This is a genomic window from Oligoflexia bacterium (assembly GCA_035326705.1).
In the GTDB taxonomy this organism is placed as follows: Bacteria; Bdellovibrionota_G; JALEGL01; order JALEGL01; family JALEGL01; genus JALEGL01.
This window is the reverse complement of the sequence record DAOLES010000010.1, coordinates 1-57,671: the sequence shown is the minus strand read 5'-3', so window position 1 is coordinate 57,671 and position 57,671 is coordinate 1. Positions and strand designations below refer to the sequence as shown.

48 protein-coding genes (1 of these 48 running past the window's edge) are annotated in these 57,671 nt (G+C 34.9%); 35 read left to right on the top strand and 13 right to left on the bottom strand.

What is annotated here, in order from left to right:
- The 13 genes from pilM to PKC21_10270 form a co-directional block, all read left to right on the top strand.
- Nucleotides 1-677, top strand: partial view of a type IV pilus assembly protein PilM gene (gene pilM, locus PKC21_10330; protein HMR25737.1) — the 3' portion only. The gene continues 418 nt to the left of window position 1, outside the view; 677 of the gene's 1,095 nt are visible here — the last part of the coding sequence; its start codon lies off the left edge, out of view; it ends in the stop codon at nt 675-677.
- Nucleotides 674-1,252: a PilN domain-containing protein gene (locus PKC21_10325; GenBank protein ID HMR25736.1), complete on the top strand. Its 579-nt coding sequence runs from the start codon at nt 674-676 to the stop codon at nt 1,250-1,252. Before pilM ends, PKC21_10325 begins: the two co-directional genes overlap by 4 nt.
- Nucleotides 1,249-1,809: a type 4a pilus biogenesis protein PilO gene (gene pilO / locus PKC21_10320; protein HMR25735.1), complete on the top strand. Its 561-nt coding sequence runs from the start codon at nt 1,249-1,251 to the stop codon at nt 1,807-1,809. Before PKC21_10325 ends, pilO begins: the two co-directional genes overlap by 4 nt.
- On the top strand, nt 1,806-2,369 hold the full coding sequence (locus PKC21_10315; protein HMR25734.1) for a pilus assembly protein PilP: 564 nt from the start codon (nt 1,806-1,808) through the stop codon (nt 2,367-2,369). Before pilO ends, PKC21_10315 begins: the two co-directional genes overlap by 4 nt.
- A complete protein-coding gene (pilQ, locus tag PKC21_10310; GenBank protein ID HMR25733.1) occupies nt 2,362-5,553 on the top strand; it encodes a type IV pilus secretin PilQ in 3,192 nt (1,063 codons plus the stop codon). Before PKC21_10315 ends, pilQ begins: the two co-directional genes overlap by 8 nt.
- Before the next feature lie 4 nt (nt 5,554-5,557).
- Nucleotides 5,558-6,016 (top strand): hypothetical protein, encoded by a 459-nt coding sequence (locus PKC21_10305; GenBank protein HMR25732.1) that lies wholly within the window; start codon nt 5,558-5,560, stop codon nt 6,014-6,016.
- A 16-nt stretch (nt 6,017-6,032) separates the two neighbouring features.
- Nucleotides 6,033-6,635, top strand: coding sequence for a tetratricopeptide repeat protein (locus PKC21_10300; GenBank protein HMR25731.1), 603 nt, complete (start codon nt 6,033-6,035; stop codon nt 6,633-6,635).
- The gene (locus PKC21_10295) at nt 6,632-6,994 is read left to right on the top strand and encodes a hypothetical protein (protein ID HMR25730.1); all 363 of its coding nucleotides are present in this window, start codon (nt 6,632-6,634) and stop codon (nt 6,992-6,994) included. The genes PKC21_10300 and PKC21_10295 overlap by 4 nt, the downstream gene beginning before the upstream one ends.
- A 41-nt stretch (nt 6,995-7,035) precedes the next feature.
- Complete coding sequence (accB, locus tag PKC21_10290) at nt 7,036-7,515, top strand: acetyl-CoA carboxylase biotin carboxyl carrier protein (protein ID HMR25729.1); 480 nt, start codon at nt 7,036-7,038, stop codon at nt 7,513-7,515.
- Nucleotides 7,516-7,519: 4 nt separating this feature from the next.
- Entirely contained in the window at nt 7,520-8,854 is a 1,335-nt protein-coding gene (gene accC, locus PKC21_10285) for an acetyl-CoA carboxylase biotin carboxylase subunit (GenBank protein HMR25728.1), read from the top strand.
- Nucleotides 8,855-8,932: 78 nt separating this feature from the next.
- On the top strand, nt 8,933-10,993 hold the full coding sequence (locus PKC21_10280; protein HMR25727.1) for a tetratricopeptide repeat protein: 2,061 nt from the start codon (nt 8,933-8,935) through the stop codon (nt 10,991-10,993).
- A 12-nt stretch (nt 10,994-11,005) separates the two neighbouring features.
- A complete protein-coding gene (locus PKC21_10275) occupies nt 11,006-11,800 on the top strand; it encodes a prolipoprotein diacylglyceryl transferase (protein HMR25726.1) in 795 nt (264 codons plus the stop codon).
- A gap of 19 nt (nt 11,801-11,819) precedes the next feature.
- The gene (locus PKC21_10270; GenBank protein ID HMR25725.1) at nt 11,820-12,944 is read left to right on the top strand and encodes a thioredoxin domain-containing protein; all 1,125 of its coding nucleotides are present in this window, start codon (nt 11,820-11,822) and stop codon (nt 12,942-12,944) included.
- A gap of 16 nt (nt 12,945-12,960) precedes the next feature.
- Here the strand turns inward: PKC21_10270 and PKC21_10265 are convergent, their stop codons facing one another.
- Nucleotides 12,961-13,200 carry an oxidative damage protection protein gene (locus PKC21_10265; GenBank protein ID HMR25724.1) on the bottom strand — a complete coding sequence of 80 codons (240 nt, stop codon included), beginning with the start codon at nt 13,198-13,200 and terminating at the stop codon, nt 12,961-12,963.
- Between the two features lie 61 nt (nt 13,201-13,261).
- Here PKC21_10265 and PKC21_10260 point away from each other — a divergent pair, with 61 nt between their 5' ends.
- Entirely contained in the window at nt 13,262-13,807 is a 546-nt protein-coding gene (locus PKC21_10260) for a DUF4230 domain-containing protein (GenBank protein HMR25723.1), read from the top strand.
- Between the two features lie 31 nt (nt 13,808-13,838).
- Here PKC21_10260 and PKC21_10255 read toward each other — a convergent pair whose 3' ends face one another.
- The 4 genes from PKC21_10255 to PKC21_10240 form a co-directional block, all read right to left on the bottom strand.
- Nucleotides 13,839-14,429, bottom strand: a complete 591-nt coding sequence (locus PKC21_10255; GenBank protein ID HMR25722.1) for an outer membrane beta-barrel protein — start codon at nt 14,427-14,429, stop codon at nt 13,839-13,841.
- A gap of 190 nt (nt 14,430-14,619) precedes the next feature.
- Entirely contained in the window at nt 14,620-17,283 is a 2,664-nt protein-coding gene (gene acnA / locus PKC21_10250) for an aconitate hydratase AcnA (GenBank protein ID HMR25721.1), read from the bottom strand.
- 621 nt (nt 17,284-17,904) lie between these two features.
- Nucleotides 17,905-20,547, bottom strand: coding sequence for a pyruvate dehydrogenase (acetyl-transferring), homodimeric type (gene aceE, locus PKC21_10245; protein HMR25720.1), 2,643 nt, complete (start codon nt 20,545-20,547; stop codon nt 17,905-17,907).
- 79 nt (nt 20,548-20,626) lie between these two features.
- Nucleotides 20,627-21,451 carry an EI24 domain-containing protein gene (locus PKC21_10240; GenBank protein HMR25719.1) on the bottom strand — a complete coding sequence of 275 codons (825 nt, stop codon included), beginning with the start codon at nt 21,449-21,451 and terminating at the stop codon, nt 20,627-20,629.
- Nucleotides 21,452-21,481: 30 nt separating this feature from the next.
- Between PKC21_10240 and PKC21_10235 the strand changes: the two genes are divergently transcribed.
- Genes PKC21_10235 through PKC21_10220 form a run of 4 tightly spaced genes read left to right on the top strand, consistent with a single transcriptional unit; the run spans nt 21,482 to nt 29,842 of the window.
- Nucleotides 21,482-25,357: a translocation/assembly module TamB domain-containing protein gene (locus PKC21_10235; protein ID HMR25718.1), complete on the top strand. Its 3,876-nt coding sequence runs from the start codon at nt 21,482-21,484 to the stop codon at nt 25,355-25,357.
- 11 nt (nt 25,358-25,368) lie between these two features.
- Complete coding sequence (locus PKC21_10230; GenBank protein ID HMR25717.1) at nt 25,369-28,116, top strand: BamA/TamA family outer membrane protein; 2,748 nt, start codon at nt 25,369-25,371, stop codon at nt 28,114-28,116.
- A gap of 1 nt (nt 28,117) precedes the next feature.
- On the top strand, nt 28,118-28,861 hold the full coding sequence (locus PKC21_10225) for an SDR family oxidoreductase (protein ID HMR25716.1): 744 nt from the start codon (nt 28,118-28,120) through the stop codon (nt 28,859-28,861).
- A 51-nt stretch (nt 28,862-28,912) separates the two neighbouring features.
- Nucleotides 28,913-29,842 carry a hypothetical protein gene (locus PKC21_10220; GenBank protein HMR25715.1) on the top strand — a complete coding sequence of 310 codons (930 nt, stop codon included), beginning with the start codon at nt 28,913-28,915 and terminating at the stop codon, nt 29,840-29,842.
- 12 nt (nt 29,843-29,854) lie between these two features.
- On the opposite strand, the gene PKC21_10215 is transcribed toward PKC21_10220, so the two are convergent.
- Nucleotides 29,855-32,539, bottom strand: a complete 2,685-nt coding sequence (locus PKC21_10215; GenBank protein ID HMR25714.1) for a hypothetical protein — start codon at nt 32,537-32,539, stop codon at nt 29,855-29,857.
- A 207-nt stretch (nt 32,540-32,746) separates the two neighbouring features.
- Here PKC21_10215 and PKC21_10210 point away from each other — a divergent pair, with 207 nt between their 5' ends.
- Complete coding sequence (locus PKC21_10210; GenBank protein HMR25713.1) at nt 32,747-33,370, top strand: hypothetical protein; 624 nt, start codon at nt 32,747-32,749, stop codon at nt 33,368-33,370.
- A 526-nt stretch (nt 33,371-33,896) separates the two neighbouring features.
- Here the strand turns inward: PKC21_10210 and PKC21_10205 are convergent.
- Nucleotides 33,897-34,853 carry an SET domain-containing protein-lysine N-methyltransferase gene (locus PKC21_10205; GenBank protein HMR25712.1) on the bottom strand — a complete coding sequence of 319 codons (957 nt, stop codon included), beginning with the start codon at nt 34,851-34,853 and terminating at the stop codon, nt 33,897-33,899.
- 258 nt (nt 34,854-35,111) lie between these two features.
- On the opposite strand from PKC21_10205, the gene PKC21_10200 reads away from it, so the two are divergent.
- The 5 genes from PKC21_10200 (at nt 35,112) to PKC21_10180 (ending at nt 39,255) form a co-directional block, all read left to right on the top strand.
- Entirely contained in the window at nt 35,112-35,381 is a 270-nt protein-coding gene (locus tag PKC21_10200) for a zinc ribbon domain-containing protein (GenBank protein HMR25711.1), read from the top strand.
- Nucleotides 35,382-35,407: 26 nt separating this feature from the next.
- Nucleotides 35,408-35,698, top strand: coding sequence for a co-chaperone GroES (groES, locus tag PKC21_10195; protein HMR25710.1), 291 nt, complete (start codon nt 35,408-35,410; stop codon nt 35,696-35,698).
- A 24-nt stretch (nt 35,699-35,722) separates the two neighbouring features.
- On the top strand, nt 35,723-37,366 hold the full coding sequence (gene groL / locus PKC21_10190) for a chaperonin GroEL (GenBank protein ID HMR25709.1): 1,644 nt from the start codon (nt 35,723-35,725) through the stop codon (nt 37,364-37,366).
- 258 nt (nt 37,367-37,624) lie between these two features.
- Nucleotides 37,625-38,362, top strand: a complete 738-nt coding sequence (locus tag PKC21_10185) for a glycosyltransferase family 2 protein (protein HMR25708.1) — start codon at nt 37,625-37,627, stop codon at nt 38,360-38,362.
- Between the two features lie 20 nt (nt 38,363-38,382).
- A complete protein-coding gene (locus tag PKC21_10180) occupies nt 38,383-39,255 on the top strand; it encodes a prepilin-type N-terminal cleavage/methylation domain-containing protein (protein HMR25707.1) in 873 nt (290 codons plus the stop codon).
- Here the strand turns inward: PKC21_10180 and PKC21_10175 are convergent.
- A complete protein-coding gene (locus PKC21_10175; protein HMR25706.1) occupies nt 39,249-41,414 on the bottom strand; it encodes a hypothetical protein in 2,166 nt (721 codons plus the stop codon). The two genes, PKC21_10180 and PKC21_10175, sit on opposite strands and share 7 nt — an antisense overlap.
- Nucleotides 41,415-41,586: 172 nt before the next feature.
- On the opposite strand from PKC21_10175, the gene PKC21_10170 reads away from it, so the two are divergent.
- Entirely contained in the window at nt 41,587-42,153 is a 567-nt protein-coding gene (locus PKC21_10170) for a hypothetical protein (protein ID HMR25705.1), read from the top strand.
- Between the two features lie 8 nt (nt 42,154-42,161).
- On the opposite strand, the gene PKC21_10165 is transcribed toward PKC21_10170, so the two are convergent.
- The 4 genes from PKC21_10165 to PKC21_10150 are packed head-to-tail and all read right to left on the bottom strand — an operon-like array spanning nt 42,162 to nt 45,568.
- Nucleotides 42,162-43,526 carry a TIGR01777 family oxidoreductase gene (locus tag PKC21_10165; protein HMR25704.1) on the bottom strand — a complete coding sequence of 455 codons (1,365 nt, stop codon included), beginning with the start codon at nt 43,524-43,526 and terminating at the stop codon, nt 42,162-42,164.
- A complete protein-coding gene (locus tag PKC21_10160; protein ID HMR25703.1) occupies nt 43,523-44,128 on the bottom strand; it encodes a glutathione peroxidase in 606 nt (201 codons plus the stop codon). Before PKC21_10160 ends, PKC21_10165 begins: the two co-directional genes overlap by 4 nt.
- Entirely contained in the window at nt 44,128-44,538 is a 411-nt protein-coding gene (locus PKC21_10155) for a DUF393 domain-containing protein (GenBank protein ID HMR25702.1), read from the bottom strand. The genes PKC21_10160 and PKC21_10155 overlap by 1 nt, the downstream gene beginning before the upstream one ends.
- Before the next feature lie 31 nt (nt 44,539-44,569).
- Nucleotides 44,570-45,568 (bottom strand): NAD(P)H-dependent glycerol-3-phosphate dehydrogenase, encoded by a 999-nt coding sequence (locus PKC21_10150; GenBank protein HMR25701.1) that lies wholly within the window; start codon nt 45,566-45,568, stop codon nt 44,570-44,572.
- 113 nt (nt 45,569-45,681) lie between these two features.
- On the opposite strand from PKC21_10150, the gene recN reads away from it, so the two are divergent.
- From recN to PKC21_10120, 6 genes are all read left to right on the top strand, one after another.
- On the top strand, nt 45,682-47,388 hold the full coding sequence (gene recN / locus PKC21_10145) for a DNA repair protein RecN (GenBank protein HMR25700.1): 1,707 nt from the start codon (nt 45,682-45,684) through the stop codon (nt 47,386-47,388).
- 122 nt (nt 47,389-47,510) lie between these two features.
- Complete coding sequence (locus PKC21_10140) at nt 47,511-48,290, top strand: Stp1/IreP family PP2C-type Ser/Thr phosphatase (GenBank protein ID HMR25699.1); 780 nt, start codon at nt 47,511-47,513, stop codon at nt 48,288-48,290.
- Between the two features lie 147 nt (nt 48,291-48,437).
- Complete coding sequence (locus PKC21_10135; GenBank protein ID HMR25698.1) at nt 48,438-49,373, top strand: M23 family metallopeptidase; 936 nt, start codon at nt 48,438-48,440, stop codon at nt 49,371-49,373.
- 69 nt (nt 49,374-49,442) lie between these two features.
- A complete protein-coding gene (gene secA / locus PKC21_10130) occupies nt 49,443-52,034 on the top strand; it encodes a preprotein translocase subunit SecA (protein HMR25697.1) in 2,592 nt (863 codons plus the stop codon).
- 3 nt (nt 52,035-52,037) lie between these two features.
- Complete coding sequence (locus tag PKC21_10125) at nt 52,038-52,877, top strand: heme-dependent peroxidase (GenBank protein ID HMR25696.1); 840 nt, start codon at nt 52,038-52,040, stop codon at nt 52,875-52,877.
- A 26-nt stretch (nt 52,878-52,903) separates the two neighbouring features.
- A complete protein-coding gene (locus tag PKC21_10120) occupies nt 52,904-53,116 on the top strand; it encodes a hypothetical protein (GenBank protein ID HMR25695.1) in 213 nt (70 codons plus the stop codon).
- Nucleotides 53,117-53,130: 14 nt separating this feature from the next.
- Here PKC21_10120 and PKC21_10115 read toward each other — a convergent pair whose 3' ends face one another.
- Entirely contained in the window at nt 53,131-53,949 is an 819-nt protein-coding gene (locus PKC21_10115; protein ID HMR25694.1) for a hypothetical protein, read from the bottom strand.
- Between the two features lie 213 nt (nt 53,950-54,162).
- Between PKC21_10115 and PKC21_10110 the strand changes: the two genes are divergently transcribed.
- The 4 genes from PKC21_10110 to PKC21_10095 all read left to right on the top strand — a co-directional run bounded on the left by PKC21_10110 (nt 54,163) and on the right by PKC21_10095 (nt 57,620).
- The gene (locus tag PKC21_10110; protein HMR25693.1) at nt 54,163-55,131 is read left to right on the top strand and encodes a dienelactone hydrolase family protein; all 969 of its coding nucleotides are present in this window, start codon (nt 54,163-54,165) and stop codon (nt 55,129-55,131) included.
- A gap of 33 nt (nt 55,132-55,164) precedes the next feature.
- Entirely contained in the window at nt 55,165-56,097 is a 933-nt protein-coding gene (locus tag PKC21_10105; protein ID HMR25692.1) for an ion channel, read from the top strand.
- An 81-nt stretch (nt 56,098-56,178) separates the two neighbouring features.
- Nucleotides 56,179-56,844, top strand: a complete 666-nt coding sequence (locus PKC21_10100) for a DUF4397 domain-containing protein (GenBank protein HMR25691.1) — start codon at nt 56,179-56,181, stop codon at nt 56,842-56,844.
- A 5-nt stretch (nt 56,845-56,849) separates the two neighbouring features.
- Nucleotides 56,850-57,620: a hypothetical protein gene (locus PKC21_10095; GenBank protein HMR25690.1), complete on the top strand. Its 771-nt coding sequence runs from the start codon at nt 56,850-56,852 to the stop codon at nt 57,618-57,620.
- Nucleotides 57,621-57,671 lie beyond the last annotated feature (51 nt).

The window sequence follows — 57,671 nt, the reverse complement described above, 5'->3', positions numbered from 1 at the left end:
TCCTGCTTGCAGCAGCAAAAAAAGAAGTGATTGCAGACTATGTTAGTGTGTTTGAAGGGGCCTCTTTAAAGCCGGTGGTGATTGATTTAGATGTTTTAGCAGTGGGTAACATGTTTGAAGTAAACTACCCAGAATTTTTAGATAGAACAGTGCTTGTGGCCAATATTGGGGCAAGTATGACAAATATAAATATTGTTGGCCAAGGAAGCTCAAAGTTCACAAGGGATGTGCCTTTAGGTGGGGTTAACTATACTTCAGATATTCAAAAACAATTACAAGTCAGTTTTGAAGAAGCAGAAGACCTTAAAATTGGCGGTAAAATTAATATGGAAAACTCAGAGTCCATCGGTAATTTATCTGAAAGTAATGAAGTTGGAGCTATCTTGCATGCAGTTTCAGAATCTATAGCAGTTGAAATTCAACGTTCGATTGACTTTTTTGCTTCTCAGGCAATGTCTGAAGATGTTTCAGCCATTTTTTTAACTGGTGGAGGCGCAAAGTCCCCGGGTTTAAAAGATTCTATAATGCAAAATACCGAGCTACCAACTGAAATTATTGATCCTTTTAAATCAATTTACATTGATGGTGCAAAGTTTGATGAAGAGCAAATTAAAGACATTGGTCCTGTAGCTGGTGTTGCTGTTGGTCTAGCGTTAAGGGAAGTTCTTGAACTATGATTCGCATTAATCTTTTACCTACAAAAGCAAATATTAGAAAAGAAAATGCATTGTTTCAACTTGGAGCAGGCGTTGTCACCTGTGTTTTTTTAATCATTGTATGTTTTGTGGTTAATAAAACTTACGATAGTAAAATTAAAAAACAACAAACAACCATTGCAGATTTAAAAACAAAAATTAGTCGATTAGCGAGCATTAAAAAACAAGTGGAGGACTTTAAAAAGAAAAAGCAAGATCTAGAGAGTAAAATTAAAACAATTGAAGATTTGGATAACAGTAGATCTGGTCCGGTAAAGTTATTAGAAGAGTTTACTTATGTTTTGCCGGAAAAAGCTTGGTTAACGGAGTTTAAAGAAAACAATAAGCGATTAGAAATATCTGGAGTTGCAGTTGATGGGCCAACTGTATCGCAGTTTGTTGATCAGCTCAATCAGTCAAAGTTTTTTCAAGATATAAAATTGGTTCAAGTTGAACATGGCCAAAGGCCTGAGGCATCGTTTAAGCGTTTTAACATTGTATGTAATGTAAATTATAATATTGAAAATAATGAATCAACTGAAGGGGGTAAATCATGAACCAGTTCCTCGCTCAGTTTGAAAAACAACCTAAAGCATTAAAAATGGGGGTGCTGTGCTTTTTACTGTTGGTTATATTGTTTGTTGAGTATCAATTTTTTATTTCGTCGAGAAATGCTGAAATAGATAAAAATCAAAAAGAAATTTCTAAATTAGAAAAAGAATACAGTGAAAGTCAAGCTATAGCAGATAACCTTGAAAGCTTTATTGCCCAAGTTGCTTTTTTAGATGAAGAGTTGAAGAGAGCTTTGTTGTTGTTGCCAAATGAAGAAGATATTCAAGGTGTTTTAAGAGCTATTTCAAAGGAAGCCAACGTCACCAATGTTCGTTTGATAAGTTTTAAGCCGCAAAATAGGGCCAATAAAGGGTTTTATGCGAGCTTGACCATGACTATAAAGTTTGAAGGTAGCTTTCATGATATAGCAAAGTTTATTGATAGAGTGGGCAAGTTAAAGAGAATTATCAATGTTTCTGATATTGTTTTTGAACGAGTTGCAGACAAAAGCCTAACCGTAACGGCTAAAGCTACAACCTATATGTTTGGGGGTAACTCGTGAAGCAAATCATAGAGTCTATGTTTCGTTTTGTTTTACCAAGCGCTTTTGTGTTGTTAGCCGCTTGTGGTGAAAAAGTTTCTAATGGCAATGACCCAAATCAAGCTAATAAAAATCCTCAAGTCAACGTTGCTAAAAAACAAGAGTTAATTCAACCTTCAAGCCGTTTTGGAACAGAAAAAAATGTTTATTTTTATGATCCAGAAGGAAAAAGAAACCCTTTTGAACCGTACAACCTTAAACAAGACAATGTGGTGAATATTGTTGAATCACCGTTAGAAAAATACCAGTTGGCGGAGTTATCTTTAGTTGGAATTATTTGGGGAATTGCTGATCCAAGGGGAATGATTAAGGCACCTGACGGTGAAACATATGTTGTGAGACGGATGTCAAGAATAGGTCGTAATAAAGGCAAAGTTGCAAGAGTTGCCAGAGATAGTGTTTATGTAGAGGAAGAGTATCGTGACCCTGCTTCGGGTAATATTGCCTTAAAAGAAACTAGAATTGAGTTAGAAAAAGATAATGTAGATGCTTTATCTGGAGGACTGAAAGCTGATGATTAGAGTTAATAAAAAGTTTGTTATTAAAAAAGCTGGTATTGCATTTGCGGTTGGTTTTTTTGCTTTATGGGGTTGTAGTCAAAGTAAACAAAAAATCTCTGATATTAAACAGCAGAAAAAAATAGAAACAGGTGTAACACAAATTAATGGTCTTAAAAGTTTAACGCTACAAGATAATGAAGGTCATCTTGTTATTAAATTTGAAGCGGAAAAAGCGCTTTCACCTAATATTTTTAGACTTTCTGACCCACAAAGAATTGTGGTTGACTTAGTGAACACGCGTAATTTACTCAATGACAGTGTTATCAACTCTACCAGTAATGTTGTTAAAGAGGTTACGGTCAACGAGTTTAATGACAATAATAATATTTTAAGTCGAGTGGTCATTGTTTTAAATAAAAATGTTGAATACGAAGCACATGCGTTAAGCAATGGTCTGGCGTTAAAAATATTGGCTCCAAATGTAAGAAATACTTTGCCACAAGAAAATGATAATCTGTCCATTGCTGAGTTTTCTCTTATGGAGAACCTAGATCAAGACAATGTACAAACACCCAAAACAAATCAAACTGGATTCCAATCAAAAATAACCTCTGCCAATAAAAATCAATTGATTAAAATATTATCTCGTCCGCAGATAGATGGAACAGAGATTGAGTTGATTTTTTCAGAGCCTATTAAAGAATATCATGACTTTTCTTTAAATGGACCAAACAGAATTGTGTTTGATCTCCAAGACGTTGAAAATGTGCTAACGGAAGGTAAAACAGTTTCTGTTTTAAGTGATGAAGTGTCTCAGATAAGACTGGGGGAAGCAAAAAATAAAACAAGAGCTGTGATTGATTTATCTGGGATTGATCATGCAACTTACAAAGTATCAAAAAGTGATAATAGGTTAAAAGTATATATCCCATCAAAAAGTATTCCTGATGTGGTGCCCACAATGAACAAAACAACTGATATTGCATCAAGGGATAAGATAAAAAATGAAAGTAAAGTAAAGCAAGATAAAACAAAAGATGCTGCGGTATCTATGGTGGCACTTGATAATACAGCTACAAGCACTCAAGTAAATAGTTCAGAATTAAAAGAAAACAGCTTTCTTGACCTGGCAGCAATGAATAGCAATGTTGTTTCTTCTCCAAACAATGCAACTAAAGTCAATAATGCAAAAGCTTTAGCATCTGTTAAGCGTCAAGAAAGTAAAACAACAACGATCAATCATTTGAATAGTTTGCAGTTAGAAAAAGACAAAGAACAAGCTTTATTAAAATTAGTATTGGATAATAATGTTGATTATGAAATACTTAACTCTCAACCTGATGTGCTAAAAATAGAATTGAACAACGTTGCATACAAAAAATCTAAGTTAAAAAAATTATTAAAGCAGCAAAACTATTCTGGCACAGCAATCAATGATTTAAGTATTAAAAAAGCGGACAAAAATAATATCTTGGTTGAATTATCTTTGAAAGATCAGGCAATTTTTGAAGTTGGAGAAGAAGAAAAAGGTTTGTTGGTTAGGGTTAGTCCTAAAAAGCAAGAACAAGAAGTTGTTGCGGATAATAGACTTTTGTTAACCAACAATGAAACGCTTGCACTAAATAATGTAGAAGATACAAACTCTTTATCAAAGTCAAATGCAAGACCACAAGAATCAAAAACTGTGGCCCGTGCAACACGTCCAGTTATTACTGATAATCAAAACCAAGTTGAGACTTTAGCGAATGACTTAATTGAGGTACAAGGTTTAGAGGATGATGTTAAGAATACTTTTCCTCAGGAACGGGTGATAGAGAATCCTTTGGGTTTAGAGGTTCAAGATAGCAATAAAATTAAAAATTATGCCTATGTAAAAGAAGAGTTCATGAGTGATACGATTGCTGATGGAGAGCCACTAAGTCAAATGGGATCAATCTTATCAGGTGCTGTTGAAGGAAAAAAATTCACAGGTAGACGCATTTCTTTAGATTTTAAAGATGCGGAGGTTAAAAGCATTTTTAAGCTGATTGCAGAGATTTCACAGTTCAATATTATTATTTCTGATGATGTTACAGGTAGAATTACAATACGCTTGGATGAGGTGCCTTGGGATCAGGCATTTGCAATTATTTTACAAACACGTGGCCTATGGTTTGAGAAGTATGGCAATATTATTCGTGTTGCGCCTGCAGCTAATTTGCAACGAGAAAAAGAAGCGGCTGCGGATGCTGAGAAAGCAGCAAAAGCAGTGAAACCTTTGGATATATTATTTAAGCCAGTAAGTTTTGCTCAAGCAGGAACTTTAGAAAAACAAGTAAAAAGTGTTTTAAGTGATAGAGGTACAGTAGATATTGATAGTAGAACCAATACCTTGATTATAAAAGATATCAGAGAGCATTTGGATAAAGCCAAAAGAATGATTGATATTTTAGATACGCAGACCCCACAGGTTACAATTGAAGCTAGAATTGTAGAGGCAACCACCACGTTTACCCGTTCATTTGGTATCAATTGGTCAGGGAGTGCTTCATTTACATCAGCAACTGGGAATCCAACAGGTTTATTTTTCCCCAACTCTATTGGTATACCCAACTTTGCTTTAAACTTTCCTGTAGAAGCTGGAGCAATTAATACTCAAGCAAATTTACGTTTAGGAAGTATCAATAATATTCTGGATTTGGATCTGGCTATTGCTCTTGGTGAACAAGAAGGTAACTTTAAGTTAATATCCTCACCTAAAGTAACGGTTTTGGATAATAGTTCTGCTACTATCTCTGCCGGTACACAAATACCTTATCAAACCCAAAGTGATAACTTAGGAACCAATGTTAACTTTCAGACGGCAAATACCAGTTTGACGGTTACACCGCATATCACCAATGATGGATCAATTTTAATGAGTATTAGTGCTACCCGTGATGAACCAAACTTTTCTGCATCGGTAGATGGAAATCCAACCATTGACCAACGTACAGCGAGTACAGAAGTTTTGGTAAAGAGTGGCAATACCACTGTTATTGGGGGGATATACTCAACATCCTCAGGTGGAAACCAGTCTCGCCTGCCTGTGTTACACCGCATTCCAATCATTGGGGCATTGTTTAAGAACTACAATAAAACGGTAAGACGATCTGAACTTTTGATTTTTGTAACGCCAAGAATTGTGGGAGATGAACGTAAAGCAATAAGAAATGTCAGGGAGTAAAAATATGAGAAGATACCGTACCTATTTTTTTAGTGTTGCTTTGATCACAGTCGTGGGGTTAATATTGGCTTGTAATCAGGGACCAATTGGTTACCGTGCTCCATCTGGATCAACAATAACTATTTCAGAAGCAGCGACATATAGCATAACTGCTGGAAACTCTGTTTCAGCACCTGTTTCTGGTTTAGTGACTGTTCCAAGCAGTTCAGCAGAAGGTGGTTCATTGCCTGGAAATAATATTTATGTAACGCTGACCTGTGATGCATGTGAGTTTATTGGCGGAGATGGATCTTCTCTTGGTACTTTTGTAGAGATGACCACAGACAGCTCAGGCATATACAGTATTGCAGTACTTTTACAATCACCTTTTCAATTTGGTTTAGATGAATATGATGCAACAGTAACAGCCAGTATAGGGGTAGCAAGTATTTCAACAAAGTTAACGGCAGTTGATCCCAACTAATGGTTAAAAGAATAGTATGGAAACAATTGAAAATAATGAATCTAATCATCAACAACGTTTAAGACAAACGCTCATCAATCAACCCAGTGTTGAAGCATTTTATGATTATGCAGACTCTTATAGAAGACTTGCTCAATATCAGCAAGCACTCAAAATAGTTGTAGATGGTCTTGGAGAATTTCCATTAAGTGTTCGTTTAAAACTTTTAAAAGCGCAGATCTACTTTGAGATGTCAGATCTAAATAACAGTTTAGAGACATACCATACAGTTGTTGAGTATACCCAAGACAATGCACATGCAATCAAAGCCATTGCCCAAATTTATATTGAACAGAAAAAATATGCTGAAGCTAAAGCCATGTTGCAAAAGCTAAAACAAGAAGACAAAGATGAAGATGCATGGGTAGAAAGAATGTTAAATAAAATCAATGCATCAAGTCAGGATATTGGGCGCATACACTCAAAAACACTAGCAAAATTGTATGAGCAACAAGGTTTTAGTCAAGAAGCAAAAAATGTTTATCAAGAAATAGGTGTAAATCATAATCAGGACTTAAGCAAGTTAGAAAAGCTAGAGATATGTTTAAAACGCATACAAGAAAGAAGGAAATCTTTATGAGTTTAGAAAAGGCACTGGAAGAAATATATTCAAATACTGAAGGCGTTGAACTGATTGCATTGTTGGGTTTTGACGGGGTGCCTGTTGTTTCTCGTGGTAATGAAGATAAAAAAACGATCTTGGAAGGTGAAGAGCTTAATAACGTGGTAGGGATGATTAAAAACATGTTAGAACACTCTCAAAAAGTAAATTTTGGAGTTTTTGAGCGCTGTTTGATTGAAGCAAAGAAGTATGATTTTTTTTTTCAAGTGGTGAATTATGAGTATTTTTTACTGCTTGTGTTGGAAAAAGCCCACAACATTGGAAAAGCTAGATATTTACTTAAAAAATGGACCCCACAAATTATCCAAGATTTATAAATGGATTGGACAATCTTGCTTTTTATGGTTATCAAAGCCCAATGAACTTAAAAGAACTCAAAGAAATTTTTAGGTTGATTGAGAAAACTGATTTTGCAGAAGTAGAAATTCAGAAAGATGAATTTTTTATTAAGGTTAACCGTTATAACAAAGATAACCTTGCAAAAGATGTTGTAAAAACAGCGGTCAATCCAGTTGAAGACGTTTCAAAGCTTACTCATGTTGTTGAAAACGCACCTGCAGCCACTAATAACGCTCCACATGAGAGCTCATTAGAAGCCAATGCAGGAAAATATATAACATCACCTTTTGTGGGTACGTTTTACGGCGCTCCATCACCAGATTCAGAAAATTATGTTAGCATTGGTTCAAGTGTAAAAAAAGGCCAAATTGTTTGTATTGTTGAAGCCATGAAATTAATGAATGAGCTGGAAAGCGAAGTTGAAGGAAAAATTAAAGAAATTTTGGTAGAAAATGGTCAACCGGTAGAGTTTGGTCAAAAGCTTTTTTTAGTTGATTAATTCTATGTTTAAAAAGGTACTCATAGCCAATAGAGGCGAAATTGCATTGCGCATCATCAGAGCATGTCGTGAATTAGGTATTGCCACTGTTGCTGTGCATTCAGAAATTGATGAGCAGTCACTGCACGTTAAAATGGCGGATGAGTCCGTGTGTATTGGAAAAAACTCTAGTAAAGACAGTTACTTATCAATGCATCAAGTATTAAGTGCAGCGGAAATCACCAATGCTGATGCCATTCACCCTGGTTATGGTTTTCTTGCCGAGAATGCTGAATTTGTAAAAATGTGTGAATCTTTTGGAATTAAATTCATTGGGCCAACGGCTGAACATATAGAGTTGATGGGAGATAAGATTGCTTCTCGAGAAACAATGAAAAAAGCGGGTATTCCCATGCTTCCAAGTGTTGAGCTTGAAAAAGAAGCTGATGATAAAGTTTATAAAGAAATTAAAAAAATGGGGTTCCCGGTTATCGTAAAGGCAACAGCCGGGGGCGGTGGAAAAGGAATTAAAATTGTCTACCATGAGAAAGATTTAAGAAATGCTATTAAAACAGCTCAAGCAGAAGCAAAAGCGGCGTTTAATAACCCAATTATTTTTATTGAGAAATATTTAGAAAAAGCCAAACATATTGAATTACAAATTGTTAGTGATGGCAAAAATATTATTCATTTAGGTGAGAGAGATTGTTCAATTCAAAGGCGCTATCAAAAACTGATTGAAGAAGCCCCATGTGCTATTTTACCAATTAAAAAAAGAGATGAGATTGGTAAAACGGTTGTCAAGGCCTTAAAAAAAATAGGTTATTCCAATGTTGGAACAGTAGAGTTTTTGATGGATGATGATTATAATTTTTATTTTCTTGAGATGAATACTAGAATTCAAGTGGAGCATCCAGTCACTGAGGCTATTACCGGCATAGATTTGGTGAAACTACAAATTGAATTGGCATATGGCAAGCCTTTGACTTTAAAACAAGATGATATCAAATTTAGAGGTCATGCCATAGAAATGCGCATAAACGCTGAAGATTCAGAAAAAATGCTACCTTCTGTGGGTACAATATCAGGTATACATATTCCAGGTGGCCCGGGTGTAAGAGTTGATAATGGCGTATATGATGGATTTTATGTCAGCCCGTTTTATGATTCTTTGCTGGCTAAGCTCATAGTAAGAGCAGATTCTAGAGAAGAGTGCATATCAAGAAGTAAAGCCGCATTAAAAGAGTTTTTAATTGAAGGTGTTGATACAAGCTTGAAACTACACCAAAAGATTTTATCAAGCGAAGCATTTAAAAAGTGTGAAACTTATACCAGATCTTTAGATAACCTATTGAAATAGTTTTTTATTTTTATCATTTCTTCAATCTAATGATATAGTATAGCTTGACGGTGAATCTTGTGAATTGGAGCGTTTGGGTTGTCATTTAATAGGAGTAAAAGCATAGCAAAAGCACAGAAACTTGTTCAAAAGGGCAAGTATCAAGATGCAATTGTTGAGTATGAAAAGGTTCTCGACGGTGATCCCAATGATATTCGTAGCTTGATGAAAATTGGCGATCTCTATGCCAAAATCAAAGATATCAATGGCGCCAAGAGAAAGTATATGAAAGTGGCTTCTCAGTATTCACAAGAAGGCTTTTTTTTAAAAGCTGTGGCTGTTTACAAGCAAATCCTAAGGTTAGACCCTAAAGCAATTAATCTTTATAGTGAACTGGCAGTCTTGTATGAAAAACTGGGGTTAAATGGTGAAGCAATAAAGAATTATGAATTGGCGGCTAGAGCTTATGAAGAAGCGGGTGATACCAAGAATTCTTTTGATATTTTAAGAAAAATTGCATTGATCAACCCAGATGAAGTTGCTTATCAACTTAGGCTGGTTGAAATGTATCTTCAGCATGGTTATATGAATGAAGCTAAAAACTATTCCTATGATATTATTAGGCAAATCCGTTTAAAAGGTGATGAAAAAAAACAGATGCTAATCATTCAAAAATTAGCAGATTTAAATTTAGCAGAAAAAGAAGATATTTGTTTTTTATGTGAACTGTACTTAGAAAATAGTTTTTACAGTAAAAGCTTAACGGAATTACAAAAAATATTTAGTCAATACAGTAATGATCAGGTTGTTTTAGATTTATTGGCCCTAACATTTAGTAAACTCAATCAAACAAAAAAAGCAAAGTCTATCTATAAAGAAATCATTAGAAGTTTACAAGAAAGAGACCCCAATCATCCAGATATTGAATACTATACAAGAAAACTTGATCAAATTGAAGATATTAACGTTGCGGATCATAGTAACTATATTGATATCACAGGTAATGAAAATGATATTCCGTCTAGTAATCAAGATGAACAAACATTTAGAAGATTTAAAGACGATGATAACAAGTTGGTTGAAGAGGTCAGTACTTATTTTGAATATGGTTTGTTAGAAAAAGCCATGAGCACCATAGAGAGAGTTTTAGATAGTGCAGATCATCCTGATGCAATCAAACAAAAACTATTAGAAGTAAAAGAGCGGTATTTAAGCCATCAGATAGACGAAGTTACTTCAGAAGAAAGCAAAGAAACAACTGATATTGAACGTAAAAATAGTTATCTAAGCAATAGCAGAGATGATTTTGCAGACCTGCTTGAAGAAAAAGAACCTGACACATCCGAATTTGAGTTTGACGATGATTTAAACATTTCTGTTAACTCTGATAATTCTGACAATGTAGAAGAGAAAAACAGTTTGTTGGCTTCATTTGAAAGAGATGAAACCGTTGTCATGGATGAAAATAAATTTTCTGTTGAGTATCATTCACATCAGGAGCAGAAGAATAAAGATGGTGATCTTTTGTTTGATGAAGACGAGGTAGTTGAGCGTGAGGTGACGTCTGAAATGCCTATAGAAGAGGCAGAACAAAAAGATATGTTCGATTTGCATGAAGCTTTAGAGGAAGAAATAGGGAAGCTGGATCTTGAGCTTGAAAATTTTGCAAGAACCAGCCATGCAAAACTATACTTAGAGTATGATGAGGTTCTAGCAGAGTTTAAAAAGGGTGTTCAAAAAACTATAGGTCAAGATGATTATGAAACTTACTATTATTTGGGTGTGGCCTATAAAGAAATGAATATGCTAGATGATGCCCTTGAGTGCTTTAATATTGCCGCTAAAGGCGATAAATATTTTTATAGAAGCCAAAATCTTATTGCCAGCTGTTATGTGCAAAGCAATGCATTGGATAAGGCTGTAAGCATTTATCAACGGTGCTTAAAAAATGTAGATTCTAGCTCATCAGACTTTTTGGGTTTAAATTATGAATTGGGTAAAATATACTTTCAAATGCAGCAAAAGGTAGAAGCCAAGGCTTGTTTTGAGAAAGTGTATGAAAAAAATAACCAATACAGGAGTATTGATTATTATATTAAGGCTTTAAGCTCAAATGACAATTCTATTGATAATGATCTCGATCAATTTTCATCAGTATGATATTAAGCTTGTATGATTCCATTTTTTACAATTCCGCCGCTTAAAATATTAGGTTTAGAGTTCCATGCATTTGGACTTTTGGTTGCAATAGGTTTTTTTGCAGCCACCCAATTGGCCATGCTAAGAGCAAAAAATTTAAAATTAAGTCAGGAAATTGTTTCAGATGCGTCCTTGATTGCTATTATTTTTGGTATTTTTGGAGCGCATCTTTTTCATGTGTTTTTTTATGAACCAGAATTATTAAAAAATCCTATCAATTTACTAAAGTTTTGGTCTGGTTTATCTTCATATGGTGGGATTATTACAGTAACCATTGCATTGGTTGTATTCTTAAAGCGTAAAAATAAACCCGTTTTACCTTATGTGGACATGTTATTTTTTGGCGGCTGTTTAGGCTTCTTTTTTGGCCGTATGGGTTGTTTTATTGCACATGATCATCCAGGAAATTTATCTGATTTTTTTCTTGCAGTTCAATTTCCAGGGGGTGCAAGACATGATTTAGGCTTTTATGAAATGTTGCTCTGGTTGTTTATATTTATTGTCATGTTAATCAAAACCAACAAAACCAAAAAAAAACCAGCATTTTGGGGGCAAGATTCTTTGATTGTTTTAAGTCTTTATGCGCCAGGCAGGTTTTTTTTAGAGTTTCTTAGAGCGCAAGATACAGGCCTTAGTTTTATGCCGGATGCGCGCTATTTTGGTTTAACCCCGGCACATTATGTATCGTTGACAGCCTGTGTTTTTTGTTTGTTGGCTTGGGGCTATGTTTTTTTTAAAAAACCATATAGTCATCAACTTAAGTCATAAAGGAGAAAGGGTTTAAACTGTGAAGCAAAATAAATATGCAGTCTGGGGGTTTATTGTTGCCTGTGGTATAGGCTTTCTAGATTCTTTGTGGCTGGTGGGAATGCACCTGAATAAAAGCTTGCAATCCGGCTGTTCGGTTAATTCTTTAATCAATTGCTCAGCCATCAATCATCCTACCTATTCACAATGGTTTTCTATTCCGGTTTCATATTTTGCAGTTTTGGTATTTAGCATCATTGCTGTTATGTTTTATCTGTGGCAAAAATCTTTAGAGAGTAACCGTAAAGAAGTCATAGAGAGTTTTATAAGCATCATGATTTGGCTATCTGTGGGTGCCATGCTGTATTTTGCGGCAATCACTGTGTTTATTATCAAATCTTTTTGTTTGTATTGTACAATTTTTTATATCTCTAGCATTGCTATGTTTGTTTTTTGGAAAAAACTATCTTCCAATACTAAAAGTCTATCAGAAAAAATACAGCTAACCCTTGCTTCAAAATATTTTTTTTACAGTGTGCTAGGCGCAATTTTTATGTTGCTGTTTGCAAAACTGTTTTTATTTAAAGAGCAACATGGGATTACTGAGAAAGTAAATCAAATAGAACTCAGCGGAGTATTAAGTCAAAGAACATTGGGTCAAATAAATGCCCCCATAACAATCGTAAAATATAGTGATTTTCAGTGCCCTGGATGCAAGCAAGCGGGAACATTACTTAAGAGCATAGCAAGGGAATCTAAAGGTAAAATAAAATTGGTATACAAATTCTATCCATTGGATTCAAAGTGTAATGCAAAAGTTCCGGCAGGAAGAGGCCATTTACAAGCTTGTCAAGCTGCGGTTTCTTCATTATGTGCGGCTGAACAAGACCAATTTTGGGCCTACCATGACCTTGTTTTTGCCAATCAACATAATTTAGACAGTAAGGTTTTTGAAGATTATGCAAAAAAACTTGGTTTGAATATGGATAGCTTTAAACAATGTGTTCAATCCTCAGCAGCCTATGATGTGGTTAAAAACGATGTGGCAGAGGGAGAAAGAATGAATATTAGCCACACCCCAACTATTTTTATCAATGGTAGAGAATATCAAGGTAGAATTACTCGTTCAGGGATACAAGAGGTTGTGGATTCTTTATTGCAATAAATATTATACGAATTATTTATTCTGCTTCTGAAAATAAAAATTCTTCTGCTTTTGTTAGTAGAAGTTCACGTGCTTCTTTTTTGAATAGCTGCAACTTATTCTCATTGATCAGCTTGGTTTGTTCTTCTATCCACATATCCCACGCTTGCGCAGAAATATGGTTTAAAACTTTTTGGCCAAAATCACCCGGTAGAGGTGCTTCTGGTAGAGCAGGTAAATTTTTTTTAAGTTTTTGACAGTGGATGATTTTTTCCATGTAGCTGTGATATCATAGTCTCATGGGTATATTCAAAAAAATAATCATTTATGGACTTATCATGTTGTGTGTAGCTGGAAGTTCAGTATTTCTAAGTTATAAGCTGTTTTCTAAGCATGATAAAATTGAACACAAACCGTTTGATATGAAAGTTTGGGTAAAAGATGTATTGAAGTTGAGTGTTGTGGAAATTCAAATTTCTCAAATTCACCGTTTTGAATCGCAAGGTATAAAGCTGTATGATTTTTCTTTACCATTTACCCAACAACAAAGCCTTATTGTAACAGAAGGAAAAGTATCTCTTGGCTATGATTTACAACGGGTTCAAATTAATGAAAATACAAGAAGCATTGAGGTTGTGTTACCGGAAATGACGGTGCAAAGTATTGATCTAGATTTTAACTTTATTTCAGAAACAGACCCCCTATTGAACAGAATAACACCAAGTATGCGTAACAAAATGCTGGCTGATATTAAGCAGCAAGTTAGCCAATCTGTGCGTGAAAATTATAAAGAAAAAATACAAAGTAAAGATGAAATGATTTTAAAGTTATTGCAGAAAGTAAGTTCTAAGGAAGTTTCCATAAAAAAAGGCGATCTTGATTGAAGATCGCCTTTTAAAACTCAAGTTGTAGCGATTAAAATTTGTAATCAATACCAACTTTAAAGAACTCAACGCTTAATACGTCTAAAGCATCGTTGATACCAAAGTTGTATTGTACGTTAAAGTCATAACGAAGAAGCATGTTTTGGATGCCCAAAGACTCACCTAGGTTCCAAGCTATACCTAAACCGCCTGCAACACCAACATCAAATTGGTCTTCTTTACCAGCAATGCTTGTGGCTGCACCACGAAAAGTTACAGGAACATCAGCTCTTACATAAGGGTTAAAAGCTTCATTTGTGTACCATCTGTATTGTACACCTGGTGCAAATGCATATTGGCGTGTTGTGCCATTTTGCTCTTCAACATCAAAGCTAAAACGGCCACCGATGTTAAAGTTGTCAGTGATGTAGTAACGACCATCAACACCCAAAGTATAATTTGATCTTTGGTTAGCGTCATTGCCGTCAACTTGCAAAGCATAAGGCATAGCAAAGTCAATACCAAACTGAGTATCACCTGATACTGTTGCATTGGTGTTGCTGGTTAGTGGATTGGTGTTTGTTTCATTTGCATAACTTGCTGTAGCTAAAACCAAAGCAAGTGCTAATAATGTTTTTTTCATGTGTTTCCTCCGAAGTGAAAAAATAAATTTAAACTTGCTGAACGATACCATTTTTCAATAATATGGCAAGGCAATTACAGTATTTTTAAGATTAAAAACCTTAATATTTCAAATAGTTATTATAATTTATTATTATTAGAAAAGTTTTAGTCCGCAATAAAACATTGCGGACTTGGGGAATTTAAAAAAGCTAACTTTTTGCCAACTTTCTTAGAACATATTGTAAGATGCCACCATTTTCAAAATAGTGCGCTTCATTGGGGGTATCAATTCTTACACTGACTTCAAAGCTAATGCTTTCTCCATTACTCTTTTTGGCGGTCACTGTGAGTTGCTTTTTGTTTTTAAACTCATCAGCAACTCCTTCTGCGATACCTTGAATGTTAAAAAATTCAGAACCATCTAAGCCTAAACTTTCAGCGTTTTCACCTGCTTTAAACTGCAAAGGTAAAATACCCATGCCAACTAAATTAGAGCGGTGAATACGTTCATAACTTTGGGCAATGACGGCATTGATGCCTAAAAGTTTTGGACCTTTTGCTGCCCAATCTCTGGATGAGCCAGTCCCATACTCCTTACCAGCAATGATGATTAGAGGGGTGTTGTTGGACTGGTACTTCATGGATGCATCAAAAATGCTCATTTGTTGGTTATCTGGTAAATAGTTGGTGTAAGCTCCTTCTACATTATGCAACAATTTGTTTTTAAGCCTAATATTGGCAAATGTTCCACGCATCATGACTTCATGATTACCCCTTCTTGAACCATAAGAATTAAACTGCTTAGGTTCAATGCCATGTTTACGTAAGTAATCAGCGGCAGGGCTTTCAAGAGCAATGGAGCCAGCGGGTGAAATATGATCTGTGGTTACACTATCTCCCAAATAAGCCAGAACTCTAGCATTTTCTATATCTTTTATACCCTGTATTTCTTGAGACATATTTTCAAAAAATGGGGGGTTTTGGATATAAGTTGAGTCAGCTTTCCAATCATAGGTTTTACCTGTACTTGATTCAATGGCTTGCCAAGCTTTGTCACCATCAAGGACAGTTTCATAACGGGTTTTAAACATTTCTGAATTAACAGATTCATGCACAAGGCGTTCAATTTCTTCCCGTTCAGGCCAAAGCTCTTTAAAGTAAACTGCATTTCCCTCTTGATCATGGCCTAGAGGTTCATTTTCTAAATCAATATCGACTCTTCCAGCTAGAGCATAAGCAACGACCAATGGTGGTGATGCCAAATAATTAACTTTGGTTTTTGGGCTCACTCTACCTTCAAAGTTTCTATTACCACTCAGAACAGAGGCAGCAACTATGTCACCGTTATCAATGGCATCGGCAACTTCTTTAGGCAATGGACCGCTGTTACCAATACAGGTTGTGCAGCCAAAGCCAACCACATGAAATTTTAATTCTTCCAAGGGTCTTAATAAATCTGCTTTTTCTAAATAATCAACAACCACTTTTGATCCGGGTGCCAAACTGGTTTTAACCCAAGGTTTGGTCTTTAACCCAAGTTTTCTGGCTTTTTGGGCAACTAAGCCAGCTGCTAACATGACTGAAGGGTTTGAAGTGTTGGTACAACTGGTAATTGCCGCAATCACAACAGAGCCATCTTTAAGTTTTTCGGTTGAATTTTCTATACTTTGTTCTTTGATAGGGCGACCAAGCGTTTCTTTAAAGTTGGCCGCCAATTGAGATAAAGCAACTCTGTCTTGTGGTCTTTTAGGGCCTGCTAAGCTGGGCTCAACATCATTTAGGTTTAACTCTAAAGTATCGGTATAAATTGCTTCAGAACTGGTATCGGTAAAAAACATCTCTTGCTGTTGCATATAGGTTTTAGCCAATTCAATCTGATCAGCAGAACGTCCAGTGAGCTGTAAATAATCCAAGGTTTTTTGGTCTACAGGGAAAATACCGCAAGTTGCACCATATTCTGGCGCCATGTTGGCTACCGTAGCTCTGTCAGCTAAAGTCAGTGATTTTAAACCGGGACCATAAAACTCAACAAACTTACCCACCACACCTTTTTCTCTGAGCTTTTGGGTAATGGTTAAAACAAGGTCAGTGGCGTTGACGTGATTTTTTAGAGAACCACTGAGTTTAAAACCAACAACATCAGGTATGAGCATGGTTGTTGCTTGGCCAAGCATAGCAGCTTCAGCTTCAATACCACCAACTCCCCAGCCCAAGATACCCAAGCCGTTAATCATGGTTGTGTGTGAGTCTGTTCCAACCAGGGTGTCTGGAAAAGCGTAAGTCTTACCATCTATTTTACGGGTCATCACCACGCGTGCCAAGTATTCCAAATTGACTTGGTGCACAATCCCTGTGCTGGGTGGAACCACTTTAAAGTTTTCAAAGGCATTTTGGCCCCATTTTAAAAATTCGTAACGTTCATTGTTGCGGGCGTATTCAATTTTGGTGTTTAAATCTAAAGCGTCTGAGCTTCCAAAGTGATCCACTTGCACAGAGTGGTCAATCACCAATTCAGCTGGTTGCAAAGGGTTAATTTTATTGGCGTCACCACCCATTTTTACAATGGCATCCCGCATGGCAGCCAAGTCAACCACTGCAGGCACACCTGTAAAGTCTTGTAAAAGAACTCGCGCCGGCATGAAGGCAATTTCTTTGTCAGGGTTATTTTTAGCATCCCATTGGGCAACATGTTCTATATCTGATTTTTTAACGCCAATGCCGTCTTCGTAGCGCAGTAAGTTTTCAAGAACAATTTTCATGGCAAACGGCAGTTTATCAATGTTAAAGCCATGCTCTTTAAGTTTTGTTAAATCATGATAAAAGTATTCTTTGTCGTTGTGTTTAAAGCTGGATAAGGTGTTAAATGAATTCATGGCTAAAGTCCTTTCAAATCAAATGTTCTTTTCTGATATTATGTTTATACCAGCGAAGACAAGTCACCCATAGCAAAAATCAGGCATCAAATAAAGTTATGATGTGAATAGATGATAGAAAAGCAGTTTTAAGCTTGTGGAACTGTGCTTTAAATTTTATGCAGTAACAAGAGAAAAAACAATTTCTACCAGCTCAGACAGTTGGCAGGCAAAGCCTGCCAAAACTCGCTGTACGAAACTTGTTATTTTCTCTTGAATCATTTCTAGGCGAACATTAAATTAATTTTCTTTACTGTATATAGGGCTTTCTTATTTGGCTAGGTTGATCATTTAAGAGGTGATTTGCTATAATTGTAGCTAGCGGTAGCTTTACTTTTATTATTGCTCTGGTTGACATGCGTTAACGCCGAGGAACGCAATGTGCTTCCAAAGGGCTGGCTTAACCAGCAAACAATAATAAAGGAGGATAATTATGAAAAAAAACTATCGTTCCGCAATCACAAGACAATTCGTCACTAAGGATTATGCAAATAATAATCCTGAGACGACTGTTAGTGAACGGAAAAAAATAAAAAACCTAAAAAGAAAAATAGGTTTTAAATAATAAGCAACCGCTCATTATCAAAGTTGCTCTAACTTTTTCTGATCAAACAAACCTTTGCTGCTTAAGCTTGAAAGACTGGCGTATACAATAGACTGGGCATCCACTTTAAAATGCTTTCTTAAGTATTCTCGGTTTTCGCTCAAGCCAAAACCATCGGTTCCCAAAGCCGTTAAGGGTAAAGGCAACCAATTGGAAATGCTGTGTGGGAGAGCTTTGACATAATCAGACGCAGCCACACAGATGCCTTGTTGGTCTTTAAATTGTGCGGTGACAAAGGCCTGTTTTTTGGGTTTGTTAGGGTTAAAAGTATTCCACTCTTCACAAGCAACGGCATCGGTGTACAGTTCTTTGTAACTGGTCACACTCCAAACTTCAGTAGCAACTTTGTACTTTTCTTCAAGAATGTTTTGGGCTTTAAGGGTTTCGTTTAAAATTGAGCCACTGCCCATCAGATGCACAATAGGTTTTTGAGCATCAATTTTTGAAGGACTGTATCTATACATGCCCTTTAAGATGCCTTCTTTAACTCCTTTTGGCATGGGGGGCATGGCATAATTTTCATTTTCTAAAGTGATGTAGTAAAAAATATCTTCATTATTTTCGTACATGCGTTGTAAGCCGTCTTCAACGATGATGGCTGTTTCGTAAGCAAAGGCTGGGTCATAGACTTTTAGGTTAGGTACAGGATAAGCCAAAAGGATACTATGCCCATCTTGGTGCTGTAAACCTTCTCCAGCCAAAGTTGTACGACCGGCGGTTCCACCCATCATAAAACCTTTTGTATTTTGATCAGCAGCAGCCCAGACCAAGTCACCAATGCGTTGCATACCAAACATTGAATAGTAAATAAAAAATGGAATACAAGCTACACCATGATTTTGGGCGGCGTTACCAGCAGCTATGAAGGAAGCCATAGAGCCAGCTTCTGTAATGCCTTCTTCAAGCAGTTGGCCAGTTTTAGATTCTTTGTAGTACAATAAACTTTTTTTATCGACGGGCTCGTAGTTTTGTCCATGCGGTGAGTAAATACCAATTTGGCTAAACATGGATTCCATTCCAAAGGTTCTGGCTTCATCAGGGACAATAGGGATCACTTGTTTACCAATGGTTTTATCTTTAATCAGATTGGTTAGTAGTTTAACAAAAGCCATGGTGGTCGATACTTCACGATCCTTAGTACCATCATAAAACTCTTGATAGACTTTTTTATCTGGTAAGGAACCAGACTTTGACACAGCAACTTTGGCGGTATTGCGGCTAGGTAAAAAGCCCCCTAAATTCTTGCGTTTTTCAAGCAAGTATTGCATCTCTGGACTTTTTTCATCAGGGCGATAAAAGTTTAAGTCTTTGGCATCTTGATCCGACACTGGAATTTCAAAACGATCTCTAAACTCTAAAACTTCTGCGTCACTTAATTTTTTCTTTTGGTGGGTGGCATTGGCGGCATGCCCAGAGGGACCAAGGCCATAACCTTTAATGGTTTGTGCAAGAATAACGGTAGGTGCATTGGTGGCTGCTTGCGCTTGGGCATAGGCATTGTAAACCTTAATAGGGTCATGACCACCACGTTTAAGAGCATACATTTGGTCATCGCTTAAATGAGCAAAGAGTTTAAGCAGATCTGGATTGTCTTGACATAAATATTGGCGTTTTTGGGCACCGTCTAAAGTGGCAAGTTTTTGCATGTTACCATCGAGCAAGCCAGTAAGTTTTTGTTCTAACAAGCCTTGAGTGTCTTGAGCAAAAATACTATCCCAATCTGAAGACCATAAAACCTTAATGACATTCCAGCCAGCACCTCTAAATTGGCCTTCAAGGTCTTGGATGACTTTACCATTGCCTCTTACCGGCCCATCTAAACGTTGTAAATTACAGTTGATGACAAAGTTAAGGTTATGCAGTTTCTCTTTTTGGGCAATATGAATAGCGCCTAAGCTTTCTGGCTCATCCATTTCGCCATCTCCCAAAAAGGCCCAGACTTGACTGGTGTTTTCAGGTTTTAAACCGCGGTGGGTCAGGTATTGGGCCATCCTGGCTTGATATATCGCAGTAATAGGTCCTAAACCCATAGATACCGTGGGAAATTCCCAATAATCAGGCATAGATCTTGGATGAGGATAGGAAGACAAACCTCCACCTGTTTGCAGTTCACGTCTAAAGTTAATGAGCTGTTGTTCATTGAAACGACCTTCAAGGTAGCTGCGGGCATATATACCTGGAGAAGCATGCCCTTGAATGTAGATTTGATCACTGTTTTCATTTGCACTTTTACCTCTAAAAAAGTGGTGAAAACCTGTTTCATATAAATGTGCAGATGAAGCGTAGGTTGCAATATGGCCACCTATGCTTGAGTCTAAGCGGTTGGCTCTAACCACCATCACCATGGCATTCCAACGAATCAGTTTTAAAATTTTTTCTTCTAGCGCTAAGTCACCAGGGTAGGACTTCTCATTTGTGGCATGAATTGTATTGATATACGGTGTTTGTGCTATGTTATCTGGAGAAACCTTGATTTTTGCGGCATGATCCAAAAGATCCTTAACCACTTCTTTGGCTTTTTCAGGTCCTAAGATTTTAGAAATAGCATCCAAAGACTGACGCCATTCTTGTTTATCCAAAGCCAAGTCATCTGAATCATTGTTTAAATATGGATTTTTCATTTCCTGAGCCATTAATTGTATCTCCAATAAAATATTTTATGGCCTATCTTTAAACGTATTTTGTAAGAATCGCAACTGTTTAAGCCTTTGTTTTAATGATTTGAGTATCTTGTAGTTGTAATAGTATATGATCAGCATGGACCAAAAGCCCTCCAACAATGAAAGAAGGGTACAAAAAATAGACAACTGGGAAAATTAAACCGTAAATACCGGCACCCAGTAAAAACGGAATATTTTGTTTGGCCCAAGCAAATCTATCTTTAATAGGAAGTCCTAAAACTGAAAAAGCATAGTCAATGTTGGCGTAACCAAGAATGACACTGCTTAAAAGGGGGAGTAAAACAATAAAAACACTTTGTCCTAAAATAGGCAAAAAGGTCATCAGCCAAGTAATGGCAACAATGGTGAGTAATAACAGCTCTTTAAATAGTTCTCTTAACATAGAGGTGACAACGTTTTTTACAGTAACTTTAAGAGGCATGCTTACGTTAAAGTGTTGAGATTGAGACAGCATTTTTTCTGCTAAGATCTCCCAGAAAAACGAACAAAGAATATTGCCAATTAACCAGGCAAATACCAGGTTGAGTGAAAATAAAACCAAATAAAGGATAAACTTAAGGCTAGCCAATAAAAAACCGCCGATATAACTAAAAAACTTAAAACTTAAAGCCGCTGGCCAATTGTTAATGAACCAATTTTCAATTGGAAGTAGACTCTCAGCAATAACTGGTGGTAAGTAGCTGTAGGACAAATAGAGGCATATAAAAAATAGAGATACAATAATAACAAATGGGATGGCAATGATCTTTTTTGTAGGTGGGGATTTTAAAATAAAGTTAGCGCCATTCCATGGAGATCTTATTCCAGCAACAAATTGGCTTATGATGGCTTGAATGCGTGTCATGCTTCGTTGTGTATGATATTTTAGGGCAAAATGGCAAACAATAGACAAAAAAAAGTATTTAATCTGTTTATTGCATTTTCAATCATTGTGATTTGTAGTGTTATTTTTGCTGCACCCATATTAAGTCAATTAATACAAAGACAGTTAGAGTTTTATCTGAAACAAGTAGATAGTGTTGATGTTCGTTTTGATGACATTCGTGTGAAGATACTACCGCCTAAAGTTTCAATCAGCAATGTTGTTATTGTGGGTAAAAAGGATACGGCATTAAGTTCTTTTAAAACAGATAAAATTGAGATTATGCCCAGAATCAGCCCAGGATTCTTGGGTCATGTCAACATAAAGCAAGTCAAAATAATTGAGCCCTACATTGAGCTTCGTCAGATAGAGTCTAAACAAAAAAAAGAAGATAAAAAACTAAGCTTTCAATTGCCCCAGTTGCAAGACTTGGTGAGTGTTATGATAGAAGATATTGATTGGGGCAAAGCAATCATCAGTATGCAGGTAAAGAATAAAAAAATTTCATGCATATTATTTGATAGTGATAGTTCGTTTTTATTAAGTCGCAAAGAAGATGTTTTAAAGCTGAAGAGCAAAGCTCAGTTTAATATTGATGGGCAAGCCATGGATATTGACTTCATTAACTTCAGTTTAAATAGAAGTGGACAAAAGGTTAGGCTAGCATCTTTAAATATTTTAAGTGATATTATAAGTATTCAAGCCGATGGAGCTTTGATGCCTGCACCAAAAATAAATTTTATGGGGACATTAGACTTACATCAATTTTTAGAAGCGTTTAATAATTTTAATGAGCAAGAGAATCAAAATGATCTTTTTGGAAAGTTAAATTACAAAGGGAGTCTTGAAAACACTTGGCAACAGCCGTTGGTAAAAGCAGAGTTGAATAGTAGTTCTGTTGATATTTGGCAAAGAAATATTACATCTTTTTATGCTTCTATTGAAGCAACAAACAGTAAAATTAGTAGTATAGATACACAGTTTTCTTTGGGGAAGGGTTCGGTAAAACTACAAGCAAAAAATGTAAGTCAGTCAGACCAGGGTACAGCTACTTTAAAAGTCAATCATCTGCCCATTGAAACATTTATTAAAAGTATTGACCCTGAAACATCTTCTCCATTGGAAGGTACCCTTGATATAGAAAGTAAAGGCTTTATCAGCCTAGATCCTAGTAAGATGAAAATGGATACAAGGATTGTATCTAAACAATTAAAAATCACTTTGGAGCCTGAAGTTGAGCGATTTGCCCCGCTTACGTTTAAAAATATTGAGTTACTTTCTGTTTTAAAGTCAAGACAAGACAGTATTTTAAACATTGAAGAAGGTGATTTAAACGTTGATGGTCTGAAAGGAAAATTTTCTTTAGATATACATCAAGGCGGTGGAGTTACAGGTAAGTGGTTGGGTGAGGTTCAAGATTTTTCAAAAGTTTTTGTCAGCCCCTATCCTGTGAAAGGCAGTGGGCAATTTTTGGGAGGGGTGAAAGCTTCAAATGCTAATTTTGTTGCGAATGTTGGTGTGGATATTGACGCATTTTCATATAAGGGGTCTGAACAGGCAAAGTTAAGTGGCAATATTATTTTTAAGAATCAAGAAGTTTCGTTTCAAGATATAACCATAAAAAACCCTCAATCAGTTTTAACGGCCCAGATTGAAACTTCATCCATAGATCAAAAGAATAATTTTGTTAAAGCGTCTTTTGAAAATTTTGATTTGTCATCAATAACAAAAGTTGCAGGTAGAGCTTATCCTTTTGTTGAAGCTGTTAATGGCAGAGGAGATGGACAGATTTATGTCAAGATAGAAGATAAAGTGAATGGTAGATTAAAACTGAATGCCAGTCAGTTAAGTTATAAAGGCCTAAATTTTAAGAATGCAGTAATGGATGTTTTAATTAAGGATAATAAATATATTTTTAATGAATCAGAGTTTGATGGAGGTGAGTCTAAGCTTTTGGTTTCTGGTGAGGTGACAGAAGAAAAATTTAATAATTTAGATATTAAAGCAAGTAATTTAGATGTTGGATCACTTAACTTACCTGAGTGGGCAGATATATATTTTAACACCTTATCTGGATATGTTAGATTCAATGGAGACATTAAGAATCCAAAAATTGAAAGTGAACTAGAGTGTACTGCTGAAAAAGATCAGCTTGATGGCTTGTCTGGTTATACTTGTAAAGCTATGTTTAATGGTCCATTGAATGATTTAAATTGGCAAATGGTTGTTGGGGAAAATAAATTGGTATCACAGGGAAAGTTTTACCTTAACACTAAAAAAGTTGAAGTTTCAGCAGAACTTAATGATTTTGTAGTGTTGCCATTTTATAAAACTTTACCCACGGTTATTAGTGCGAACATTAATCTTTCCGGAAAGGTTGATGATTTATCAAGTATGTACGGCAATCTGCAAGTGAATCAAATTATAATGCAGAGACAGACAGAGAAAATATATAATCAAAAGCCATTTTCCATAGATATTAAACAAGGTATTGTAAATATTCCGTTGACACATTTTGTAGACAATAAAAAAACAGATTTAGAGTTTTATGGTCAAATGTCTCCATCATTGGTTAATATTAATCTTGCTGGAAACGTAGATCTACAAAATCTGTTGATTTTAGATATAGGTTTAGAGCGTTCTGAAGGTATAGGTAAAGTTAATTTAGCAATGACAGGTAAGCCAGATGCAATTAACTATCAAGGCAGTGTTACAGCCGAACAGGCGTTTATTAAGCTTGAAGCTTTTCCACATCCTTTTGAACGGCTGAATTTAAATGGTGAGTTGCAGCAGAATGTTCTTTTTGTCAATGAGCTTAACTGCAAACTTGGCGGTGGAGACTTGGGTCTTTTTGGGGAAGTGAATATTCAACCCAAGGTTTTAAACTCAATAGTTAATTTACAAGGAAGAGGAGAGAGAATAAATCTTAGGTTTCCAACATGGTTGCCTGTTGAACTTTCGGGATCAGTCTTTTTAAAAGGTCCTATGTCTGCCCCTACACTAGGTGGTGATTTTACAGTTTTAAATGGTCAATATGAAGATAAATGGGATTGGCAAAGTAGAGTTTTAACATTTGGAGCTCAAAAATACATTGATAGAGTTTATTACGATGAAGATATTTCAATGTATTTTGATATGAACTTTAAAACCACTGCAAATACTTTTCGTTTAAAGAATAATATTGCGCAAGGTTTGCTAACAGGCGAAGTAAGGTTGATTGGTAATAATCAGAAATTAGGTTTATTAGGAAGCATAGAGATTACTAATGGTGAGGTTGAGTTTTTGGATAATATTTTTGAACTAGAAAATGGAGCAATTACTTTTACAAACCAAAATGATATTAATCCAAAATTTGATTTGCGAGCTACAACGTCTGTCTCACAGAAAAAAATTATTTTAGACATAACCAGTGAAGGGGATGAAATTGTTGCTTTACTGTCAAGTGATCCTTATTTAGATGAAACTAGTATTGTGACGCTTTTAACAGTTGGTGTTGAAGCGGATGAATTTCTTAACTCTGAAAGTCAAGCTAACAGACTATCAAGCTCTTTTTTGCCCAGTGTTCTTTCTAGTCCAATTCAGTCTAAACTAGAGAAGGGGTTAAGAGATGTGAATGTGGTAGATACATTGCAGTTTATTCCATATTTTTCTGAAGAACAACAAAGCACAGGTTTAAGAGTGTTAATTGGTAAAAAAATATTTCCGAGGTTTAGAATTTTGTATTCTACAGATTTGTTGCAAACCAATGCTGAAAGAAATTTACGTTTACAACAAAACTTTAGTAGAAACTTATCTATTCAAGGTAACATTAGAGATAATAATAATACTATTTCCAATGATGAGCAGATGGACTTTGGTTTAGATTTTGAGTTTAGGTTTGATTTTTAATGAAAAGCTTTTTGATTAAATATATTTTCTGGATAATCACATTTAGTAGTGTCCCAATTAATGTTTTTGCCAAAGTTACAGTTAAATGGCTTAATGTAAGTAATAATGAAGATAAAATTGAGTATCAAAATTTTGTTAAAAATAATTTTAATGAAAAATATTCACCGCAAGATATTTCTGAATTTATAAAGCTTTCGCACCAAAGATATCCTGTTGAAAAAATTATAGTTGAAAAAACTACTAATGGTTTTACCTTAAAAGTGAAGCAGAAAGTTTTTTTAAATCAAGTTAATTTCAAAGGTTATAAAAATATTTCAAAAAAGAGATTGTTTGAAGCATCGCAATTTGTTGGCGGTAAGTATTATTCAGAATATGAAATTGATAATATGGTAAAAAATATTAAGAACTATTACCGTGAGCGATCATTTTGGAATGTTGCAGTTGATTATGAGCTTTTAACAAATCAACAAAAAAAAAATAATGCTATAGATTTTGTTCTTTTAGAAGGAGTTTCTTGTCGTGTTCGATCTATTCAGTTCAATTATTTAAGTGAGCAGAGATTACCAAAAAATCTTCTAAAAAAAATTCCTGTAAATAAAGGAGTTTTGTGTGACGAACTGAAAATCAAAGATAAATTGAGAAGATATGATCAAAAAATTAGGTCCTATGGATATAGGCAGTTTGACTTTCAAAATATACGTTTGGACTTTGATGCGGAAAAGAAAAATGCTGACTTGGTTTTAGATGTAGATGTGGGGAAACTAGTAGAAATAAAATTTAAAGGAAATACATTTGTGTTTGAAAGAGGTTCAGTTTTATTAGAACAACTGTCAATGCAATCTGAAAAAGTTTTTGGTGAAACATGGTCAAAGTTTACAGCCGTTCCTGCAATTAAAGATTTTTATACTGCGTTAGGTTATCCATTTACAAAAGTCATTGTTTATAGAAATGAAACAGAAAAAAAGCTTGAAATTTTATTTGATATCACACGTGGAGATCGGTTTTTTATTGATGATATAAGTTTTAAAGAACTTAATCATAAAAGCTTTATTAATTTGGAAAAAGTGTTCAAAGCATATTCATTAACACAGTCAAGAAGAAATATTTTTGTTAAAGATGAGTTTGAGCAAAGTGTAGATTCAATGATTTCATTTTATCAAAATAAAGGTTTCATAAGAACTCTTGTTGATGACATTGATTACAATTATAACTTATCCAGTAGATCAGTGAATATAATAACCAAGTTTAATGTCAGTGAAAGGTCATTTTTTAAAAAATTTACTTATATTGGTAATACAGTGTTTACCAACAATCAATTAGATAAAAAAATGAATTTTAAAATTGATGAAGCAATCAGCCCATTAAAGCTGTCAGAGCAAGTTGAACTACTTATTAATGAATATCGTGTGCTTGGCTACAAAAACGTTAGTATTGACTATCCAAAAATAAATGACATTTCTGAAGGTTATAATCAGATTGCATTGAATATTAAAGAAGGAAATAAGATTTTTATAGGAAAAGTAAAAATAGAAGGTAATCAAACTACTAAAGAAAGAATCATCAATAAAAACTTAGATTTTAAAGAAGGTGATGTTTTAAATCCTGATAAAATTCGCTCAAGTCGAAGAAATCTGCTTCAATCAGGATTTTTTGAGTCAGTTTTTATTGATACACAAAGCAAACCTATTAATCAATTGCAAGACGTTGTTGTACGCTTAAAGGAAAGAAAAAAAAGATCTGTTATTCTTAGTCCAGGTTTTTCAACGGATGATGGGGTGAGAGCAAGGGTAGAATATAGACATGTGAATATTGGTGGTACAGGTAGGCAATTAAACCTCTTAACTCGATTTAATAGGAAATTCAATGACAGAACAACAACAGAAAGACGTTTAGGGATAACATATATTGAACCTTTTATTTATGGTCGAACCAATGCTTCTTTAAGCTTTTTAAATGAAAGAGTAGATGATCAACAGTTTGATTTGGAACGTAATCTTTTTAGAGTAGGTATAGAGAATGCTTTTCTTCAACGGTTACGGCCACGATTTAACTGGATTTTGGAGTTTAGAGAGCCTTTTAATGTGGAAGAAGGTGCAAGCTTAAACCCAATAGATGAACAAGCAGCACGCTTTGGATCACTGGTTTTAGAAACAGATTTAGATCTAAGAGATGACTTTTTAAACCCAATAAAAGGAACCTATCACCAGTTTAAGTTTGAATTGTATGATAAAGCATTTTTATCGGAGCAAGAATTTTGGAAACTTTATATAAAAAATAATTTTTATTGGCCAATATACAAACGAGTTCGTACGGTTTTATCGGTTAGGTTAGGGTTTTCAGAGACATATGGAGATACTGTAGAAGAGAATATACCCATTGAAAAACGCTTTAGAATAGGTGGGAGTTCAAGTTTTAGAGGAGCAAGATTCAATTGTATAGGTGGAGTAACCAATGGTGATCCAGAAAACTGTTCTGATAACTTAACCAATCAAGCACCTGGTGGAAATAGTATGTTTAATTATTTGTTTGAAGTCTTGGTTCCAATAACAGAATCAATTGATATAGCTCTGTTCACTGATGGAGGTAATGCATATTTAACAAATAATGAGTTTGATGTGTTTAATATACGTACGGCAGCAGGGGCTGGAATAAGGCTTAATACATTTTTTGGTCCTATGCGTTTTGATTATGGTGTTCTTTTAGATAGACGAGCTGGAGAAAACCTTGGGACCTTTCACTTTTCTGTGGGACAGTTTTAAAATGGCAAATAAGACCATAGTAATATCAGGAGGAGCTTCAGGAATAGGGTTTGCAACGGCCTTGCTTTTTGCAAAAAATGATTACACTGTTTATATTTTAGATAAAAATAAGCCTAATCAAAAAATAAACAACATTGAATTTTTAAGTTGCGATGTTGCAGATTACGATCAGGTTAATTCATTGATTTCTAGAATTATACAAAAAACAAAAACAATTGATGCGCTGTTTGCCAATGCTGGAATGCATTTTTATGCCACAGTAGAAGAGACCAAGCAAAGTGATTTAGAGCTGCTGATTGATGTTAATATTAAAGGAATTTTTAATTTACTTAAAGCGGTTATGCCCATCATGAAAAAACAAAATCAAGGAGCAATCGTAATTACTGGATCTGATCAATCATTGGTGGGTAAAAAAAATAGTGCTGCATATGGTTTAAGTAAAGCAGCCATTGCTCAATTGGCAAAAAGTTCAGCATTGGATTATGCCAAGTGGAATGTAAGAGTTAACTGTGTATGTCCGGGAGCTATTAAAACGGCATTGTATGATGAAGCAATAAAGGCATATGCAGAAAAAAATTTACTTGAAATAGAAGCTACAGAGAATAAAGTAAGATCCAATATACCCATGATGAGAATTGGGAAGCCAGAAGAAGTGGCTGAATTGGTCTATTTTTTATGTTCAGAAAAAGCTTCCTATATTACGGGAGCTTCAATAAGCATTGATGGTGGTTATTGTGCTCAGTAATCCTTTGTGTAAAATAATGTGGTATATTGACTTTTAGTTTTTTATGGTTTTATGAATTGTCCAAATTGCACATATAAAAATGGCAGCCAAGCAGTGGAATGTGTTCAATGTGGTGTTGTTTTTAAAAAGTATGTGAGTAAAGATGATAGACAAAGAGCATATCGTAATCAAATTGAAGAGGAGTATATTCAATTTCAAAACACATCACAGTTAGTGTTAGAAGAAAAATGGAAACTGCTGTTTCCTTTAATTGCGCTTGTATTTATCCCCATCAGTAAAATCTTAATTTTTCCAGCCATGGTGTTTGATGCTATGCATATTTGGGCTCATGAATTTGGGCATGCTTTTTCTGCGTGGTTTGGTGGTAGAGCGGCTACACCCTTTGTTTTATGGACAAGTATTTCGCAAGAACGTTCATGGGTGGTGATAGTTTGTTTTTTATTTTTAATGGTTTTTATAGCTTATAAAACTTATCTAGAAAAAACATATTTTTTATTAAGTGTTATGGTCATGTTTATCCTAATGCAACTTTATCTTTCTTTGTTTATTTCTGAAAATCAACTTGAATTGGTTTTTACCCATAGCGGAGTTGGTGGAGAGTTTTATATCAGTACATTGGCGATTATGGCATTTCATTATAGATTTCCAAAAGGAAGTTATTGGCCCTTTTTACGTTATTGGCTTTTGTTAGCCGGAGTATATGTGTTTTATAAAAGCTTTTATTTTTGGCAAAGAGTTGATGTAGGCTTTGAAAGTATACCTTGGGGAACCGCGATTCATGGCAATGAAGATCAAGGTGGGGATATGAATAAATTAAGAAATATGTGGGGATGGTCACCTAAAAGTATTATTGAGAGCTATGTTGCTATTTCTTACGGATGTTTGAGTGTCATCTTGATTCATTATATTTCAGTGGTCTGTATTGTTATGCTGTCAAAAAAACACGCAATAGTAGAGCGTTACAAAAAAATATTTAAATAAGCTTAAATATAATTAATTTAGACTAGGAACTTTAAATATTGGATGATTGATAAAGTCTTGTTTGAATTGATCAGGAACATTTATTAAAATTTCATCGCGAATTTTCTGATATTCGTCAATCAGTTCTTGCGCTTCTTGTAAGTTGTTTTGGCTTTTTAAATAATTAATTTTTGCGATGTAGTACCATTGTTTTAAATATACATCAGAAATAGATCTCAGATTGATTTTTTCAGTTGGTGGGACTATTTCTATCCCTATAGATTGGATGTAATAATAAGCTAAATGTAAATGAATGATAGAATTTATAGTAAAAACATCTTTTTGAAGAGTTTTGTATGCAAGGATGTACTCATTTTTAATATAATTGTGATCAATTTTTTTAAATTGAGTTTTCATGATGAGTGATCTTAATTTAAAATTAAAAACTGCACGATTGAGATTTGCTTTCTTATAGTAGTTCGAACTATCCAGAAAATATTGAGATGCTACAGGATAGTCTTTTTTACAAAAATAATAAATTCCTAGTAGTACATTTTCAATGCCGAGATTCATATTGCTCTTATTAATTTTTTTAAAAAGAGTAAGTTTTTTTATTTCTTTTTGTGCAAGGATTAGGGCACCTTGATCTAAAAGGCAATCAATATAAAATAAAAAAGCATTATAGCTTTGTCGTAAGTTATTAAGTTTTAAAAATGAATCACTCGCGTTCTTATAATGACTTAATGCATTTTCAAATTCACCTAAAATTGAGTAAGCTACACCTTTATAGAGGTTCATTTGATTTTTTGTGTTGATTAAATAATACTTGTCACAAAGTTGAATGTTTTTTGAGAGGTAATAAATGGCTTCTTTGTTCATTTTGGAAGATTGTAGCCACCTAACAATGTTGCTATTAATTTCTATTTGAGATTTAATAGTAAATTTATTGTGATCAAATGTATTTATTAAGCGAACTAAATATGGGCTACATGAAGTTTTTCTGCTGTAGATATTTGCCAAAAGAACTTTTCCCCATATATTTGTTTGAAGTTCTTTATCTATATTGTTATTTAATAGATATCTTAAAGTTTTAAAGCTTTCATGAATAGATGTATTTTGCTTTCCATCATTTAGCAAAGATTTGAGTCGCATAGGTAGCAAGTCTGGGAAAATACTTTGTGCCCATATGTCTTGGACTGAAAGATTTTCTGTTTTATCAATTACTTTTTGGTATTGGTTTTGATGATGTGAGATCTCAGCTTCAAGGTAGTCAAAAATAGGTTTGTCAAAGTTAATTTTTTGCCTCACACTCGCAATGAAATTATTGGCATGCTCTAAAGATTCGGTAGCAATCAGAGCTTTAGTTTTATATATTATATATGTCTCTAATTGTTCTAATGACAAGTTATCAATAAAACCTGACAAGTGTTTAAAGTGTTGTACGCTGAGCTGAAATTGATTGTTTTGATAGCTTTTTACACCTGCTAGATAGCTGTACTGGGTTTTTAAATGAATGTTACTTCCTTTTTGCGCATGGCCCGCAATCTTATAGGTTAAATCATCCAATTCAATTTGATTTTTGTAGTCATCTAGAAATTCTGTAATTTTGGTATGAATTTCAATTTTTTGCTTTTGACTCAATTGCTTGAGTAAAGTGTCGTACAAAAGGGCGTGATTGAAGCGGTATTTGTAGTGTGGAAAGTTACTGGTGACATCCAAAAAGTTCTCATTGAATAAAATATTAAAGTTTGTTTGAACATCTTGTTCAAACTCATGTTCAAAATAAGCTTTTAAATGATCGGCATTGTCCTCATAACCAAAAATAGAACAATGTAATAAGAGTTGTTGCTCCAGCTTGGGTAAACTGTGAAAACGTGCCAAGAGCAATTCTGAAAGATCTTTAGGGATACTGCCAATATCTTTTTTAAGAATAATAGAGCGTCTATCATTATTTTCAATGTATTGAATGTATTTTTGCTTGAGGGCATGTTCCAGTAACTTTTCTAAATATAGAGGGTTGCCCTTTGAGCTTTCATGCAAAGTATTAATAACTGAAGATGCTATGTAGTCTGCTTTTAAGTGAAGGGTGCAAAATTGATGGACTTCATCATGTGTAAAAGCAGGTAACTTCTGTTCATTGTAGTTCAGGTCTTTGTGCCATGGCAGCACATGCTTTGGAACTTGGGTGTACAATAATAGTGTTTTGTTGTTTTCAAAGTTTTCAAAAACTGTTCCTAGATATTCAATACTTGTGTTTGGCGCAAAAGTTAAATCTTCAATAATAAATACTAAATGATCTTGGTTAAAACGCTCTATGATTTGTTTAAAGGTGTAGATCACCGCTTGATCAAACTCATTACCTTCATAAGGTAAGGTGCTGTGAATTTCTGGGATATTAAGTGCCTGAAGAATGTTCTGTTCTGTTTTACTTATTTGAATACTGTGCGTAGTGCATAGACTTATCAGCTGTGGTGCCCAATCTCTAAAACACTGTAAGGGGTCTAGTGTGTCAGGTGAGAGGTGCGATTTTATGCTTAAACACTTTTTTTGTTGAATAATGGACTCATAATGCTTGAGTAAGGTGCTGCTGCCAATGCCAACGGGCCCTTCAATGCTTAAAATTTGCCCTTGATCTTCTTTTATCTGTTCTAGCGTGAGCACAAAATCAGAAATAAAGCTTTCACGGCCAATAAATACTTCTTTTTGTAATTGAGTCATGGTGCTGCTGCTAATGATATCAGCGATATACCTGCTTTAAGCTAAATATGCAAGATGTTGCAAAGATGTCACACTTTAGCTGCAATAAAAGTTTACTATTTTTTAACAAAAAATATAATAAAATATAAAAATTAATAATTTCAATTATTTATAGTTTAAATAAAATGGCATAACTAATGCAATACTATAAGGGTGAGAGGATACACTATGACAAAACGCCCTGTACAACACCTTACTTTAATCCTAATCAGCTTGCTATTTACCGCTTGCGGAGCAAATAGTACTTTAGACAGTAATAATGAGAGTGTAAACTTAGGTTTAAGCGCATTTGAAACTTATAGATCAGCAGACGAAAGCTTAAAATGCAATGATTTAGCCAATAATTACAGTGATGTAGGCTTTGGTTGGTATGCCGCAAGAAGAGGGATAGGCGATGAATTACCTTCTTTGAAAGGAATTGGGGATGAATTACCGTCTAGATTTGCGGCAAAAAGAGGGATAGGCGATGAATTGCCTTCATTTAAAGGAATTGGTGATGAGTTGCCGTCTAGATTTATGTACGACAGCTCAGTTATGATGATTGAAGAGTCAGGTAATGTTAAATATCAAGAAGAAATGACATGTGCCAATTTTGTTGTAGATATGCAAGTAGAAGTTGCCTCAGGTGCAGACTCAGTTTTTGTTATCGTAGGTGATAAAACAGTTTCAGTTAATGTTGAGGAAGGCGTTGCAAAAATCAATGTTGCATTAGAGGATTTAAAATCAACTGAAATTCAAGTCCAAGACAGCATTTCAGGTGACATCTTAGGTGTAGTTTTCCAAGGGCAATAAAAGTTTACACAATATTCCGTCAACGGTAGGGGTTCAGTTTAAAATTTCAAATTATTCTTTTTTGTATACAGATAGTAGAAGAGGGGCCTAACGTTCACTCATGAAGAGCAAATAATAAAATAGCAAGCTCAGATAAGCAGGCCACGTGGAGAAAAAAAACTATAAAAAAATTAAAACTGATAACAGTTAAGTAATTAGAAAAATAAAAACTAGACCAAAATCAAAAACTTAATCCAGTCGACTTTCCTGGAATTCATGAATTTGAATAGCTTTGTTGTTAAGTATAGATGAAATATAATAATTTACCCTTTTAGTAAAATCACTCTCACCTGATTCGATCAATAATAGCGTCATTGAAGCATTTGAGAGTATGGGAGAGGTTGTTGTTCAAATACGGAATGCAATGATAGGGGTGAGATTCTAATACGTGTCAAGGATAATGGCAAAGGTATCCCCAAAGATGTTAAAACCCCAATTTATATTGATCAAAATCTAACGACGGTAAAGTAGATTCAGACAGTTTTATTTATTGCTTTCTTGTATCTGGTGTTGCGGGATAAAAACCGGAGTTTTGATACTCAGTACCGTAATTGAAAAGTAACTCTTGTCCAGGATCAATATCTTTGATGGTCATTAAAAAAGGTTCAACGATGCCTTCATCGTTAGCATAGTACAGTTCTAGGTTTGCTTCTGTAGGAGAATGATTGATATAGCGGGTATGATTACCTACCTTTTTGGCATTGATAATGCTGCCATAGTTTTTCATAAGATAAGACTCGTCATCAACAAGTCCTTCCAATTCACCGGTATAACGGCCAATGATGGTACCTGCTTCAATACGTTCCGTGGCAAACATCCCTTTCCCAAAGTTAAACTCAGGTATGTTTGGGTCATGGATTACAATGTTTAGGTTCCTGCATTTAGAACGAAGTCGCGAGAGAACATCTTCCTCACTCAAATCTAAACCATCTAAATATTCATGCGATAAAAGTTTTTCTGAAGGCCTATTTTGGCTGACAAGGGTTTTTGTTATGACATAAAAATGTCTGGTTACAAGTTCTGAACTGTACTCAACGTTATCAGCGGCCAAGTTATCACGAATATGCTTATTTAACTGGCAATTGCCATAGTTTATTCGATCCTTTTTTTGTTTCAACCATTTAAAAGAGTTTATTTTTCTTTTCAGAATTGTCTTAAGTTCATCTTTTTCAAGGTTTCTGGCTAAGAGCATATTGGCAAGAGGTTTTAAGTCATGAATAGCGTCTTTTAAAACGATTTTTTCTTCATTTTTAAAAACCCAAGATAATTGCAATCGTTCACTAATATTGGGTGTTACAAGTTGCTTCAATTGGTCGGATGTAAGTCTTTCCAAATAGCCTTCTTCTTCAAGAACAGTTTTTAGTGTTTGCATGAAGGGTTGATAGTCTGGTTCAGTGTTTTGTGCATGAATAAGAGGGCAAATAAACAATAATACGAAAGCCATTGTTTTTGATATTTTGTTAAAAAAGAGTGTGAATGGTGTACGCTTCATAAGTTCGTATAACATATAAATTAACGCAAAGCAACATTTAGTTGTGTGATTAAGTTATAAGAAATAAGGCCTAAGGCTAAAAAAATGCAAAAAAAAGTAACATTTGCCTCTTGACTTATGTCTGGGTTGGGCTAACTTAGCCGCAGTATTTGCAGTGCGTAAGTGCTGCGGTATGTTTTTTTGTTAACTATTTAATTATTAAGGTTTTTTATGCCACTTTACGATTATCAATGTTTAGACTGTAACAAGCATTTTGAAGTATTTTGTAAAGTTTCTGATACTGCAGATATAAAATGTGCGGCCTGCGGGTCTTTACAGGTTAAAAAAGCAGTATCTGCACCTTCTTTTCAATTAAAAGGAGGGGGATGGTATAAAGATGGCTATGCCAGTGTGCAAAAGTCAGGCTCAAGCAGTCCACAGCCAACATCAGAAGCCAAAAACCAAGATAGTAAAAGTAGTGAGACAAAAAGTAGTAGTTAACCCTGTCAATTAAGAAGGATGGATGTATGAATATTAGACCTTTACACGACCGTGTTCTTGTCAAAAGACTTGACCAAGAAGAAAAAACCCAAGGGGGTATCATTATTCCTGATTCAGCAAAAGAAAAACCAATGCAAGGTGAAGTTGTTTCTGTTGGATTGGGTAAAGTGTTAGAAGATGGTAAAACCCGTGAAATGCAAGTTAAAGCTGGGGACAAAGTTTTATTTGCAAAATATGCAGGGACTGAAGTGAAAATTGGTGGTGAAAATCACTTGATTTTTAGTGAAGATGAAATCTTAGGTATCATTGAAAATTAATTTTAATTAAGTGAGGAAAATACAATGTCAGCAAAAATTATAAGTTTTGGTGAAGAGGCAAGAAAGTCTGTTCAAAACGGTGTTAACATTTTAGCAAATGCAGTCAAAGTTACTTTAGGTCCACGTGGTCGTAACGTGGTGGTTGAAAAAACCTTTGGTAGCCCAACCATTACCAAAGATGGTGTAACCGTAGCTAAAGAAATAGAGATCTCAGATAAGTTTGAAAATATGGGCGCCCAAATGGTGAAAGAAGTTGCTTCAAAAACTTCTGACAGCGCTGGTGATGGTACAACAACAGCAACTGTTTTAGCACAGGCCATTTTTCAACAAGGTTCTAAAATGGTTTCAGCGGGTTCAAACCCAATGGATCTTAAACGTGGTATTGACAAAGCGGTAGAAGCGATTGTTGGTGAATTAAAATCCATTTCTAAAACCATTTCAGAAAACAGTGAAATTGCTCAAGTCGGTACAGTGTCTGCTAATGGTGACAAAGTTATTGGTGATATTATTGCTGATGCTATGGACAAAGTTGGTAAAGAAGGTGTGATCACAGTTGAAGAAGCTAAATCTATGGAAACAAGCTTAGATGTAGTGGAAGGTATGCAGTTTGATCGTGGTTATTTATCTCCTTACTTTGTAACTGATCCAGAAAGAATGGAATGTATTTTAGATGACCCATATATTTTAATTCACGAGAAAAAGATTTCTTCAATGGAAGAGTTGGTTCCTGTTTTAGAAAGTATTGCAAAATCTAACAGACCTATCGTTATCATTGCCGAAGATATTGAAGGTCAAGCTTTAGCTACTTTGGTAGTAAACAAGCTGCGTGGTTCATTAAAATGTGCTGCTATTAAAGCTCCAGGTTTTGGTGACAGAAGAAAAGCTATGTTAGAAGATATTGCCGTTTTAACCGGTGGTAAATGCATTACTGAAGATCTTGGTATTAAATTGGAAACCATTAGTGTAGAAGATCTAGGTCAAGCTAAACGCGTTGTAATTGACAAAGAGAACACAACCATTGTTGATGGTGTTGGAACTCGTGATCAAATTGATGCTCGTGTAAAACAAATCAAAAGCCAAATTGAGGCTTCTTCATCAGACTATGATAGAGAAAAGCTTCAAGAGCGTTTGGCTAAAATGATTGGTGGCGTAGCAGTAATCAATGTTGGCGCAGCAACTGAAACAGAAATGAAAGAGAAAAAAGCTAGAGTTGAAGATGCAATGTATGCAACCAAAGCTGCTGTTGAAGAAGGTATTGTGCCTGGCGGTGGAACAGCGTACATTAGATGTCTAAAAGCTTTAGATAAAATTGAAGTGACTGGTGATGAGAAATTTGGTGTGGATATCATCCGTAAAGCGGTTGAAGCCCCATTAAGACAAATTGCTTATAACGCTGGTATCGAGCCTTCAATTGTTCTTTCAAATGTGCTTAATGCTAAAGAAGCAAGTTATGGTTACAATGCAGGTACAGAAGAGTATGGTGATATGATCAAAATGGGTATCATTGATCCAACTAAAGTATCTCGTTTGGCATTACAAAATGCAGCATCTGTTGCTTCATTGTTATTAACAACAGAAGCATTGATTGCAGAAAAACCAGAAGACAAAAAAGCAGCGCCAGCTGCACCTGATATGGGTGGCATGGGTGGTATGGGCGGAATGTACTAATATTCTGTCTGTTTAAGCTCATATGCTTATTAAAAGGCTATGCAATTTAAATGCATAGCCTTTTTTTGTTTTATCATAAAATGCATTATGGATTGTTCAAGCAATAGTTTTAAAAAGAATAGGCTGCCCTTTATATTATGTTAAGTGTATCTCTTGCTTGCAATAGATTAGTAAAGAATTTTTAATTAAGTATATATAAATAAAGTATTTGTAATTTATATTTGTCCAGTATGTTAATACTTAATATACTGTTTACATATGTCTTTTATGATTAATGAATGTTCTGTTGTTTTTCCATTATACAATGAGCAAAATCGTGTACAAAAATTGGTTGATCAACTTGTATTAGATGTAGATTCTAATTCAAAAAATTATGAAATTATTTTTGTATTAGATGGGTGTGTAGACAAAACTTTTGAATATTTGACCCAAAGATTAAAAAATAACTCAACCTTATCACATACAATTAGTGTTTTAGAAACCAATTTAGGTAAAGGTGGGGCAATTCGCTATGGTTTTAGTATTGCTAAGTATGACAACTTGGCATTTTTGGATGCAGATTTGTCCATAGGTATTGAAGATTTAAGCAATGCTTTGGAAAAGTTTAAAAATATTTCTTCAGCAGGATTACTGGTTGCTCAACGCCAGAATGTTTTGCAAAATAAAGGTCATTTAAACCAACAACGTAGATGGGCAAGCTTTTTTTTTCGTTGGTTGGTTTCAAAATTGTTTTTTGAAAAAATAATTGATACCCAAGCACCCTTAAAGATTGTTAGACGTGAAAAATTCAAAAAAGTTGAAAATTCTCTAAAAGAAAAAGGTTATTTGTTTGATATTGAGTTATATTTAGAAATGAAAAAAAATAATTTTCAAATTATTGAATATCCAGTACTATTCTGGCTGAACAAAGACGAGTCAAAAATTAGATTATTTAGAGATTCGGTAAAGATGCTCAAGGGAATTTTTGTACTAAAGTACAGATATATGAAAAAATAGAAATGATATTAGGAATTACGATGAAAAATTTTTTTTACAAAGAGAATGGATTTACAATTTTAGAGTTGATAATAGGGGTAGCTATTGTAAGCTTGTTGGCTTCAGTGTCTATTGCTTCTTATCAAAAGTATATTAAAAATGCTAAAGAAAGTGAAGGTTATATCATGCTGCGTAAAATAGTTGATGCTGAATTAGCCTTTGCCGCCAACCCAATCTATACTAATCAGCAAGGTGAAACGTGTCGTTTTTATGAAGGGTTTGTTAAAGTTGAGTCGTACCATGAAGACGGTGGGACAGGTTTTTACTCAACAATACCACCCAAAGGTAAGAAATCACAGACTATTGCCTTTTATGGTAGAGATTTATCATCGAATACTCTTGATCCTAATGCTTCTGGTCAATGTTCTCTGTCTGGCGCCTCTTATGCTTTAGGTGCCCATTTTCCTGTTCCACAATTGCTTGATATTGCTTCATCATATAAACCTGTTCCTGGAAGTGGTGGGGTAACTGTAAAAAGTGAATATTTAGAGCCTGGTTATTTTATGTATTTAGCTTCAAGAAGCTATGCGGTTGCGAGTGAAACGGGTTATTCTAATGCTTATATGGTTCAGGCTATTGCTGATCTTGATGGAGTGAGTCCATCAGCTGATAGAATTATGGATTATTATGCGGATAATAATTTATCGAAGGCACATTATACAATTTTAGCTCGAGGTATTTATATAGATGCTAATGGTGATCCAAAGGCTCAGCCTGGTATTTTTAAACAAAGAGAAGAGGCATACTCAGATGCATCTTATTATTCTTCATATAATTCGAGTGGATCACAAAGTAATGATTGTGACTATTTAGAAGAAGTTTACGGCATTGATTATTGTAATAAGTACTATTGATGACATAAGATGTTTTTTTTGAAAAACGGCGTTTCAATAATTTGCAATGTATTGTTTTTATCAATGTTGAAATTAGTCTCATCAAAAACATTATACTCTGGAAGTTGTTCAATCCAGCTTTGATTTAGGTTTTTTGTTAAATTAAGCTGTTGTAGGCCATTTTGAGATTCGTCATCGGTAATTAGTTTTATATTTAACTTTTTACTTTTAAGGATAGAGGTTATCCTTTTTTCATACATGCTAGGTGTAATAATGACTCCATTATGCGCATTAATGTATTCTAGGCTACAGGCTATAGATTCGTCATTAAAGTTGGGATGTAAATAGTACAATTTGTAACTTGATATTTTATTAGAAAACAAAATATTTTCATAAAAAGTAACAAACTTCATATCTGATAAAGAGTTACGAACCTTTGCTCCAAGGTCAGCATACAATAAAATGGGTGTTCTATAATTTTGATGAACAAAAGGAATAGCATATACCGTCCACCAATAACTGTTAGATATAATTTCTAATGGGTGGTGTTTATTAATTAAATATGAACAAAAGCCTCTGGTTGCTTTTGTTGGGCAGGCAATAATTCCTATATTAAATTCATTAAGTACTTCAATATAACCTTCAACCCCCAATGATTCATAAAGCAAATCATTGTGATATTTTGGTATATAAAATAAACCGCCGGGCTTTTCTTGTAGCAATTGATTGCGGACTGGTTCAATAAGCTGTTGAATAACAGAGTTTTCATGATAACCGTTAAAGTCTATTTTTATATTTTTACGTACTGCTTGAACTTTCAGATCAGAAGCAACTGTTCTAGCTAGCCAGTTATCATTAAATGTTGGAACCATAAAAATTTTTTTGTTGTAGGCTGGGTTGTTATATTGAAATTTATAAATGTCCTGAATAATAGATTTGTTTTCAGTATGGTAATGTCGGTTAACAACCAGTGAGTTGTAATTTGTGGAAAAGACGATGGTATTAATTACCAATAATACCATTCCAAGTGAAAGGGGGCTAAAATTAAAGTTTATGTTTTTTAGTTTTTGTTTAAGTTCTAAAGAAAGTGCAAAAAATATAGAAATAATCACATATGGCCAGTATCGCGAAAATTGTATGGGTAAGTTGGTTAAAAGATTTAATGACTCAAAGTTTCTAAAGAAATCATGACTTAATGTCCAAAAAATACATTGGGTAAGAAAAAGAAAAGTTAATGTCCAAAAAGTTTTATATTGAAAACGTCCCAACCATAGAAAAGAAAGAATAATTAAGCTGTAAATGTATATAAGACTATGTTCGACATAGTGGTATAGGGCCATAATTTTCATTTTTGAAGGGGAAAAGGTTGTAGTTTTTGTGAAAGGTATCAGCCAAGGAGTAATGCATAAAAATGCAATAATGAATGGTAGGTATCTTTTTAGCTGAGTTAACTTGTACTTATAAGCTATATAGAGAAATACACAGAGACTTAAAGGGAAAGCTAAAATATTAGACCAGTAGCATAGACATAAAAAGAAGATTGAAGCCATCAACTCTATCCATTTAAATGATGGATGCGTAATATAACGTATAAAAGTAGAAAAAAGACAAGTGAATAAAAGTTGAGCATACAAGCCGACTGTAGTTACAGAAAAATAACTGATCCCTTTTTCTGGCATTGAATAATCACTAAAAATAACTGCAGAAATAGTTATCCAAAAAAACCAAGATAAATATAAATTTTCCTGATATGAGCCTACTAAATATTGAAACCATTTTTGAATTTCGTATAAGAGATAAAAAAAACAAACAAAAAGAATCATGATACAGGATGCAATCCAAGGTATTTTGAGCACAATTGATATAATAGAACATAGAATGTGAAACAAAGGGGGGTATTTGTCGGGGAAGCGAGCATTATAACCGATTTCTGGAACTCTATTGGTTAAAAGGTTTTTTATACCTCCTTCTTTAAGTTTTTGGGTATATATTTCACCAAACATTTGATGCGTAGGGCCATCAACACTGTTGACTACAGCGCTAGGATAATAATCAGTAATGGATAAGAAGTTAGGCCCAGAAAACATGAAAATCTGTATTAAAATTAATACAAGCAAAGTAATTCTTGATTGAACAAGATTTGTAATAAAACTAGAAGAAAAGTGTTGTGTTAATTTCATGGTGTAAATTTTTAAGGATCATACTATTGTAGTCATATTATAGAAATGATTTTTTATGAAAAAACATAATAGATGTAAGATTGATAGATTTTTTATGAATTTTATTCATTTTAAATAAGGTAAATATGTAATTTGAAAGCTGACTACAAATTTGCTATCTAGAAGGGCAAATATGACATATAAAACCTTTATTGAAAAACTAAGAGCTGTTTGCATATGTAACAATACCGTTGTTAATAGTGCACAAATCCAAAGCTATTTTTTACAACTTAACAAAGCCGACCAAGATCTTATTAAAATTGTTGATGAGTACAGATATGGTCAGTTGCCTGTTATTCCTGTTATTCATAAAGAACAAGGTTTTGAGTTAAAACTTTTACAAACGAGTATTGACTTTGACAGCGAAATTCATGACCATCCATACAGAGATGTTCATGGCTATGTTTTAAATGGCAGCATTGAAATGACAGTTTATAATTTAAAGCAAGAAGTAAACGAAGACAGCAAGCTGATTGAAAAAGTTTCTGAGCAAAGTTACAAGCAAGGAGATTATTTTTTAATTGGAAGAGACAAGAACAACTATCATCGAGTAAAAAGCAAAGAGCCTGCAGTCGTTTTAGAGTTGGTCACGCCTGCAATTACAGCTAAGCTTGCAGAAGACACTTTAAAATACCAAGTGCAACAAGTTTTGGATAATAATCTTATTCAAGTGATGAAGCTTGAAGAGCTAGTCTTATAAACAAAACTTTATCTTAAGTGATTTTGAGTTGCTATTTTTCGGTATTTAAAAATGGTTATAATATCTTTTAAAACCCATGCGCCCGTCATTATCAATCCTAGCCGTCCCATGGGTACTCTGTAGATGACATCATCTAGCATGAGTGTTCCGTTTGGATAAGATTGAAATGTATGGGTATGTTGCCATTCTTTATAGGGACCTTTTTTTTGAGTATCAATAAACATAGTGTTTTTCTGCCAAGCCTTAATTAATGTGGTCCACTTGGTTGGTATACCATGAATTTTAAGTTTATAGTTTATAAGCGTCCCAGGCTCAATGCTTTGGGTAGACTGGTTTAATACCCGGAACTTGAGTAGAGGTGGCGTTATTTTTTCTAGGTTTTTTGCCTCACAAAAAAATGGAAAAATCTTATCAACTGTATGATTAAACCATTGCGTATCACTGAAAATTTGTTGGTAGGGAAGCGTATGCCAAGCGTAAAGTTCTTTGAGTGCAGCTTTTAAGTCTGGGTAGTCAAAAGTAAAATGATGATCAGAAAGTTTTTTAGGGGTAACATGTTGGCTGCCAAGAGCAAGAACAGCCATCTCACCTAGAATTAGTTTGAGAGCCAAGGCGGGTACAGGTATAAAAGGTGTTTGTTTTAAAGTTTGGGACAGTGTTTGCGTAAACTCAACGTTTGAACACGCTTGAGGTGAAACAACATTAACCGGACCATGGATTGTGTTGTTTTTTAAGCAAAATAAAACGGCTTTTACCAAGTCGTCAATATGCACCCAACTCATCCATTGTTTGCCAGGTCCAATTCTACCAGCAAGCCCAGTTGAAAATAACGGCCCCATTTTTTTTAAAAAACCATCTCTTGGATCAAATACCAAACCAAAACGCAAAAGTATCCGTCTGCTGTTCTTTTCAAAATCTAAGGATGCATCTTCCCATTGTTTACAGACATCAGCTAAAAAACCATCGCCTTTAGGAGAATCTTCATCAAAGACTTCATTTTGGCTAAAGTTGTAGTAGCCAATTGCAGAAGCAGATAAAAATGTTTTTGGGTAAATGTTTATTCTATTAAAGTAACTGAACAGGGCTTTTGCCGTTTTAACTCTTGAATCAAGAATTATTTTTTTGCGCTTATGTGTCCAACGTCCTCCAGCAATAGAAGCTCCAGCAAGGTGAATAACCGCATCTATGTTCAGGTCATCTTGCAGAGTATTTAATTTTTCCCAACTGTAGTATTTGCAAGGGAATGTAAAGACCTGTCTAAATTGTTTTTCTGAGCTACGACCAATAACAATTAAGTTGTGCTGATCTTTGATTAACTGAAGGCTTATTTTTTGGCCAATAAAGCCGGTTGCTCCTGTGATTAAAATGTTCATGGTTTTTCTTGCAAAGCTTTTTCTATGGCTGCAATGACTTCATTGTCTAAGGGGTTTACAGAAGAGCGGAATCGGGCAACAACTTCTTGCTTTCGATTGACTAAAAATTTTTCAAAATTCCATTGTACATCTAAACTTTTTCCATCTTTTGGAGCTAACTCAGTTAAATACTGAAACAGAGTGTTTTTTTCGTTTCCAAGTGCATCTCTTTTGGACAAAATTGGGAAAGTAATGGCGTAATTGTTCTCTTGTAAAAACTGTTTGATTTCATTGGGCTTACCGGGCTCTTGATTGCCAAAATTATTACAAGGTATAGCAATAACGGTAAAGCCTTGTTTTTCATAACGTTCATGCAATTTCTGTAGCTCTTTGTATTGAGGCGTATAACCACAATAGGACGCTGTGTTGACAAAAAGGATCACTTTTCCAGCATACACGCTTAAATCTATACTCTTGCCATCTAATAATGTTGTTTTTTGATCCAATAACATCGTTTTGCCTTTCTCAGTTGCTTGTAAAGTAGAGTTGAGGGTTTGAAAGTTAATTAATGCAACTGTTAAAATACAGAGATAACATTTGTTGGGTAGCAAAGAAAGATTCATTACCATGTCTTTTTATTGCCTGAAGATAGAGTATTTTTTGATTGATTGTTTTGTGGCATAGGGCAACTCGTTTTTTTAGGTAAGTATACTCGCAACCTAGCAAAGCAAGCATAAGCTATTTTTGCCAATGAATAAATAAGGGGTAGTTTAATAACTTTTGCATAATAAGGGTAGGGTTTTGGCAAGGTTTTCCAGATTAAAACAAAGGCATCAATACCGGTAAAAACTTGACCATCACTGTTGATGGCATGAAGCTTTCGCTGTAAATCATTGTTATTCAGTGAATACTGTTTTGCTTCAAAATCTGGAGAGGCAATGTTAACCCAAGCAATGTTTTTTTTATGTTTTTTATAATGATTGACCTCTCCATCACAAACATAACAGGCACCGTCATAAAACACTTTGATCATAGAATACAGTTAATTCAATGTTTTTAAAAAATCAAATTTCTTGTTCAGCATCTTGGTATAAAATTGTGTTTAATGCATCTTTAAGGGGTTTATCTTCATAAATCGCTAAATAAATTTGTTTGATAATAACACTTTGGATGTCATGTTGATTAAGGAGTTTATACGCCGATTTAGTAGTTCTTATTCCTTCAGCCACTTGTCCTAGCTGTTTAATGGTTTGTCGTAAAGATAGGCCACTTGCAATCATTTTTCCTACTCTCCTATTTCTTGAGAGATCACTGGTACAAGTTAAAAGTAAGTCACCTAAACCAGCTAAGCCAGAGAATGTTTCTACTTTTGCGCCTAGGGCTAAGCCAATTTTAATGATTTCAGCCAAACCTCTAGTGATAAGAGCAGAGCGGGCACTAGGTCCAAGTTCTAAGCCATCACAAACCCCAGCAGCTATCGCAATAACATTTTTTAGTGCCCCAGCTAATTCTACCCCAATAACATCATCTGTACGGTATGTATGAAACGTTGGGCAATGAAATGCTTCTTGTACTTTAATAGCGGTATCATAATTATAGGTAGCTACGGTAACAGCTGTTGGTTTTTGACGAATAACGTCATGTGCAAAACTTGGCCCAGAAAGGGTTGCAAAGTAATTTTTGAGCCAATCCATACCATATAGATCAACAAGACTTTGACTGACTGTTTTTAAACTGGTGTTATCAATACCTTTTGCCGTTGAGACAAAAATAGTTTGACCGTTCATGTTGAGTTCTAGCTTGCTAAGAATATTGTTTACAGCATGGGAAGGGCAAGCATAGACAATAATATCAAAGTATTCTTTAAAAGTATGTTTGCTTGTGTACGCAATGTTGCTGGGCAAGCTAATATTAGGATGATAGGTGGTGTTATTTGAATGTTTTTTAAGATGGTCAACCTGTGCGGAGTTTCTACTCCACATTAAGACATTATTGCCATTTTTTGCTAAGACACTAGCTAAAGCTGTTCCCCAACTTCCTGTGCCTAAAACCAAAATATTCATACCGCATCAATAACAAGGATTCCAAGTAATGGTCAATGATTGTCGATTCTTGTTGAAGAATAAATCAATAATGGAAATCGACAATCCATGTTTGTTGTGCTAATCCAGTTTCGATGCTGACATGGATTAAAATTCAAGATTTAGCGATAATTTCTCAAGCCTATGTTGATTTTAAAACGGGGCTAAATGTATTAACGGGTGAAACGGGTGCAGGAAAGTCTATCTTAATAGACTCTATTGAATTTTTATCTGGCAAACGGGCATCATCTTTGGATGTCAGGCATGGGTCACCCTATGCAGTGATTGAGGGAAGTTTGCAAATTTCTTCAGAAGGCTCCAAAATTTGGCAGATTATGGAAGAACTGGGCTTGCCCTTGAGTGACAATGAGATTCACCTTAAAAGGGTGATTTCTGCCAATGGTAAGAGTAAAGCTTTTGTTAACTTAAGCCCCTGTACGGTAGGTACTTTGGCTGAACTGGCCAAGCATTGGTTGGATATGACGGGGCAGCATAGCCAAAGTCAGTTGGCGGATGAAAAAAACTATATTAATTTGCTTGATCAATTCTGTAACCATGCTCAGCTAATAAGCAGTTATCAGCAAAATTTTAATCAATTAAAACAAATTGATCATGAAATTGCTATGTTAAAAGTTCAGCAAAAAACCTTTGCTCAAGAGAAAGATTTCTTAGAATATCAGTATAGTGAGTTAGAAAAAGCCAAACTTGAGTCAGGTGAGCTAGAGAAGATCGCAGAAGAGGAAAAAGTTGTTAAAAATGCTGAACAGTTAGCTGAAAACATTCAAACAGCAACAGAACTGATTGATGATAATGGCGGTATTTTAGACCAAATCAATAAATTGTCTTCTGTCATGCAGAAGATGAAAAAAATTACACAAGATAGTAAAACTCAAAATATTTTGGAACAGTTGTCTATTGTTACAGAGCCGTTAAATCAAATTTCATTAGAGCTGTCTTTGTTACAAAATACGCTGGAATTTGAACCTGAAAAAGTAGAATCTATTAATCAACGTTTATCAACATTGCAAAGTATAAAAAGAAAGTACGGTAGTATTGATACAGCTATTGCTGAGAGAGACCGATTAAAAGAATTGCTTGGTAGGCATATGGATTTAGAAGCGAGTTTTGCTGAATTGTATAAATCTAAAAAAGATATTTTAAAGACCTGCGCACAACAAGCTCTGGAAATTCAGCAAAATCGGAAAAAGTACGGAGAAGTTTTTGCAGATAAAGTGAGTAATGAGCTTAAAAAACTAGGCATGGATCAGGCAGAATTTCACGTGGATGTTATTGCTAATGAAGAGGGTATCTGGGACGAAGAAAGTAAAAAGTTTTTTTCTTCCAATGGGGTTGATCAAGTAACATTTATGTTTTCACCAAACTTAGGAGAAGGTAAAAAACCTCTAGATACAATTGCTTCTGGCGGTGAACTATCAAGAGTATTATTGGCAATCAAGAGTATTGCTGCGTTAGAACAAGGTAATGAAAAGGTGTTTTTATTTGATGAAGTTGATGCAGGTATTGGTGGAGAAACTGCTGAGCGAGTAGGTATTCATCTCAAACAGTTGTCATTTAGCTCGCAAGTTCTATGTGTAACACATTTAGCTCAAGTGGCTTGTTATGCAGACCATCATTTATATATTGAAAAACAAGCTAAAGAAGGTAGAACTCAAGCATTGGTTAAAAGTCTCTCTACAGAAGATCAGAAACAAGAGATTGCACGCATGATTGGTGGAATAAATATTACGCCTAAAGTGATTGAACATGCCAGTGAACTGTTGAATCGTAAGAATGAAATGTAATAATTTAATAAAAGTGTGTGATGGATAATAAAATTAGTTATAATAAAATGATATTACTTTTTATAAGAATTCAAAAAAGAATTTCGGCATTGGTACACTTTGCAGTATAAGAGAAGGTATTCATGAAAATTGTTTCGTGCGGCATAACGGATATTGGCCAAAAACGCCAACGCAATGAAGATAGCTACTTACTGAATGATGAGCTAAAGCTTTATGTAGTTGCTGATGGTATGGGCGGTCACGTTGGTGGTGAGTTTGCCAGTAGAATAGCTGTAAAGACAGTAGAAGATATTATTAAAGGGGATGATCGTAAATTTTCTGGTGTTGAAGAAAACACCTATCTTGATAGTGAACCTCCAAAAGCTACAGATGATTCTAAACAAGAACGTTTAAGAGATGCGATTACTCGGGCTGGCTGCATGATTGCACAAAAAGCACAAGAAGAACCGGAACTAAGAGGGATGGGAACCACTACAACAGTGGCCTATTTTGATGAAGGCAAGGCTTACTTTGCACATGTTGGAGATAGTAGAGCTTACTGTATCCGCAATAAGAAGATATCTCAAATCACTGAAGATCATTCTTTGGTTCACGAGCAATTAAAAAGTGGTTTAATCACTGAAGAAGAGGCAAAAAACCACCAATTAAAAAATATCATAACTCGATCTGTAGGCGTGCAAGAAGAGGTAGAAACTGATACAATAGTGTGGAAGGTGCAAAAGAATGATATTTACCTCCTGTGCTCGGATGGTTTATCAAACATGTTAAGTAACAAAGAAATGCAAGATATTGTGTCGTCAACAGATACGGAAACGGCGTCAAGAGCCCTAGTAGACTTGGCTAACGAACGTGGTGGTGATGATAATATTAGTGTTATTTTAATTAGAATAGATGAACTATAAGACAGTTTATACAACCAAATATACGATCAAAATTGCAATTTTTTGTCATTGAGGTAGTAAGCATGGAAGTATTAACTTAATTTTGAGTGTTTTAGGGCATTTAATTTGGTAAGTGGTTAAAATAATTAAAAAAAAGGAAGATTTAACATGAAAAAAAAGAAAAAAAGTACGGTTTTTACCTTCATGTTTATTCCGGAGCGCCATTGGGGCGTTAAAAAGTGGATTGTTAGCAGAAAATGGTTAAAAAACGCAGCAATAGCCTTATCTTGTTTTGCTTTTCTTTCTGCATTATCTATTACTTACAGTGTAAGGAATTTAGCTAAGTCGTTTTCTCAGGTAAAAAGCGAAGATCGTATTGAGCTTTTAGAAAATAAAATAAGAGTTTTAAAAACAGAATTGTATGAAGCACAAGCTACTTTGGCTCGACTAGACACCTTTGAACAAAAGTTAAGAACCATGGCTCGTATTGAAAAAAGCAACCTTGCCATTGGACCGTTAACCGTTGAAGAACAAAATATTATTGATCATAAGCAAGAGATGCCTTTAGACTTTTCACAAGTGGGTGAAATCAATGACGATGATTTTAATGCCCTAGAAATGACAGCAAAGAACATACAAAGAAAAGCAAATATAAGAGAACAAAGCTTGCAGCATTTGTATGAATTATTGAGAGACCAAAGTTCGTTGATTGCAGCAACACCATCGATTTGGCCTGTTCGTGGATGGGTTTCGTCGCATTATGGTAAAAGAATTTCACCTTTTACTGGACAAGTTAAACATCATTATGGAGTGGATATTCCTGCACCTACAGGAACAAAAGTTATGGCAGCTGCTGATGGGGTTGTTATTAAAGTAGGTACTGATGGTGGTTATGGAAAAATGATAAGTATTCGTCACGGTTATGGTATGGTCACCCGCTACGGTCATAATTCAAAAAATTTAGTCCAAGTAGGCCAAAAAGTGAAGCGTGGAGAAGTTATTGCTGAAGTCGGAAGTACAGGGCGTTCTACTGGCCCTCACCTTCATTATGAAGTGAGAATTAACGGGGTTCCAGTTAACCCTGCAAAATATATGGTTGACTAAAAAGTATTGGGGGGTAGGTTTAGCTTACCAAACAACCGATTCACTTTAATTAGGGAAAATAATATTGATATGTTGGCAAACATCACAAAAAAAATTTTTGGTACGCAAAACGACAGAGATTTAAAAGCTTTTCAACCCATTGTAGATCAAATTAATGTGCTCGAACCGCAAATGCTGGCATTGAGTGATGAAGCATTAAAAGCTAAAACCCAACAATTTAAAGAACATCTTGCTCAGATAGAAAACGAAGACAAGAGAATTGCTGAGTTAGATAACATTTTGCCACAAGTTTTTGCGGTCTGCAGAGAAGCTGGTAGAAGAGCCTTGGGTATGCGTCATTTTGATGTGCAATTGATAGGGGGTATTGCCTTACACCAAGGAAAAATTGCTGAAATGCGCACGGGTGAAGGTAAAACTTTGGTTGCAACGTTACCAGTTTATTTAAATGCTTTGCTGGGCAAAGGTGTGCATGTGGTGACCGTCAATGATTATTTGGCAAAACGTGATTCTGAGTGGATGGGAAGGTTATATACTTTTTTGGGTTTGACAGTTGGTAATGTTGTTAATGGCATGATGGATGATGAACGAAGAAAAGCCTATGCCTGTGATGTAACTTACGGTCAAAACAATGAATTTGGTTTTGATTATCTTAGAGATAATATGAAATATCGTTTGGAAGATTATGTTCAGCGGGAACATTTTTTTGCTATTGTTGATGAAGTCGATTCTATTTTGATTGATGAGGCAAGAACCCCTTTGATTATTTCTGGACCAACAGATGATTCAACCGATAAATATTATGTAGTCAACAAAGTTATTCCACATTTGACCAATGAAAAAGACTATACACTAGATGAAAAAACCAAGAATGCTTTATTGACAGAGCAAGGGGTTGCTAAAGTTGAAGAGCTATTAAAAATAGATAATTTATATGCCCCTGGGCATATGGAGTTGGTTCATCATGTTAATCAAGCATTACGGGCACATACCTTATTCCATAAAGATGTAGACTATATGGTTAAAGACGGTGAAGTGATGATTGTTGATGAGTTTACGGGTCGTTTAATGCATGGTAGACGCTGGTCTGATGGTTTGCACCAAGCCATAGAAGCTAAAGAAGGTGTTAATATAGAAAATGAAAACCAAACTCTAGCATCTATTACCTTTCAAAACTACTTTAGAATGTTTAAAAAACTGTCAGGGATGACAGGTACAGCTGAAACAGAAGCGGAAGAGTTTCATAAAATTTATAAGTTAGATGTTATGGTTATTCCAACCAATAAGCCTATTGCGCGTCTTGATCATCCAGATATTATTTATAGAACTGAACAAGATAAGTTTAAATACATTGCAGATGATATCAAAGAGAAAAATGTTTTAGGTCAACCGGTATTGGTAGGTACAGTATCTATTGAAAAGTCAGAAAAACTTTCCAGTTACTTAAAACGATTAGGTGTTAAGCACAATGTTTTAAATGCTAAACAACATGAAAATGAAGCGGGTATTGTAAAACATGCTGGACAAAAAGGACAAGTGACCATAGCAACTAATATGGCAGGGCGCGGTACAGATATTGTCTTGGGTGAAGGCGTCGTTGATTTAGGCGGTTTGCATATTATTGGTACGGAAAGACATGAGTCAAGACGGATTGATAACCAGCTTAGAGGTCGTGCTGGTCGACAAGGTGACCCAGGCTCGTCTCGTTTTTACTTGTCATTAGAAGATGACTTAATGCGTATATTTGCCAGCGATTGGGTGCAAAAGCTGCTTGATTGGGCTGGGATGAAAGATGGTGAAGCCATCGAACATAAAATGACAACCAAGGCTATCGAAAATGCGCAGAGAACCATTGAAGGGCAAAATTTTGATATTCGTAAGCATCTTTTAAAATATGATGATGTGATGAATCAGCAACGGCAAGTCATTTATACCCAACGTAAAGCAGTATTAGGTGAAGGTGCCATAGATAAAATTTTAGAAGATGATATTGAAACGGTTGCTGAAGAATTGGTCATACAAAATACCAACCAAAGTGATAGCAAAGAATGGGATTGGGATAGTTTAGAAGAAAATCTAAAACGAGTTTTCAACTTTAGTGATGAACAGGTGCATGGCGTCAAAACGGGTAATTATAAGACTCAAGAAGATTTGAGAGATAAATTATGCGACGAAGCCTTGGCTAATCTTGCAGCAAAACAAGAAGAATATTCATCTGAGTTGATGGATCTTGTCAAAAGAGAAATTAAATTAAGAACCATTGATGGTTTGTGGAAAGATCATTTGCTTAATATGGACCATCTTAAAGAGGCTGTTGGTTGGGAAGGTTACGCTCAAAAAGATCCTTTAGTGGTTTATAGAATTAAGGGCTTTGAAATGTTTTCACAAATGCTTTATAGTATATCTCAGACAAGTTTAGAGAGAATTTTTCATGTTCAAGTGGATGTATCTGAACAAGGTAATGCACAAGGTATTTTTGCTCAAAGAAGTCAACAAAGAGCTAAAGCTGGACGTGGAGAAGGCATTGCTTTACCCAATAGGCCAAAAGCCAACGATACCAATATACATACTACAGTGCGTAGAGAAGGTGAAAAAGTAGGAAGAAACGATCCTTGTCCATGTGGTTCAGGTAAGAAATACAAAAAATGTCATGGAGCCGATTAGAGCATGAAAAAAATGAGTTATCAACAAGCGGAATGTGTGGTACCAGAAACTTTTGAAGGTTGGGCAACGTTACACTTAATGTATACTATGGACTGGCGCAAGTGGTCACTTTTGAGTGACAACGAAAAACATCAAAACTTATTACAACTGCAACATTTTTTAGAAAAAAACATCTCCCTTGATAATCAAGCGGGACACAGTGCTATGTTTGCTCAGCTTGGTCACAAAGGTGATTTGCTGCTGCTGCATTTTCGTAAAAGTTTGGAAGAGTTGAAGAAGGTTGAAAATGATTTTGCTTTATTAGGGGTTTCAGATTTTCTAAAAAAGAGTAACTCCTATGTATCATATGTAGAGTTGGGGATGTATGCATTTACGCATAAGTTGCATCATGAGCTTTTAGAGCAAAAAATTGAGTATGCATCAGAAGCCTGGCAACAAGCTTGGACTGAGAATATGAAAGATCAAGCAGATCGTTTGCATAATAGGCTGTTTACGCCAATTCCTGAGCAACCGTATTTATGTTTTTATCCCATGAATAAGCTACGCAATGATGTTAACAATTGGTACACGGTTCCTTTTGAAAAACGTCAGGCAATGATGCATGAACACGGCATGATTGGTCGTAAATATGCGGGCAAAGTCAATCAGATTATTACTGGCAGCATTGGTTTTGATGATTGGGAGTGGGGCGTAGATTTATTTGCCGATGACCCCATTGTATTTAAAAAACTCATTTATGAAATGCGTTATGATGAAGCCAGTGCTTTGTATGGTGAGTTTGGCCCATTTTATATTGCCTATAGACTTAAGCCCAATGATCTTGAAGGCTTTTTTGTAGATTAAAAACAATAGTAGAGTTAACATTATTTATGCAAACACAAGTAATATTTGGATTAACGGCAATAGTTTTTGGCTGTTTAACACTATTTCTTAGATTAAAAAAACCAGAAAAACTTGGGAAATTAAAAGCAATGCAATTGTTTTGGGGTAAACGTAACGGTAATATTATCCACTTTATCAGTTACACCATTGTGCCAATGGTCTTTGGTGCTGTAATGTTAATTAAGCATTACCAAAGCTAATAAACTACAAAAAACTATTTTTTCTCAACAGCAACAGTTTTGTTATTGCTTTTGACAGGATTGGGGATAGGTTTTTTTACGCGTTTACTCGGTTTTTTATCATCATCATTGAAAGGTTTATGTTTAAATTTCTTTTTGCCTTTGCTTTTTTTCTTTCCATTTTTATTGTTGCTTTTTCCGCCTTTACGCTCGTCCTTTTCTTGTTTGATTATCAAATAATCGGCTATAAAAATAAGTTCACCTACTTCTAAAGCAAATTTTGGAGCTTTTTCTTCTTCTTTATCTTTTTTTAAAGCTGTAACTTTTCTTAAACGTTCTTGCATTTTAGGATTAACAGCTCTGCTAGCGTCAATGGCTAAATTAAAACGATCTTCATTTTTCCATGAGAACTCATTTTTTAAAGCATTGATCAGTTGAGGTCTTAAAGCCTCTGCTCGATCTTTCCAGCTAGGGCGTTGCGGTTTTAAAGCAGCTATATTTTTTTCATTGCTTGTTACAGGCGCTTCTTCAGTACTTTTTTGTTGTTCAGTGTGGCTAAGTTCGGTTTCTGGAACAGTCTCAGCATTTTCTTCACTTACAGTAGCAATAGTATTGTCTGGAGAACTGTTATGCACTTTGCCTTCATTTACGTTTGGTTCAGTGGATATTTCTTGTGATACGAGCTCCTCGTTACTTTGAACTGCAGTGTTTTTTTCTTCAGGATTGTTTTTTGGCTCACTAGCAGCATTTGAGGTAGAAGTGAGGACTTCAGCTCCAGCAGTTTTCATAAGTTCTGCCTGAATTTTAAGTAATTTTTTTATTTCCAGACCTGTAAATTCAGTTACGGTTTTCATAAGTTTTTACCTTTGTACTTGTACGTATCAAATTTAATAGTTAACAATAAGTATGTCACAAATTGCGTATTTTTATGAACTTGTCAATGTAAAATACCCTAGTAAGCCAATTCTAAGCTTTAAATGATTTAAACTGCTGAATTATCGGCTTAGATAATGTGTTAAATGCACAGAAATACTTGCAATCATAGGGCTTTTTGTTAGTTGATCCATATGAAGCAATCTATTTTTCTATCTGTTCTTTTAAGTTTTAGTACTTTTTTTATGCCTGAATTGCAAGCAATGGCAGACAAAGCCGCTGTGGCTGATAAAGGAATTGAAACAGAAAAAATTAAATACTCTTGGGATGATCAAGAGTTTCACGGATATTTGGCTAAGCCAAAAAAAATAAAAAATCATACACCGGCTATTTTAATTGTGCATGAATGGTGGGGGCATAATGAATATGCTCAAAAAAGAGCGAGAATGTTAGCAGAAGAAGGATATATTGCCCTAGCTATTGATATGTATGGTGATGGAGCACGGGCTGATCACCCATCTGAAGCAGGTAAGATGGCTTCAAAAGTAAGTGGTAATATAGATCTAATGAAAAAAAGATTCACTGCGGGTATGAAGATTCTCTCATCTCAAGCCATGGTGGATAGAGAGAAAATTGCAGCCTTAGGTTATTGTTTTGGGGGCGGGGTTGTTTTACAAATGGCTCGGGAGCGTCTACCTCTGACAGCGGTTATTAGTTACCATGGAAGTTTAGCGACCAACAGTCCAGTTAATAATAAAGAAGATATGCCAAACATTTTAGTATTTCATGGTAGTGATGATTCATTGATTAGCAAGGAAGATCTGGAAAATTTTAAACAAGAAATGAACGCTGCACAAGCCAATTATAAAGTGGTAGAGTTTTCGGGCGCTAAACATGCTTTTACCAACCCTGAAGCAACAAAACTAGGTGAAAAATTTTCTTTACCATTAGCCTATGATGAAGAGGCAGATCAGCGGTCTTGGCAAGAGAGTTTAGCTTTTTTAAAGGATGTTTTTACGCAAGCAAAACAAAAAACAGTCAAAGCCAAAGTAGTGAAAAAAAATAATAAGGAAGAAAATCAGGGAAAAAATGAAGATAAACAAGAGACCCCTGAAGAAGAAAAAAAAGAAGTAGAGTCAACAAGCGATAAGCCTCAAGAGTAGATTTATAGTGCTAACACTGTAATTTTTAAATCTATGTACAAGAAAAACAAGAAGCCAAATGCGCGTTTGGTATATGAGCGGGGAAAGGTTTTACCGCATCGTCCAAAGTTAAACTTTAATAAGACACAAGCTCAATTTTTGCGTGACCCATATTTTTATTTACTAGATTCTGGCTGGTACAGCTATTTTGCTTTTTTTATAATGATGTTTATTTCTATCAATGCAATGTTTGCAGGTTTTTATTGTTATACAGATGCAGAAATTTCAAGCTTGGATAAGAGTAACTTTCTACAAGGTTTCTTTTTCAGTGTGCAAACCTTTTCAACTGTTGGTTATGGTATGATGTCTCCACAAAATACAACTGCAAATACACTGGTTTCCATTCAAATTATGGTTGGTATGTTGTTTACTGCAGGGTTTACCGGGTTATTTTTTGCCAAGCTATCAAAACCTAAAGTTAAAATAATGTTCAGTAAAAATGCCTTGATTCAGAAGCAAAATGGTCAAACTGTTTTAACCTTCAGGATGGCCAATCAAAGAGCCAATGCAATTGTGATGGCTGAGATGGTAGTTAACGCCTTGATTGATGAAATCAGTGCAGAAGGCGAACATAATAGAACCATTAAAAATTTGAAGTTAAGAAGAAAAAAAACTTCTTTGTTTGCCTTGTCATGGAGTATTTATCATGTGATAGATCAAGATAGTCCATTAAAGGGCTTAATTGAGAATAAAAAATTGCACCAAATGATTGCTTTGTCAGCAATGCTTACAGGTTATGACGGAACCCAGTCTCAAACTATTTATAAAAACCACTTTTATTATCCTGAAGATATAATTTTTGATGCTTACTTTGAAGATATCATTGAAATGAATGATTTACATGAGTTAAGTGTCAGATATGAAAACTTTCATCAGATTAAGTCAACAAAAAGTGATGGTATTAACAAGGGTGATCTGAAGCCTTAATAGGCCATATTTTTTCTTTAAAATAGCAGGTTTATCAGTATAAATATTTAATATTATATCATAATTGTGTATAATGGAGATATGCGTTATTTTAGTTTGCTTTGTTTATGTATTGTTTCTATTCTTGGAAATTCATGCAGTCAAAGTGATGCCTATAAACTAAGAACCTTTCACGCTAGTCCAAATCTTGGAGCATTTAACTTGGTTGTAGATGATAAAGAGCATGCCAATGAATTGAGCTATGGAGATGTTACAGACTATAAAACAGTAGATAAAGAAATTCTAGATTATAAAGGCTACGATGAACAGCAAGACTTAATCTTTGCTATATCACATACTTTTAGTAAGGAAGGTAATTATACATTAGCAGTAGCTGGTCAAAGCGACAATCTAGATTTTATTATTATAGATGATGAAACGGTTGATTTAGATAGCAATAAAGTAGCCATGCGCTTTTGGAATGGTGTCCAGTCAAGCCCTGCATATGATATTTATGTGACTCTGCCTGAGACTAATTTAAATGAAACATCGATAGATTTTTCAAATTTTGATTATGCAACAGCGTCTACGTATTTAAAATTATCTTCCGGGAACTACCGAATAAGAATAACAGAGCCTGGAAGTACAGTGATTACTGTAGCTGATGAAACCCTTAGTTTTTCAGCGGGTAAAGTTTATACTTTTGCTCTTATTGAAAAAGCCGGTGGCGGAACTCCTTACCAACTGGTTATGTTGGATGACGATTAGTTCTGATGCAAGCTCAAGAAGTAAAACAAATTTTGCTGTTGGGCAAAGGCTATGTAACAGAATTTTTCAAGGCTAAGATTAATCATTATTTTCCTTTTGCTGAACTATCCATTACATCTCGGACCAAACAAGATTGCATTTATTTTCAATTAGAAGATCAAAGCTCTTGGGATAATATAATAAATCATTATGATGTATGTGTGTGGACATTTCCCGTTTATGACTTAAGATTATTTCAAGAGTTTTATATTCAAAAAAATCAATTTTTTAAAAAATTGATTTTAATTGGAACAACTAGCAGTTATAAAATTGAATATGATCAACAAGAGGTTAATGAACATTCAACCTTAGACACAGAACATAAACGTTACCCAGTTGAAAACTACTTTGTGCAACAAAGTGGTGTTATTTTGCGCAGTGCCGGCATTTATGGCCCTGAAAAAAACCCCATAGATTGGGCCCTTAAAGGTAAAATTAAATCATCCAAGCAAAAATTGGTTAACTGGGTGCATGTTTATGATTTGGTACAGTTTATTGCGCATACCATTTTATATGGAAAGTCCGGCAATAGTTACATTGCCGCAGATGGCTGTCCAATTGCATGGCAGGAATTTTATGATTATTTTAAGGTGTTGCCAGTCAAAGAAGATGCGGAACAAAAAAATCAGTCAAAAAAAATAAATAATCAATGGACAGTACAGCAATTAAAAATTGATTTAGCTTATCCAAGTATTTTACATGATGAGCTTAAATATAGTGCTTTAACAAAGACATAGTACAGATTATTTTTAATGAACACTCGGCTGATCGGGCAAGAGCCCTCAAGG

What these genes read in the sequence shown, in the direction of transcription:
- PKC21_10165 (HMR25704.1), bottom strand. Translation starts at nt 43,526, where the DNA reads ATGAACATTTTAATCACAGGAGCAACCGGCTTTATTGGCCAAAAAATA.
- PKC21_10265 (HMR25724.1), bottom strand. Translation starts at nt 13,200, where the DNA reads ATGGAAAAAATCATCCACTGTCAAAAACTTAAAAAAAATTTACCTGCT.
- PKC21_10220 (HMR25715.1), top strand. Translation starts at nt 28,913, where the DNA reads ATGAATTGTCCAAATTGCACATATAAAAATGGCAGCCAAGCAGTGGAA.
- pilQ (HMR25733.1), top strand. Translation starts at nt 2,362, where the DNA reads ATGATTAGAGTTAATAAAAAGTTTGTTATTAAAAAAGCTGGTATTGCA.
- PKC21_10180 (HMR25707.1), top strand. Translation starts at nt 38,383, where the DNA reads ATGAAAAATTTTTTTTACAAAGAGAATGGATTTACAATTTTAGAGTTG.
- PKC21_10095 (HMR25690.1), top strand. Translation starts at nt 56,850, where the DNA reads ATGCAAGCTCAAGAAGTAAAACAAATTTTGCTGTTGGGCAAAGGCTAT.
- PKC21_10135 (HMR25698.1), top strand. Translation starts at nt 48,438, where the DNA reads ATGAAAAAAAAGAAAAAAAGTACGGTTTTTACCTTCATGTTTATTCCG.
- PKC21_10150 (HMR25701.1), bottom strand. Translation starts at nt 45,568, where the DNA reads ATGAATATTTTGGTTTTAGGCACAGGAAGTTGGGGAACAGCTTTAGCT.
- PKC21_10170 (HMR25705.1), top strand. Translation starts at nt 41,587, where the DNA reads ATGACATATAAAACCTTTATTGAAAAACTAAGAGCTGTTTGCATATGT.
- recN (HMR25700.1), top strand. Translation starts at nt 45,682, where the DNA reads ATGCTGACATGGATTAAAATTCAAGATTTAGCGATAATTTCTCAAGCC.
- PKC21_10100 (HMR25691.1), top strand. Translation starts at nt 56,179, where the DNA reads ATGCGTTATTTTAGTTTGCTTTGTTTATGTATTGTTTCTATTCTTGGA.
- PKC21_10275 (HMR25726.1), top strand. Translation starts at nt 11,006, where the DNA reads ATGATTCCATTTTTTACAATTCCGCCGCTTAAAATATTAGGTTTAGAG.
- PKC21_10115 (HMR25694.1), bottom strand. Translation starts at nt 53,949, where the DNA reads ATGAAAACCGTAACTGAATTTACAGGTCTGGAAATAAAAAAATTACTT.
- PKC21_10305 (HMR25732.1), top strand. Translation starts at nt 5,558, where the DNA reads ATGAGAAGATACCGTACCTATTTTTTTAGTGTTGCTTTGATCACAGTC.
- secA (HMR25697.1), top strand. Translation starts at nt 49,443, where the DNA reads ATGTTGGCAAACATCACAAAAAAAATTTTTGGTACGCAAAACGACAGA.
- PKC21_10210 (HMR25713.1), top strand. Translation starts at nt 32,747, where the DNA reads ATGACAAAACGCCCTGTACAACACCTTACTTTAATCCTAATCAGCTTG.
- PKC21_10140 (HMR25699.1), top strand. Translation starts at nt 47,511, where the DNA reads ATGAAAATTGTTTCGTGCGGCATAACGGATATTGGCCAAAAACGCCAA.
- groL (HMR25709.1), top strand. Translation starts at nt 35,723, where the DNA reads ATGTCAGCAAAAATTATAAGTTTTGGTGAAGAGGCAAGAAAGTCTGTT.
- PKC21_10200 (HMR25711.1), top strand. Translation starts at nt 35,112, where the DNA reads ATGCCACTTTACGATTATCAATGTTTAGACTGTAACAAGCATTTTGAA.
- PKC21_10295 (HMR25730.1), top strand. Translation starts at nt 6,632, where the DNA reads ATGAGTTTAGAAAAGGCACTGGAAGAAATATATTCAAATACTGAAGGC.
- PKC21_10110 (HMR25693.1), top strand. Translation starts at nt 54,163, where the DNA reads ATGAAGCAATCTATTTTTCTATCTGTTCTTTTAAGTTTTAGTACTTTT.
- PKC21_10160 (HMR25703.1), bottom strand. Translation starts at nt 44,128, where the DNA reads ATGAATCTTTCTTTGCTACCCAACAAATGTTATCTCTGTATTTTAACA.
- PKC21_10185 (HMR25708.1), top strand. Translation starts at nt 37,625, where the DNA reads ATGTCTTTTATGATTAATGAATGTTCTGTTGTTTTTCCATTATACAAT.
- PKC21_10235 (HMR25718.1), top strand. Translation starts at nt 21,482, where the DNA reads ATGGCAAACAATAGACAAAAAAAAGTATTTAATCTGTTTATTGCATTT.
- groES (HMR25710.1), top strand. Translation starts at nt 35,408, where the DNA reads ATGAATATTAGACCTTTACACGACCGTGTTCTTGTCAAAAGACTTGAC.
- PKC21_10120 (HMR25695.1), top strand. Translation starts at nt 52,904, where the DNA reads ATGCAAACACAAGTAATATTTGGATTAACGGCAATAGTTTTTGGCTGT.
- PKC21_10260 (HMR25723.1), top strand. Translation starts at nt 13,262, where the DNA reads ATGTTGTGTGTAGCTGGAAGTTCAGTATTTCTAAGTTATAAGCTGTTT.
- aceE (HMR25720.1), bottom strand. Translation starts at nt 20,547, where the DNA reads ATGAAAAATCCATATTTAAACAATGATTCAGATGACTTGGCTTTGGAT.
- PKC21_10155 (HMR25702.1), bottom strand. Translation starts at nt 44,538, where the DNA reads ATGATCAAAGTGTTTTATGACGGTGCCTGTTATGTTTGTGATGGAGAG.
- accC (HMR25728.1), top strand. Translation starts at nt 7,520, where the DNA reads ATGTTTAAAAAGGTACTCATAGCCAATAGAGGCGAAATTGCATTGCGC.
- PKC21_10225 (HMR25716.1), top strand. Translation starts at nt 28,118, where the DNA reads ATGGCAAATAAGACCATAGTAATATCAGGAGGAGCTTCAGGAATAGGG.
- accB (HMR25729.1), top strand. Translation starts at nt 7,036, where the DNA reads ATGAACTTAAAAGAACTCAAAGAAATTTTTAGGTTGATTGAGAAAACT.
- acnA (HMR25721.1), bottom strand. Translation starts at nt 17,283, where the DNA reads ATGAATTCATTTAACACCTTATCCAGCTTTAAACACAACGACAAAGAA.
- PKC21_10240 (HMR25719.1), bottom strand. Translation starts at nt 21,451, where the DNA reads ATGACACGCATTCAAGCCATCATAAGCCAATTTGTTGCTGGAATAAGA.
- PKC21_10300 (HMR25731.1), top strand. Translation starts at nt 6,033, where the DNA reads ATGGAAACAATTGAAAATAATGAATCTAATCATCAACAACGTTTAAGA.
- PKC21_10125 (HMR25696.1), top strand. Translation starts at nt 52,038, where the DNA reads ATGAAAAAAATGAGTTATCAACAAGCGGAATGTGTGGTACCAGAAACT.
- PKC21_10325 (HMR25736.1), top strand. Translation starts at nt 674, where the DNA reads ATGATTCGCATTAATCTTTTACCTACAAAAGCAAATATTAGAAAAGAA.
- PKC21_10215 (HMR25714.1), bottom strand. Translation starts at nt 32,539, where the DNA reads ATGACTCAATTACAAAAAGAAGTATTTATTGGCCGTGAAAGCTTTATT.
- pilO (HMR25735.1), top strand. Translation starts at nt 1,249, where the DNA reads ATGAACCAGTTCCTCGCTCAGTTTGAAAAACAACCTAAAGCATTAAAA.
- PKC21_10255 (HMR25722.1), bottom strand. Translation starts at nt 14,429, where the DNA reads ATGAAAAAAACATTATTAGCACTTGCTTTGGTTTTAGCTACAGCAAGT.
- PKC21_10175 (HMR25706.1), bottom strand. Translation starts at nt 41,414, where the DNA reads ATGAAATTAACACAACACTTTTCTTCTAGTTTTATTACAAATCTTGTT.
- PKC21_10105 (HMR25692.1), top strand. Translation starts at nt 55,165, where the DNA reads ATGTACAAGAAAAACAAGAAGCCAAATGCGCGTTTGGTATATGAGCGG.
- PKC21_10205 (HMR25712.1), bottom strand. Translation starts at nt 34,853, where the DNA reads ATGGCTTTCGTATTATTGTTTATTTGCCCTCTTATTCATGCACAAAAC.